Annotated in this window: 61 protein-coding genes and 1 riboswitch (2 of these 62 running past the window's edge); of the genes, 15 read left to right on the top strand and 46 right to left on the bottom strand. The window is 45.2% G+C overall.

All coding sequences use genetic code 11. From position 1 onward, the window contains the following. Together AC1DVJ_RS05220 and AC1DVJ_RS05215 are read left to right on the top strand one after the other, a co-directional pair. Window positions 1-362 carry the 3' portion of a sulfite oxidase-like oxidoreductase gene (locus tag AC1DVJ_RS05220; protein ID WP_477588906.1) on the top strand. 316 nt of this gene lie to the left of the window's left edge, so only the last 362 of its 678 coding nucleotides appear in the window; its start codon lies beyond the left edge, outside the window; the stop codon is at window positions 360-362. Window position 363: 1 nt separating this feature from the next. Then, on the top strand, window positions 364-1,095 hold the full coding sequence (locus tag AC1DVJ_RS05215) for a nucleoside phosphorylase (protein ID WP_477588905.1): 732 nt from the start codon (window positions 364-366) through the stop codon (window positions 1,093-1,095). A 237-nt stretch (window positions 1,096-1,332) separates the two neighbouring features. Here the strand turns inward: AC1DVJ_RS05215 and AC1DVJ_RS05210 are convergent, their stop codons facing one another. Further along, window positions 1,333-2,184: a sugar phosphate isomerase/epimerase family protein gene (locus tag AC1DVJ_RS05210; protein WP_477588903.1), complete on the bottom strand. Its 852-nt coding sequence runs from the start codon at window positions 2,182-2,184 to the stop codon at window positions 1,333-1,335. A gap of 142 nt (window positions 2,185-2,326) precedes the next feature. On the opposite strand from AC1DVJ_RS05210, the gene AC1DVJ_RS05205 reads away from it, so the two are divergent. Both AC1DVJ_RS05205 and AC1DVJ_RS05200 read left to right on the top strand, forming a co-directional pair. Further along, window positions 2,327-3,178 (top strand): AraC family transcriptional regulator, encoded by an 852-nt coding sequence (locus AC1DVJ_RS05205; RefSeq protein WP_477588902.1) that lies wholly within the window; start codon window positions 2,327-2,329, stop codon window positions 3,176-3,178. 51 nt (window positions 3,179-3,229) lie between these two features. Continuing rightward, on the top strand, window positions 3,230-3,619 hold the full coding sequence (locus tag AC1DVJ_RS05200) for an MmcQ/YjbR family DNA-binding protein (protein WP_477588901.1): 390 nt from the start codon (window positions 3,230-3,232) through the stop codon (window positions 3,617-3,619). A 76-nt stretch (window positions 3,620-3,695) separates the two neighbouring features. Here the strand turns inward: AC1DVJ_RS05200 and AC1DVJ_RS05195 are convergent, their stop codons facing one another. The 8 genes from AC1DVJ_RS05195 to AC1DVJ_RS05160 all read right to left on the bottom strand — a co-directional run bounded on the left by AC1DVJ_RS05195 (window position 3,696) and on the right by AC1DVJ_RS05160 (window position 10,616). After that, window positions 3,696-4,811 (bottom strand): aminopeptidase, encoded by a 1,116-nt coding sequence (locus AC1DVJ_RS05195; protein ID WP_477588899.1) that lies wholly within the window; start codon window positions 4,809-4,811, stop codon window positions 3,696-3,698. Window positions 4,812-4,814: 3 nt separating this feature from the next. Beyond that, entirely contained in the window at window positions 4,815-5,426 is a 612-nt protein-coding gene (locus AC1DVJ_RS05190) for an ArsR/SmtB family transcription factor (RefSeq protein ID WP_477588898.1), read from the bottom strand. Between the two features lie 511 nt (window positions 5,427-5,937). After that, window positions 5,938-6,633, bottom strand: coding sequence for a thiamine phosphate synthase (gene thiE / locus AC1DVJ_RS05185; RefSeq protein WP_477588896.1), 696 nt, complete (start codon window positions 6,631-6,633; stop codon window positions 5,938-5,940). Further along, window positions 6,630-7,472 carry a bifunctional hydroxymethylpyrimidine kinase/phosphomethylpyrimidine kinase gene (gene thiD, locus AC1DVJ_RS05180; RefSeq protein WP_477588895.1) on the bottom strand — a complete coding sequence of 281 codons (843 nt, stop codon included), beginning with the start codon at window positions 7,470-7,472 and terminating at the stop codon, window positions 6,630-6,632. Before thiD ends, thiE begins: the two co-directional genes overlap by 4 nt. Before the next feature lie 318 nt (window positions 7,473-7,790). Next, entirely contained in the window at window positions 7,791-8,558 is a 768-nt protein-coding gene (locus AC1DVJ_RS05175; protein WP_477588894.1) for a thiazole synthase, read from the bottom strand. Between the two features lie 5 nt (window positions 8,559-8,563). After that, window positions 8,564-8,767 (bottom strand): sulfur carrier protein ThiS, encoded by a 204-nt coding sequence (gene thiS, locus AC1DVJ_RS05170; protein WP_056608183.1) that lies wholly within the window; start codon window positions 8,765-8,767, stop codon window positions 8,564-8,566. Further along, on the bottom strand, window positions 8,751-9,995 hold the full coding sequence (gene thiO, locus AC1DVJ_RS05165) for a glycine oxidase ThiO (RefSeq protein WP_477588893.1): 1,245 nt from the start codon (window positions 9,993-9,995) through the stop codon (window positions 8,751-8,753). The genes thiS and thiO overlap by 17 nt, the downstream gene beginning before the upstream one ends. After that, the gene (locus AC1DVJ_RS05160) at window positions 9,996-10,616 is read right to left on the bottom strand and encodes a thiamine phosphate synthase (RefSeq protein ID WP_477588892.1); all 621 of its coding nucleotides are present in this window, start codon (window positions 10,614-10,616) and stop codon (window positions 9,996-9,998) included. Between the two features lie 149 nt (window positions 10,617-10,765). Then, window positions 10,766-10,864: riboswitch (TPP riboswitch) on the bottom strand. 128 nt (window positions 10,865-10,992) lie between these two features. Here AC1DVJ_RS05160 and hflK point away from each other — a divergent pair. From hflK to AC1DVJ_RS05145, 3 genes are all read left to right on the top strand, one after another. Beyond that, a complete protein-coding gene (hflK, locus tag AC1DVJ_RS05155) occupies window positions 10,993-12,003 on the top strand; it encodes an FtsH protease activity modulator HflK (RefSeq protein WP_477588891.1) in 1,011 nt (336 codons plus the stop codon). Beyond that, the gene (gene hflC / locus AC1DVJ_RS05150) at window positions 12,000-12,872 is read left to right on the top strand and encodes a protease modulator HflC (RefSeq protein ID WP_477588889.1); all 873 of its coding nucleotides are present in this window, start codon (window positions 12,000-12,002) and stop codon (window positions 12,870-12,872) included. The genes hflK and hflC overlap by 4 nt, the downstream gene beginning before the upstream one ends. 220 nt (window positions 12,873-13,092) lie before the next feature. Then, on the top strand, window positions 13,093-14,076 hold the full coding sequence (locus AC1DVJ_RS05145; RefSeq protein ID WP_477588888.1) for a bile acid:sodium symporter family protein: 984 nt from the start codon (window positions 13,093-13,095) through the stop codon (window positions 14,074-14,076). Here AC1DVJ_RS05145 and AC1DVJ_RS05140 read toward each other — a convergent pair. After that, window positions 14,057-14,695: an SdpI family protein gene (locus AC1DVJ_RS05140; protein WP_477588886.1), complete on the bottom strand. Its 639-nt coding sequence runs from the start codon at window positions 14,693-14,695 to the stop codon at window positions 14,057-14,059. The two genes, AC1DVJ_RS05145 and AC1DVJ_RS05140, sit on opposite strands and share 20 nt — an antisense overlap. Next, on the bottom strand, window positions 14,692-14,970 hold the full coding sequence (locus AC1DVJ_RS05135; RefSeq protein ID WP_477588885.1) for an autorepressor SdpR family transcription factor: 279 nt from the start codon (window positions 14,968-14,970) through the stop codon (window positions 14,692-14,694). Before AC1DVJ_RS05135 ends, AC1DVJ_RS05140 begins: the two co-directional genes overlap by 4 nt. Window positions 14,971-15,137: 167 nt before the next feature. Here AC1DVJ_RS05135 and AC1DVJ_RS05130 point away from each other — a divergent pair, with 167 nt between their 5' ends. Together AC1DVJ_RS05130 and AC1DVJ_RS05125 are read left to right on the top strand one after the other, a co-directional pair. Next, window positions 15,138-16,466 carry an MFS transporter gene (locus AC1DVJ_RS05130; RefSeq protein ID WP_477588884.1) on the top strand — a complete coding sequence of 443 codons (1,329 nt, stop codon included), beginning with the start codon at window positions 15,138-15,140 and terminating at the stop codon, window positions 16,464-16,466. A 109-nt stretch (window positions 16,467-16,575) separates the two neighbouring features. Further along, entirely contained in the window at window positions 16,576-18,573 is a 1,998-nt protein-coding gene (locus AC1DVJ_RS05125; protein WP_477588882.1) for a hypothetical protein, read from the top strand. Window positions 18,574-18,629: 56 nt separating this feature from the next. Here AC1DVJ_RS05125 and AC1DVJ_RS05120 read toward each other — a convergent pair whose 3' ends face one another. From AC1DVJ_RS05120 to AC1DVJ_RS05105, 4 genes are all read right to left on the bottom strand, one after another. Then, window positions 18,630-19,172 (bottom strand): GNAT family N-acetyltransferase, encoded by a 543-nt coding sequence (locus AC1DVJ_RS05120; RefSeq protein WP_477588880.1) that lies wholly within the window; start codon window positions 19,170-19,172, stop codon window positions 18,630-18,632. 50 nt (window positions 19,173-19,222) lie between these two features. Beyond that, a complete protein-coding gene (locus AC1DVJ_RS05115) occupies window positions 19,223-20,422 on the bottom strand; it encodes an ATP-binding protein (RefSeq protein WP_477588878.1) in 1,200 nt (399 codons plus the stop codon). A gap of 132 nt (window positions 20,423-20,554) precedes the next feature. Next, window positions 20,555-20,980, bottom strand: a complete 426-nt coding sequence (locus tag AC1DVJ_RS05110; RefSeq protein ID WP_477588877.1) for a GTP pyrophosphokinase — start codon at window positions 20,978-20,980, stop codon at window positions 20,555-20,557. 83 nt (window positions 20,981-21,063) lie between these two features. Then, the gene (locus AC1DVJ_RS05105) at window positions 21,064-21,534 is read right to left on the bottom strand and encodes a GNAT family N-acetyltransferase (protein WP_477588875.1); all 471 of its coding nucleotides are present in this window, start codon (window positions 21,532-21,534) and stop codon (window positions 21,064-21,066) included. 128 nt (window positions 21,535-21,662) lie between these two features. On the opposite strand from AC1DVJ_RS05105, the gene AC1DVJ_RS05100 reads away from it, so the two are divergent. Further along, window positions 21,663-22,382: a hypothetical protein gene (locus tag AC1DVJ_RS05100; RefSeq protein WP_477588874.1), complete on the top strand. Its 720-nt coding sequence runs from the start codon at window positions 21,663-21,665 to the stop codon at window positions 22,380-22,382. Window positions 22,383-22,453: 71 nt separating this feature from the next. Here the strand turns inward: AC1DVJ_RS05100 and AC1DVJ_RS05095 are convergent, their stop codons facing one another. From AC1DVJ_RS05095 to AC1DVJ_RS04985, 23 genes are all read right to left on the bottom strand, one after another. After that, the gene (locus tag AC1DVJ_RS05095; RefSeq protein ID WP_477588873.1) at window positions 22,454-22,975 is read right to left on the bottom strand and encodes a YbjN domain-containing protein; all 522 of its coding nucleotides are present in this window, start codon (window positions 22,973-22,975) and stop codon (window positions 22,454-22,456) included. A gap of 14 nt (window positions 22,976-22,989) precedes the next feature. Further along, window positions 22,990-23,160, bottom strand: coding sequence for a hypothetical protein (locus tag AC1DVJ_RS05090; protein WP_477588871.1), 171 nt, complete (start codon window positions 23,158-23,160; stop codon window positions 22,990-22,992). Between the two features lie 190 nt (window positions 23,161-23,350). Then, window positions 23,351-24,187, bottom strand: coding sequence for a tetratricopeptide repeat protein (locus AC1DVJ_RS05085; protein WP_477588870.1), 837 nt, complete (start codon window positions 24,185-24,187; stop codon window positions 23,351-23,353). 150 nt (window positions 24,188-24,337) lie between these two features. Then, on the bottom strand, window positions 24,338-25,519 hold the full coding sequence (locus AC1DVJ_RS05080) for an anhydro-N-acetylmuramic acid kinase (protein ID WP_477588869.1): 1,182 nt from the start codon (window positions 25,517-25,519) through the stop codon (window positions 24,338-24,340). Further along, the gene (locus AC1DVJ_RS05075) at window positions 25,497-26,498 is read right to left on the bottom strand and encodes a GNAT family N-acetyltransferase (protein WP_477588868.1); all 1,002 of its coding nucleotides are present in this window, start codon (window positions 26,496-26,498) and stop codon (window positions 25,497-25,499) included. The genes AC1DVJ_RS05080 and AC1DVJ_RS05075 overlap by 23 nt, the downstream gene beginning before the upstream one ends. A gap of 16 nt (window positions 26,499-26,514) precedes the next feature. Further along, window positions 26,515-27,585 carry a serine hydrolase domain-containing protein gene (locus AC1DVJ_RS05070; protein ID WP_477588866.1) on the bottom strand — a complete coding sequence of 357 codons (1,071 nt, stop codon included), beginning with the start codon at window positions 27,583-27,585 and terminating at the stop codon, window positions 26,515-26,517. A gap of 361 nt (window positions 27,586-27,946) precedes the next feature. Then, window positions 27,947-29,581: a beta-N-acetylhexosaminidase gene (gene nagZ / locus AC1DVJ_RS05065; protein ID WP_477588864.1), complete on the bottom strand. Its 1,635-nt coding sequence runs from the start codon at window positions 29,579-29,581 to the stop codon at window positions 27,947-27,949. 14 nt (window positions 29,582-29,595) lie between these two features. Beyond that, entirely contained in the window at window positions 29,596-30,510 is a 915-nt protein-coding gene (locus AC1DVJ_RS05060) for an N-acetylglucosamine kinase (RefSeq protein WP_477588863.1), read from the bottom strand. Window positions 30,511-30,536: 26 nt separating this feature from the next. Beyond that, window positions 30,537-31,676, bottom strand: a complete 1,140-nt coding sequence (locus AC1DVJ_RS05055; protein ID WP_477588861.1) for an exo-beta-N-acetylmuramidase NamZ family protein — start codon at window positions 31,674-31,676, stop codon at window positions 30,537-30,539. Between the two features lie 84 nt (window positions 31,677-31,760). Beyond that, window positions 31,761-32,465, bottom strand: coding sequence for a PIG-L deacetylase family protein (locus AC1DVJ_RS05050; protein WP_477588860.1), 705 nt, complete (start codon window positions 32,463-32,465; stop codon window positions 31,761-31,763). Next, window positions 32,465-33,433, bottom strand: coding sequence for a GNAT family N-acetyltransferase (locus AC1DVJ_RS05045; RefSeq protein ID WP_477588858.1), 969 nt, complete (start codon window positions 33,431-33,433; stop codon window positions 32,465-32,467). The genes AC1DVJ_RS05050 and AC1DVJ_RS05045 overlap by 1 nt, the downstream gene beginning before the upstream one ends. A 28-nt stretch (window positions 33,434-33,461) precedes the next feature. Further along, a complete protein-coding gene (locus AC1DVJ_RS05040; RefSeq protein ID WP_477588856.1) occupies window positions 33,462-34,322 on the bottom strand; it encodes a carbohydrate ABC transporter permease in 861 nt (286 codons plus the stop codon). Between the two features lie 17 nt (window positions 34,323-34,339). Further along, on the bottom strand, window positions 34,340-35,242 hold the full coding sequence (locus tag AC1DVJ_RS05035; protein ID WP_477588854.1) for a carbohydrate ABC transporter permease: 903 nt from the start codon (window positions 35,240-35,242) through the stop codon (window positions 34,340-34,342). A gap of 95 nt (window positions 35,243-35,337) precedes the next feature. Beyond that, window positions 35,338-36,768, bottom strand: coding sequence for an ABC transporter substrate-binding protein (locus AC1DVJ_RS05030; protein ID WP_477588852.1), 1,431 nt, complete (start codon window positions 36,766-36,768; stop codon window positions 35,338-35,340). Window positions 36,769-36,798: 30 nt separating this feature from the next. Next, window positions 36,799-37,713: an N-acetylmuramic acid 6-phosphate etherase gene (gene murQ, locus AC1DVJ_RS05025; RefSeq protein ID WP_477588850.1), complete on the bottom strand. Its 915-nt coding sequence runs from the start codon at window positions 37,711-37,713 to the stop codon at window positions 36,799-36,801. Between the two features lie 290 nt (window positions 37,714-38,003). Further along, entirely contained in the window at window positions 38,004-38,870 is an 867-nt protein-coding gene (locus AC1DVJ_RS05020; RefSeq protein WP_477588848.1) for a MurR/RpiR family transcriptional regulator, read from the bottom strand. 232 nt (window positions 38,871-39,102) lie between these two features. Then, complete coding sequence (locus tag AC1DVJ_RS05015) at window positions 39,103-39,849, bottom strand: YqjF family protein (RefSeq protein ID WP_477588846.1); 747 nt, start codon at window positions 39,847-39,849, stop codon at window positions 39,103-39,105. 415 nt (window positions 39,850-40,264) lie between these two features. Further along, complete coding sequence (locus tag AC1DVJ_RS05010) at window positions 40,265-40,624, bottom strand: c-type cytochrome (protein WP_477588844.1); 360 nt, start codon at window positions 40,622-40,624, stop codon at window positions 40,265-40,267. Window positions 40,625-40,690: 66 nt separating this feature from the next. Continuing rightward, the gene (locus AC1DVJ_RS05005) at window positions 40,691-42,361 is read right to left on the bottom strand and encodes a b(o/a)3-type cytochrome-c oxidase subunit 1 (RefSeq protein ID WP_477588842.1); all 1,671 of its coding nucleotides are present in this window, start codon (window positions 42,359-42,361) and stop codon (window positions 40,691-40,693) included. Window positions 42,362-42,390: 29 nt separating this feature from the next. Then, window positions 42,391-42,864, bottom strand: coding sequence for a cytochrome c oxidase subunit II (locus tag AC1DVJ_RS05000; RefSeq protein ID WP_477588839.1), 474 nt, complete (start codon window positions 42,862-42,864; stop codon window positions 42,391-42,393). Window positions 42,865-42,890: 26 nt separating this feature from the next. Beyond that, on the bottom strand, window positions 42,891-43,037 hold the full coding sequence (locus tag AC1DVJ_RS04995; RefSeq protein ID WP_477588837.1) for a cytochrome c oxidase subunit 2A: 147 nt from the start codon (window positions 43,035-43,037) through the stop codon (window positions 42,891-42,893). Between the two features lie 138 nt (window positions 43,038-43,175). Next, a complete protein-coding gene (locus tag AC1DVJ_RS04990; protein ID WP_477588835.1) occupies window positions 43,176-43,544 on the bottom strand; it encodes a globin domain-containing protein in 369 nt (122 codons plus the stop codon). A gap of 377 nt (window positions 43,545-43,921) precedes the next feature. Continuing rightward, entirely contained in the window at window positions 43,922-44,182 is a 261-nt protein-coding gene (locus tag AC1DVJ_RS04985) for a CapA family protein (protein WP_477588953.1), read from the bottom strand. 88 nt (window positions 44,183-44,270) lie between these two features. Between AC1DVJ_RS04985 and AC1DVJ_RS04980 the strand changes: the two genes are divergently transcribed. After that, window positions 44,271-44,426 (top strand): hypothetical protein, encoded by a 156-nt coding sequence (locus AC1DVJ_RS04980; RefSeq protein ID WP_477588833.1) that lies wholly within the window; start codon window positions 44,271-44,273, stop codon window positions 44,424-44,426. 382 nt (window positions 44,427-44,808) lie between these two features. On the opposite strand, the gene AC1DVJ_RS04975 is transcribed toward AC1DVJ_RS04980, so the two are convergent. From AC1DVJ_RS04975 to AC1DVJ_RS04965, 3 genes are all read right to left on the bottom strand, one after another. Further along, on the bottom strand, window positions 44,809-46,092 hold the full coding sequence (locus AC1DVJ_RS04975; RefSeq protein ID WP_477588831.1) for a hypothetical protein: 1,284 nt from the start codon (window positions 46,090-46,092) through the stop codon (window positions 44,809-44,811). 1,059 nt (window positions 46,093-47,151) lie between these two features. Continuing rightward, the gene (locus AC1DVJ_RS04970; protein ID WP_477588829.1) at window positions 47,152-47,880 is read right to left on the bottom strand and encodes a GNAT family N-acetyltransferase; all 729 of its coding nucleotides are present in this window, start codon (window positions 47,878-47,880) and stop codon (window positions 47,152-47,154) included. Between the two features lie 265 nt (window positions 47,881-48,145). Beyond that, on the bottom strand, window positions 48,146-48,994 hold the full coding sequence (locus tag AC1DVJ_RS04965) for a DUF4822 domain-containing protein (protein WP_477588952.1): 849 nt from the start codon (window positions 48,992-48,994) through the stop codon (window positions 48,146-48,148). A 423-nt stretch (window positions 48,995-49,417) separates the two neighbouring features. Here AC1DVJ_RS04965 and AC1DVJ_RS04960 point away from each other — a divergent pair, with 423 nt between their 5' ends. Together AC1DVJ_RS04960 and AC1DVJ_RS04955 are read left to right on the top strand one after the other, a co-directional pair. Beyond that, window positions 49,418-49,819: a DUF2243 domain-containing protein gene (locus tag AC1DVJ_RS04960; protein ID WP_477588827.1), complete on the top strand. Its 402-nt coding sequence runs from the start codon at window positions 49,418-49,420 to the stop codon at window positions 49,817-49,819. Between the two features lie 438 nt (window positions 49,820-50,257). Next, entirely contained in the window at window positions 50,258-51,286 is a 1,029-nt protein-coding gene (locus tag AC1DVJ_RS04955) for a DUF5667 domain-containing protein (RefSeq protein WP_477588826.1), read from the top strand. Between the two features lie 188 nt (window positions 51,287-51,474). On the opposite strand, the gene AC1DVJ_RS04950 is transcribed toward AC1DVJ_RS04955, so the two are convergent. Next, a complete protein-coding gene (locus AC1DVJ_RS04950; protein ID WP_477588824.1) occupies window positions 51,475-51,765 on the bottom strand; it encodes a DUF4259 domain-containing protein in 291 nt (96 codons plus the stop codon). A 488-nt stretch (window positions 51,766-52,253) separates the two neighbouring features. Between AC1DVJ_RS04950 and AC1DVJ_RS04945 the strand changes: the two genes are divergently transcribed. Beyond that, on the top strand, window positions 52,254-52,409 hold the full coding sequence (locus tag AC1DVJ_RS04945; RefSeq protein ID WP_477588822.1) for a hypothetical protein: 156 nt from the start codon (window positions 52,254-52,256) through the stop codon (window positions 52,407-52,409). 553 nt (window positions 52,410-52,962) lie between these two features. Here the strand turns inward: AC1DVJ_RS04945 and AC1DVJ_RS04940 are convergent. The 4 genes from AC1DVJ_RS04940 to rarD all read right to left on the bottom strand — a co-directional run bounded on the left by AC1DVJ_RS04940 (window position 52,963) and on the right by rarD (window position 56,444). Further along, on the bottom strand, window positions 52,963-53,148 hold the full coding sequence (locus tag AC1DVJ_RS04940) for a hypothetical protein (RefSeq protein ID WP_171633739.1): 186 nt from the start codon (window positions 53,146-53,148) through the stop codon (window positions 52,963-52,965). Window positions 53,149-53,410: 262 nt separating this feature from the next. Beyond that, entirely contained in the window at window positions 53,411-53,815 is a 405-nt protein-coding gene (locus tag AC1DVJ_RS04935; RefSeq protein ID WP_477588820.1) for a hypothetical protein, read from the bottom strand. A gap of 891 nt (window positions 53,816-54,706) precedes the next feature. Then, entirely contained in the window at window positions 54,707-55,234 is a 528-nt protein-coding gene (locus AC1DVJ_RS04930; protein WP_477588818.1) for a histidine phosphatase family protein, read from the bottom strand. A gap of 316 nt (window positions 55,235-55,550) precedes the next feature. Continuing rightward, window positions 55,551-56,444 (bottom strand): EamA family transporter RarD, encoded by an 894-nt coding sequence (gene rarD / locus AC1DVJ_RS04925; RefSeq protein ID WP_477588816.1) that lies wholly within the window; start codon window positions 56,442-56,444, stop codon window positions 55,551-55,553. Between the two features lie 897 nt (window positions 56,445-57,341). Between rarD and AC1DVJ_RS04920 the strand changes: the two genes are divergently transcribed. Beyond that, window positions 57,342-57,356: the 5' end (the start) of an S-Ena type endospore appendage gene (locus tag AC1DVJ_RS04920; protein WP_477588815.1), read on the top strand. It continues 486 nt past the right edge of the window; only the first 15 of its 501 coding nucleotides appear in the window; it begins with the start codon at window positions 57,342-57,344; its stop codon lies beyond the right edge, outside the window.

Genomic DNA, 57,356 nt, shown 5'->3' with positions numbered 1-57,356 from the left:
TCCTTCAACACTTGGATGTGAAACCGGAAGGAAAGTATGTCATGATTCACGCGGACAACGACTATGAAACGAATGTGCCACTCGCAGACCTCATGGGCGACGATATCTTACTGGCCATGACCTTCGATGGCCAGCCACTCACGTTGAAGCATGGCTGGCCGCTTCGGCTCGTTGTTCCCCATTTATATTTCTGGAAAAGCGCCAAATGGATTCGCGGTATCGAGTTCATGACCGAGGATCGCGAAGGCTTCTGGGAACGCAATGGCTTCCACAATGTAGCTGATCCTTTCGAAGAACAACGCTTCTCTGGCGAAGCCATTCCTATTCCCGAAGATGAGTGGGTCAGAAAGGAGTTCGACTAATATGCTATTGCCAATTTTACAGGTCAATTCGGAAGACCTATCGCCATATGCGATCGTATGCGGGGATCCGTTTAGAGCCGAAGCTATTTCGCGTAAACTGGACCATGCACGTGAGCTCAGCTTCAGCCGGGAATATCGAACCTTCGTTGGTGAAAAAAATGGCGTTCCCATCACCGTTGTAAGTCATGGTGTTGGTTCACCAGGTGCGGCTGTTTGCTTCGAAGAGCTCATCAAAGGCGGCGTCAAGACGTTGATTCGCGTCGGAACGGCTGGCTCTTACTCCGCGGATGTTCCTCCAGGAAGTCTCGTTGTAAGCACCGCGGCCGTACGTGAAGAAGGTTTAACTCGCCAGTTAGTGCCACATGGCTTCCCCGCGGTAGCCGATCATGACGTTACACGCGCGCTGTATGAAGCAGCTTCTGAGACGGACGGTCTAGTGAAACTAGGGATTACGGTTACGTTAGATGCTTTCTTCCAAGGCGTCGAGGAATTCCCGCATCGTAAATACAAGCAAGCTGGTGCTTTAGCGGTTGAGATGGAAATTGCGGCGCTCTATGTCATCGCATCACTTCGTGGAGTACGTGCTGGTGCCATTGTCGCCTTGGATGGCTATGCGGATGCCGATCTGAGGGAAGTGTACAACCCGCATACGGATGTTGTTTCTGGGGCGATTGAGCGGGAGATTGATGCTGCGATTAGAGCCATTGTGAAATTGCATAGAACTGAGCAGTAAGTAATCTGCATCCAGCTACGAAACTGCAAAAATGTATCATTGATCTACCAAATAAACGATTTCAGTAGAAATTAATACGAAAGTGCATCAATTCAAATATTTTCAATTCGCCATACCTGAAAAAGATGTACTTTTGCATCTTAACCACTTATATCCGAGCAAGAAAAAAACCTTCAATCCCACATTGGTCAGTCCCGTGGTTTTGAAGGTCTTTTATTAAGTTTTATAAATCAACTATTACGCCAACCATTGCTTCACTTTCGTAGAGAAGTTATTCAGCATCTCTTGTGAACCGAATTGACCGCTGAAATCTTCAATACCGAGGTAGCCGTCATACCCGACTGCTTTCAAATCACCAAGCACTTGCTTCCAGTTCACGATACCCGCATCAATTGGCGACCATTCGCTTTTCCAAAGCTTAATGCCGTCTTGTTCTTCGCCTGTTAGCGTCCATGCAGCATTTTTGACATGCACATGTGCAAGGTAAGGTCCTAGCAATTCAAGGCCCATACGGTGGTTCTCGAAGCCTTCATGCACCATGTTGCCCGCATCGTGAAGCACACCAATGTGCTCTGGCTTGAAAGCAGATACAAGTCTATGCGCCAGACCAGCACTCGCAGTGATCGTATTGTGATGCGTCTCTACTAAACCTTTTACCCCATATTGCTGGGAAAGCTCTTGAACATGGTGAAGGTAGTCCACTGCTTTGGCAAACAAATCATTGTAGTTTTTGCTTTTATCGTAAGCAGGTACACCCACACGGATGAAAGGTACGCCTACTTTTTGAGCCGCTTTGAATACATGCTCCGTTTCCGCTACGTCACAGTTATTCAAATATGGAGTAAGGCTCAGGTTTACTAAATTCTCGTTCAGCGCAGCAAGCTTAAAACGCTCTAGTTCTGCATCTGAAGCAGCTGGATCGATGGAGCACAGATTGTTTCTCCAGAACGATGGTGTCTCTCCCACAGCGTCAGCTGGGATATCTTTGAAGCGCCACTCAATGCCAGTAATACCAGCAGCAGCAGCCGCTTTAGCAAGTTGTTCCGGGGTCAAATCTGGTGTAGCGACAGTAAATACGGATAATTTCATATATAAGCCTCCTTAAGTATAAGCAAGATCAGGTTGAATGTTTAACTCTCCTATATTTTGCAGTATAATAAAAACGTATTCATTGCATTAATTGGGCAAAAGTTTGCTTATATTGACTCCAACTCATAGAGGAGCGCTTCAGATGCAGGAAATGTATAGCAATCTCAATCATATGATCAATTTTCGACACGCAGTAACCCATAATCCGATCCCGCTGGATTTCCACCAGCATCAAGAGCATTATGAAATCTACTTCTTTCTTACAGGTGACGTTCATTATTTTATCGAAAAGCAAGTGTATCCCTTGCAGTATGGCGACCTGCTGATTATGCATAGCAATGAGCTTCATCGGCCTAATTTCCAATCGAAGAAACAGCGTTACGAGAACATCGTTATTCACTTCAATCCCGCTCTGTTACAGCATTACAATTCCGCTGAGTTCAATCTGTTGAACTGTTTTGATAACCGTGTTTTTGGTGAGCAAAATCGGATGAGACTGACGCCGCCGCAAATCGACGACATCATGAAGCTCTATGAGCGCATGGAGATGTATCGCCGCCCGCAGGCACTACCAGGATCAGAGATCCTTTTCGTTGCTACCTTTATTGAGCTGCTCGTTTTTATTAATCGCGTCTTTCAAAATCAAGGAAAACAAGAAGAGCAGGTCATGATGCCAGACAAGCTCTCCTCTCTATTCACCTACATTGACGAAAATCTAGATCAAGACCTGTCGCTCGAGGTGCTGGAGCAGGTCGTCTTCATGAATCGCTCCTACCTGTGCCGACTGTTCAAAAAGCATACGGGCAGCACGATTCACGAGCACATCCTATTCAAACGCATAGCGAAGGCAAAGCATTTGCTGCGTGAGGGCTCCACAGTCACTGATACCTGTCAGCTTGCTGGTTTTAATGACTATTCGAACTTCATTCGGACGTTTAAAAAGGCCGTCGGCCTGCCCCCGCGGCAGTACCAGTCGCAACAGCGACGGGTGTAATTGGCAGTTGCAGTGAAAACCAAATTAAACCTTAGGAGTTGTTTGATCCTTATGTCACATACTCAGATTCAATCCGCTCAGGGACTGGCCCTACTAGCCCGAATGCGTGATTATTGCACAAAACTGCCGGAAGTCGAAGAAAAGGTAGATGGCTTTGGCCATACCACCTTTCGTGTCAAAGACAAACCTTTCATCTTCATGGGCGAGATGGATGGACAAATCTCCACATCACTCAAAACAAATCTTACTACGCAGGAATTTCTCTTAGGGCAGGATAACACGCCATTTCGGAAGACGCCTTACATTGGCCAGCATGGCTGGGTCAGCATTTTTGACATCGAACGTGTGCCATGGATCGAAATTCAGGATTTGATCGTGGAAGGGTATGCGCGAACGGCACCTAAGAAGCTTGTTCAGCAGCTGAAAGTTTCGATGTCCTAATGCATTGTTAACACAAAAAAAGGTTGCCCACGTCAATAAATGACGTTGGGCAACCTTTTTACTGTGGAACGGAAACCTATTTCAGGTTTTCCGGATTCAATACGAGAAGCTCAGGTAGAACGAAAATACCGTCTTTACGGATCAATACATCGTCGAACCAAATTTCGCCGCCGCCGTACTCAGGACGTTGAATGTTCACCATGTCCCAGTGAAGTGAGGATTTGTTGCCGTTGTAGGCATCATCATAGCAATTCCCAGGTGTAAAGTGGAAGCTGCCGTCGATTTTCTCATCGAACAGAATATCCTTCATCGGGTGTTTGATATAAGGATTCACACCAATCGCAAACTCACCTACATAGCGCGCGCCTTCATCCATATCAAAAATCTCATTAATGCGATCCGTATCATTCGCCGTCGCTTTAACGATTTTACCATTTTCGAAATGGAGCACAACATTCTCAAAAATAAAGCCATCATGAGGCGAAGGGGTATTGTACGAAATGATACCGTTAACGGAATCACGCACAGGAGCCGAATACACTTCGCCATCCGGGATGTTCAACTCGCCGTCGCATTTGACGCCGCCGATTCCTTTGATCGAGAACGTCAAATCCGTACCAGGGCCAACTAGGCGCACTTTGTCTGTGCGATCCATAAGCTCTTTTAACGGATCCATCGCTTTGGACATTTTGCCATAATCCATCGTACATACGTTGAAGTAGAAATCTTCGAATGCTTCTGTGCTCATGCTTGCCAGCTGTGCCATGGAAGACGTCGGGTAGCGAAGAACGACCCATCTTGTATCCTTGATACGGACATCAAAATGAACCTGTTGATAATACACGGAGTTGTACAGCTTCATGCGATCAGCCGGAATGTCCGACAGCTCATAAATATTAGCGCCGCCGCGTACACCTATGTAACCTTGCATTTGTTTCATTTGAAAAGCATCTACATCCGCCCATGTTTGCATTTGAGCTTCAGTACCATTCATAACGAGTTCACGAATGACAGCATGATCACGCAAGTTTACGAAAGGATGCGCTCCTGCGGCATGAACTTTCTTCACTATTTCTTTAACCAGCGCGGAATCAATCCCGTACGCTTCAATTAGAATATTCTCGCCAGCTTTCGCTTTCACGGAGTAATTCACCAATACGTCTGCAAGCTTAGTTAGTCTAGGATCCAACATGAATTAACTCTCCTCTTCTTGGGCGGGTTCGACGGGGTCAAAGCCTCTTTCATGTGTCTGAAAGCCGACCGTGGTCAGATAGAACCATTCCCCGTTCTCTTCTTGTTCAGCATCGAGCTCGTAAATTAGGGCGCGAAATTTCCTCAACCATTCGGTATATTTCGCTCTACTCATTTTCACTTCAACCTGCGTCATGATAATGGGCCATTGAGAGCGGTCGGGTGACGGAATCTGAAACGCCTCTTCAGGCGCATTAATCGCTCTGTTTCTAGCATGTCCAAGTACGCTCAAAGTACGTTCGCGGTAGTAATTTTCTACCTCCGAAACATACGGGAGCAAATTCTCACTAGGCACAAAACCACGTGCTACAGCACGATAGAATTTTTGTACAATACCATTCTTTAGTTCCGTACGAACAACACAAATCAAATTATGACGCTCAAGCTCATTCAAATGATAATGCACCTTCGCGCGCGCCATCCCTAACAGTTTAGCCAACTGTTGGCCGGTATAAGCTTTCTCTATGAGATAAAGCAGTACTCTAGCACGAAGTGGATCACTAATGGTTTTGAGCTGTTCGAGTTCTTCAATGATATAAACAGGTTGCAGTTTCATCGTGGATCCGACCTCCCTCTCTTGTACCAAGGATAAACGTATGTACATCTACTAGAACGAGTATGTTTATCTCGAAAAAGCCTTACGTCATGCACTTCTTGGTCAACTTTTAATCTCTTAACGAGATTAATTAAACGACGGTCAAATCTTTTTAACCGTATCATAATGCTAAATAGAATCTATGTCAATTGCGGTTTCTGCCTACCTAATTAATCAGTACGACGCCTTTGTTTGTGCATCGTTTCACCGCGTTAACGAGTTACCGAAATTAAGCTTTCTACTATGGTAGCAAAAAGGGACGTTTCTGTCACCAATAAAGGTAGAAACGTCTCTGAGAAATGATGGGTTAATTGTTCAAAACTAGCAAATTTCATCTAACAAATAAAGATATTTGTCATTCGTCATCTTGTGATGCGCAGTGGGGGATGGTGGTGGTCCGTTCCAAATCAGGCTTACTCATGTATCAATTGTTCTATTCTAGTAAACTTCAGCTAACAAATAATGATATTTGTCATTCGTCATCTTGTGATGCGAAGTGAGGGATGGTGCTGTTCTCAATCAGCAGCCGTAACGTCTCGGCGGCTTCGCGCGGTGAGCGCGCACCCGCGATGGCACTCACCACTGCCACGCCGTCCGCCCCTGCGCGGATGACGGCGTCCGCATTCATGGCATCGATACCCCCGATGCCCACGAGCGGCAGCTGGATGCCGCCTGCGCGCATCCGCGCTAGTACGGCAGGCCCCTGGACCTCACACGCATCGAGCTTCGTGCGCGTGGCGTACTGGGGGCCTACGCCTAAGTAGTCGGCGCCTTCGGCCAGCGCCGACTGGGCTTCGCCCAGATCGTGGGCCGACACGCCCACGATCATTTTCGGCAGCCGCTGCCGCACAGCGGCGGCTGGGGCATCCTCTTGGCCGATGTGGATCCCATCGGCCTCAAGCTCTAGAGCCAGCCGTTCATCATCGTTCACGATGAACGGGATCGCGCGCTGCGCGCAAAGGCGGCGCAGCCGTGCGCCCAGCGCGAGCAGCTCGGGCCCCTGCAGGGCGCCGGGGCCCTTCTCGCGCAGCTGGAACATCGTGATGCCGCCGTCGATGGCGGCTTCCAACACTTCGTACGGGTCCGCCCCGCCACAATTGGGGCTGCCCATCACGAGATACAAACGCAGAGCTTTTCGCAGCTCTGCAGCACTCATCACAACGCTCATCGTACACCTCGCGTTGCCATATCTTGTACATCAGCAGCCCGAACACCCTGCTGATACGCCCAATGATTCGTGGGTCCGTGCCCGCTTCCGATATGTAAAGGCTCCGAAATCGCAGCGTGGATGAAGCTCTTCGCCAACTGTAAAGACGCCTTCGTCTCAAGTCCTTGCGCCAGTCCCGATGTCAAAGCGGCGGCAAAGGTGCAGCCTGTTCCATGCGTGTGCTGCGTAACTAGCCTTTTAGACGTAAACTCTGTAAAGGAAGCTCCATCATACAGTAAGTCCGTCGCCTGCTCCGTATTCGCTTCATGACCGCCTTTGATCATCACATACTTACAGCCGTATGCATAAATGCGTATGGCCGCTTGCTTCCGAGACTCCCAGTCCGTAATCGATACCCCGCTAAGCGCCTCCGCTTCAGGGATATTTGGCGTCACTACATCGGCTAGCGGCAGCAACGAATGGATCATGGCGTCAATTGCCTCCTGCTGCAGGAGCGAAGCCCCGCCCTTGGCAATCATCACGGGATCGACAACAATCTGCTTCCATGCATACTTCTTGATCGCCGCCGCCACAATGCGAATAATGTCTCCGCTGAAAAGCATTCCCGTCTTCAACGCATCGGGTCGCAAATCTTCCCCAATGGACGCTAGTTGGCGTTCGATCGCTTCCGCGCTCATCGGGTAAACTCCCTGAACGCCCAACGTATTCTGCGCGGTTACAGCCGTAATCACGGACATGCCGTAGACACCTAACTCTTGAAATGTTTTCAGATCCGCCTGAATGCCTGCGCCACCGCCACTATCCGAGCCGGCAATCGTCAATGCTTTGTAAATCGCCATGGTACTCCCCACTCTCCTCCCTAACTATTCGTAACTATATGTTCTAACGGTCACCACGGACGTAATCGTTGCCAAAATTGCTTTATCCATAATCTAACGGACACGACAGCCGTTATTACAGCTGATTTCTCCTTATGATCAGGAAATTCCACTGAATAGCGAACTCTGTGTCCGTTAGCTTTTCAAAACATCATATATATACCAAATAGTGTCTTCCATGTCCGTTAGCCAGCGCTAACGCCAGTGTCAGTGTCAACGCCTAAGCCAACATCCCTCAACACCCAACACCATAAGCGTAACAAGCTTAAATCATTCTCCCTACACCCGGCTCAACCCATCCATCGGACTGCTTGCCGACGCGTAGCGCTTCTTCGGAATGCGCCCCGCCTCAAAGCCAGCACGTCCAGCTTCAATCGCGAGCTTCATGGCGTACGCCATTTTGACCGGATCCTTAGCACCAGATACTGCTGTGTTAAGCAGCACGCCGTCCGCTCCCATTTCCATCGCCAAAGCCGCATCCGAAGGTGCACCAATCCCTGCATCCACGATGACCGGAACCGTCGCCTGCTCGATGATGAAGCTCAAGTTCAACGGGTTAATGATCCCCTGCCCTGTGCCGATCGGTGAAGCACCAGGCATAATCGCATGTACGCCTAGGGCTTGCAGACGTTTAGCCAACAAGACATCATCTGATGTATAAGGAAGAACGATAAAACCTTCCTCCAGCAGCATTTCCGAAGCCTTCAGCGTTTCCACTGGATCTGGCAGCAGCGTCATTTCATCTCCAATTACCTCAACTTTGATCATGTCGCATAAGCCTGATGCCTTAGCTAATCTCGCGATACGAACCGCTTCTTCGGCTGTTTTGGCACCTGCGGTATTCGGCAGCAATGTGAAATTCGACGTATCCAGCATCGACAAGAAATTTGGCCGGCTCGCTTCAAATATGTTCATCCGTCGCACCGCAAACGTCAAAATTTGGGACTCACTGATATCCACCGCTTGTTTTTGAATCTGAAAATCTGGAAACTTCCCCGTACCTAACAGCAAACGTGAACGAAACTCATATGGACCGATTTTTAACATGTTTTTTATCCTCCTCCAACGAAATGAACGATCTCAATTTTGTGTCCTTCTGCAAGCTCAGCACCTGCGTGATCCTCTTTATGTAAAATGGCTGCGTTATGCTCAACCACGAGCATTTTGTCGCTTAAATCAAAGTGGGCGAGCAGCTCCACAACGGTCCGAATCGTATCGGGAACATCAACCTGCTGACCATTAATGTGCAGTTTCAATGCTTATCAATTCCTTTCCTGTGGCCGAAAATTGTTCCTTATCTGAGTGCCCCACACGCGTGGTCCCGTACGAAAAATCCGGACTAAAAGCATCTATCCAAGGGGCTAATGGTTGCAGCTGCTGTTCATAAATGTCCAGCTCTATTTGTCGCCCTACTTCTCCGCCCACGATCCAATCCGCCATCACACTCCCGGTGATCGGGCTCAGCAAAATCCCGTTGCGGTAGTGACCGCAAGCTGTATACAAACCCTCTACCATCGGCACCTTGCCGATGTAGGGCAGTCCGTCGGCTGTCTGCGGGCGCAGCCCCGACCAAGCCTTCTCCCACTCGGCATCACCGAGTGCGGGCATCAGACCCCTCGCGCGCTCCATCAGCTCGGCCAAGCCCGAGAGCGACACCTTGCGGTCATAGCTGTTCGGCACGACCGTCGCGCCGACCACCAGCCGTCCGCCGGCTTTCGGAACGATATAGCACCCTGGTGTGAACAGGGTTTTCTTCAATAGAGGCTTCGGCGTCCTAACGGAGAAGCACTCGCCCTTCACGGGATACATCGGCAGCTCAATGCCGATGCCTGCAAGCAGCTGACCGCTCCACGTGCCTGCGGCGACGACGACGACGTCGCTGTAGAGCGGACCGGCGGCCGTCAGCACGCCGATGACGCGCTCCTGCGCGGTCAGCAGCCCTTGCACCTGGGCGAAGGGTTCCACCTTCGCCCCCAGCACTTGCGCCGCCTGCGCGAACGCGGCAGCCAGTAAGGGCGCATCCACCTGCCCATCCTCGGGCAGGTAGAGGGCTCCGCGCGTCGCCCCGCTCAGCGCGGGCTCTAAGGCCGTGGCTTCAGCGGCGCTGAGCCACTGGGCCTTCTCGCCTGCGTCGCGCTGGAGCTTCTCACGCGCGCGCAGCTCCTTCTCTTGAACGTCGCTGAGCGCGACGTTCAGCAGCCCTTCACGGACGAGACCGATGTCGATGCCCGTGAGTTCTCGCAGTTCCCCGCTTAGCTCGGGGAACATGGCACGGCTCTTGCGCGCCCACTGGAACAGGGCGCCGGTGTCCTCCATCTCGGACTGCGCGCCGAGCATGCCTGCTGCGGCTGCCGAGGCTTCTCTGCCCAGCTGGCCGCGCTCCAGCAGCGTGACGGATTGCCCTCTTTTAGCCAAGTAATACGCGATGGATGTACCGATAACACCACCGCCAATGATGATGACATCTGATCTTGTTGCTGACATTTAACTCACCTCTATTTGCCTAAGCTCATCGTGATAGGCCAGAACGGCTCCGAGTGGATCCGCTGCTTCCCAAATTCCGCTCATGACCGCGATACCAGATGCTCCTGTATCCAGCACGGATTTTACTCTCGCAGGCGTCATCCCGCCAATCGCTATCACAGGAATGTTAACGTGATTAACTAGTTTCCGTAATTGCTCTAAGCCTCTAGGCGGCGCTCCCCGCTTCGAGTTTGTCGTAAAGATATGACCGAACATGACGTAGTCGGCTCCCTCTTTTTCACGCCATTTTGCCTCATCGGCATGATGCACGGAGACTCCGATGCGCTTTATCCCCTGGCATAACTCATCCTGAAAAACAAGGGATGGTGTCGTACCAGGAAGCTGCAGCCCGCCAGTGTGTAAAGCCAGTGCAATCGATGGAAATCCGTTGACGTACAGCTTTTTTGCAGGAATACCCTGCTCTATTAGGTACTGCACACCGATGAAAACCTCATCCAACGACTTCGTTTTCTCGCGAATATGAATGGCCGTAACATACGGATGAATCTGATCTGCAATCGTCGCTAACGTTGACCAGGACAGCTTCCCATTGGATATGACATGCAGTTCTCTCTCTGACATAGAAGGCTGACTCCTCTCCTACGAAACATCACTTCTTTTTAACCAAGCTAAACTTCCTGACCTTATCTTATTGAAAAACACAAAAAAAACCACTTTCCTCAGGAAAGTGGTTGTAGGTTGCCTCATCATATACAGATATTAAATCGGCTCCAAAGCTCGTTCCACTTTCCTCCGCTGGTATCAACCAGATCAGGTTCAAAGGGTTCAGTATACACTGTCTCAGCCTCTCGGCGCCCCTAGGGATTCATTCGTATGCAATTACTCAATATCATAGCATGGCAGCCAACTCTTGGAAATAACTAATTTCCTATTGAAACTATTTCCAACTTCCCCCGTATAGCATAGCAGTAAATCTTATATTAAAGGGGTGTTTTCAATGGAACCATTTGTACTGCCAGAACCAGATCGACGAAGACCTACCTCGCTCCCACCAGGCTTGGTGACTAAAATCATAGCCGGCCTTATTATCGTTCTTGTCCTCATTTTTGGATCGTCCACCTTCTATACGGTGCAGGAGCATGAAAAAGCAGCTATTTTAACATTAGGTAAATATACAACGGAGAAGGAAGCTGGGCTTCACTTTAAACTCCCTTTCCCGATTCAACAGGTGATTGTACTGCCTGCCAAAAAGACACAGCGTATCCAAATCGGCTTCCGTGAAACAGGCGGTAAAATTACGCCAGTCGAAGAGGAAGCGATGATGATCACGGGGGATGAAAATATTTTATCAGCCGATGCTGTTGTGGAATGGAATATCAGTGACATGCGTAACTACTTGTACAACATTGATAACGCAGAAATGTTCCTTCGCAACTCCGCGAGTGCAGCAATTCGCTCGGTGATCGGCGCTACGGCGCTCGACTTTGCCATTACAGAAGGAAAAACCGAGATCCAAGGCAAGGTCAAAGAGCGATTGATTGAGATGCAGACTAAATATCAAACAGGCATCCATATTGTCGACTTGAAGTTCCAAGATATCGAGCCGCCTGCGGGCGATGTGCAAAATGCTTTTAAAGACGTAACGAATGCTCGCGAAGAGAAAAACACGAAGATTAACGTCGCTACCAAATACGAAAATGATATCCTACCTAGGGAGCGCGGGAACGCTCAGGCCCTTCTTGAGAATGCCGAAGCCCAGAAGAAGTCACGTATTTTGAATGCTCAAGGGGATGTTGCGAAGTTCAATGCCCTTTATGCGGAGTATGCGAATAATAAATCGGTTACGGAAAGCAGGCTTATCATTGAGACGTTAGAGAAAATATTGCCGAATGCCAAAATTTTCATCAGTGACAGCACCGGCGAAACGGTCAAATATTTACCAATTAATGAGCTGTTACGGACACCTGCTGCTGCAACAGGCACAGCGCAAGGAGGGGCTGCGAAATGACCATGCAACGCAAATGGATTTTTAGATCGATCGTTGCTGTAGTTCTCGCTTTTTTCTTCCTGATTTCCATCTTTATTGTAAAAGAAGGACAATACCGCGTCGTTCTCAAGTTCGGAGAAGCCGTTCGTATTCAAACGGAGCCTGGGATTCATTTTAAAATCCCATTTATTGAATCGGTTCGCACGCTTCCTAAATATCAGATGGTGTATGACAGCAAGCCTACTTCCATTCTAACCAAAGATAAGAAGCCGATCGAAGTTGATAACTATACGGTATGGCGGATTGATGATGCTCAGCAGTTCCTGCGTACGATACAATCCATCACAGGCGGGGAAGAGCGGATTGATGCCGCTGTGTATAACACCGTTAGACGGAAATTATCGGAGATCAATTACAGCGATATCATCAGCGAAAATACACAGCGTGGTAACCTGAACGATGAGATTACGAAGGAAGTTTCGGAGTTGATGGAGCGTGATAACTACGGTATCCAAATCGTTGATGTACGCATCAAACGTACGGATTTGCCCGATTCTAACAAGCAAAGCGTGTATAAACGGATGATTTCCGACCGTCAATCCATAGCAGCGAAGTACTTATCCGAGGGGGATGAAGAATCGAAGAAAATCACCTCCAAGGCTGACAGACAGGCAAGCGAGTTGATCGCTCAAGCCCAAGCTGACGCGAAGAAAATCGTGGCTGAAGGCGAGCAAGAAGCGGCGAAAATTTACAATACCGCTTACGGCCAGGACCCTGCCTTCTACAACTTCTATCGTACGCTTGATAGTTACTTGGTCTCATTTAAAGGCGAGCCCGTCATTATGCTTCCTATTGATTCCCCGTACACGAAAATTTTACTAGGGAAATAAGTTTGTTGTATCTCAAAGCATGTTCATCTTCGGATGGCATGCTTTTTTTATTCTCTAGTTACGAAACGTCGTTCCGTATCTCAAGATTTCTCCTGCGTATCCCAACCAGAGTGTAGCGGATGAGTCGGAGTTTCCTTTTTAAAAGCACCTCTTATCTTATAATTGTTGTTCTGCTACAATTGTGAAATAGTTGCTGGTCACGGAAAGGATGTTCACCTAGATGCTGCCTCAGTTGAATCGTCAATTAGAAAAGATTATGCCGCTTATCACCCCCATTAGTGTCCTTATCGGCGTTCTGCTTGGTAGTCACTTAGCTGGTTATACCTATCTCTCACCTTGGCTGTTTGCCTTTATGACCTTCTCTGGAAGTATCGCTTCCAGCTTCAAAGAATTCATCAAGGTCGTCGTTCAACCACTTCCGCTCCTCACCACTTTATTCATTTTGCATGTCGGGATGCCGCTTATCGCGCTTGGCCTCGGGCATGCTGTTTATAGTCACGAACCGCTGACGATTACGGGACTTATTTTGGCCGCAGCCATTCCTACTGGGATTACTAGCTTTGTGTGGGTGGCGATCTATCGGGGCAATATTGTGCTGACACTTTCGATCATCCTGATGGATACGATTCTCTCGCCTTTCGTTGTGCCGTACACACTATCTGTGTTAGTTGGCACCAAGGTACAGCTCGATACGTTCGCCATGATGAAAGGCTTGTTCTTCATGATCGTCGTTCCGTCTCTCATCGGGATGCTGCTGAATCAATGGACGCGCGGGAAAATTAAGGAGCAATGGGGTGGCCGTTTAGGTCCTTTTTCTAAAATTTTCATGGGTGTCGTCGTCGCGATTAATAGCTCTGTCATTGCTCCCTATCTGCGGGATTTCAACGCCAAATTGCTGGGATTGGCTGCTTTTGTGCTCATCGTAGCCTCGCTGGGCTACATGATCGGTTGGCTTGTGGCTAGGTTGTTCCGCTGGGAACAAGATGTCGTGGTTGCCCTTACTTTTAACAGTGGTATGCGAAATATTAGTGCGGGCGCGGTACTCGCTGTAGCCTATTTCCCGCCACCCGTGGCGATTCCAGTCGTGCTTGGTATGCTGTTCCAACAATCACTTGCTTCCCTCTTCGGCTTTCTGCTGAATCGGAAATATGCGTTGAAAGGTGACGCACCCAGCTTAAAGGTACTTATTTCGAAAGACGGGTAAACAACACATAAGAATAGATGATGGGAATGAAGGAACTGATTGCGATTGCCGCAAGGAAGACGATGATTCCGACCGGGGTCATTAAGAACGCCGCAATTAAGGCAACAATTCCGCCCATCAACATTAGCGGACCACCTAAACGGTGCGTCTTTCTCCAAATTTCTTCATTAGCGAGCGTCCAAGGCGTTCGAATTCCGAACGTATAGTTGTGCTTCACCTGCGTTAAGAAATTCCCCATGACAGCAAACAACGCGCCAAGCGGAATCATCGTGATTTTTTGAATATTCAAGCTATGGCCTAAATTAACGAAAATGACCGCCCAGCCTACAACAGCTAAAAGTATGGTCACCCCGAACCGCGTCGCCTCAAAAGCCGCAGGAAATTTCTCGAAATTCGCTTTCTTCGGATCAATAGACCTCATAACCCGCATGAATAACGGCAGCAGACCTAGTAAAACCAACATTAGCAGCGACATTTCTTTGCTCATCGTCCCGTTCACTTCATTATTCATGCCAAAATGGCTCGCCATCGTGTCTGGAAGACGGTTATAGAGAAGTAAGCCTCCTACCGCCGGGGAAAAGCTGATCACATATAGTGAAATTTCCTTCCATGTTTTCATGACTGTTCCTCCTGATCTTTTCTATTAAGTATGTTAAACATCCATCCGATGACGTCTTCAACAACCGTGGTGTGCAAGGTATACATGATATGTTGTCCCTGACGTTCATCAAGTACTAGTCCCGCCTGTTTAAGCAGGTTCAAATGATGCGATATGCTCGGCTTACTAATCTTGAAATGATCAGCTATATCACCAGCATTCATACTTTTTTCTCGGAGCAGTTGTAAAATTTCACGACGAGTTGGGTCCGCTAGCGCTTTAAATGCCTCATTCAAAATGTGATCCCTCCTTATTTAGATATTTATCTAAATATATAATAAATATACCTTTGATTACCCAACCTGTCAATTGGCGTATGCCCTTGCTGCTTTGGCTATTAAACGCTCAGGGATTATAATAGTGAGATCATACTTACATCACGCGTTAGACAGGATGAATCCATATGAACGATAAAATTGTAATGCCCATTTGGACAATTGGCTTGTTCATCGTTGTCATGAATACGACGATGTTCAACGTCTCGATCCCCAGTATTATTCAAGATCTCAGCATCACTGCGGATCTCGGATCATGGGTCGTCTCCAGCTATTCCATTGGCTATGCCTTATCAACCGTTCTATACAGCAGACTATCCGATGTGGTCGCAATTCGTAAGCTCTTAACCGTCGGGCTAATTATCCTTGGACTATCCTCTTTGTTCGGATTGTTCGCGCGGGAATTCCATACCTTACTCGCGGCCCGTATTCTACAATCCGCAGGCGCTGGTGTCATGGCCGGCCTTGGACTGGTACTAGCCAGCCGCTACATCCCGATTGAACGTCGCGGCTCAGCGATTGCGATGATTTCCGCGGGGAGCGCCATGGCCTTCGGGCTCGGTCCGATCGTTGGCGGCTTCATCAGTGAATATTGGGGCTGGAATGGGTTGTTCGCCATTACCTGCCTGGTCTTAGTCATTCTTCCTATTCTCTTACGATTGCTACCCAAAGAGCAGCCCGTAGCGTTCCGTTTCGACCTGCTGGGGGCGCTATTGACGGTGGTCAATGCCGCGTCCTTACTTCTCGCCGTTACGCAGCTTTCTGGCGTGTGGCTTACCATTAGCGCCCTCTCCTTTGTCGTGCATGTCTGCCACCTGCGGCGATCAAGTGACACGTTCATTAATCCCTTATTACTGGCGAATCCGGCGTATCGGAAGCTTGTCGTGATCGGGTTCTGTATCTTGGTCTTGAACCTTGGGAATCTATTTCTGATGCCGCTCGTACTGGCCAAGGTGTTTAATCAGTCGGCAATGACCATCGGTTTAACGATTGCGCCAGGAGCGATATTATCCGCGTTCCTTACGCGCTTCGTTGGCCGCTGGATTGATCGCTTCGGCAATCTGCGATTCCTGCTTATCGGGCATGGAGTCTTATCCCTGGTGATGATCGCATTCTCGACGTTGCTTGGTGCTTCGTCCCTAGTTATTCTGATCGGCTATCTTTGTTTCTCACCAGCATTTTCCGCGACGATCGCGTCGTTGAATAATGAGACTTCACGCATCCTGCCGAAGCATCTAATCGGCTCTGGCATGGGTTTGATGCAGTTGATCCAGTTTTTCGGGGGATCGATGTCAGTCGCGATATGCGGCATTCTACTTGAAATCCAGCGGAATACGACGCTCCTTCATTCGTACAAGCATGTGTACGGTTTGTTAGTTGTGGTTGGACTTTGTTCCCTGGGGATGCTGCTGTGGTATAGGCTATCGGGGTTACGGACCGCGCGTCAGATCGGATAGTGGATCGCCTGCTTGCAAACACTTTTTGACTATTCAGCACAACTTATTATCCATTTTATAGTAGAACATACTAGGTGATTGAAATGGTGCCATGAGGGAGTGATTGACGATGTGGAAAAAGATTGTAGCACATGGGCTAGTCGGTGTAGGCTTGCAACTCAGTCTTGGGATTACTTCGGGGAACGCCTACGAATATGCAGATACACCAACGGAAGTCGCGGACGGGGTCCATATTCCCACAAAGCTAACCCTGCTTGAAGACATTCCTTATTATGTGATCCCGAATGCACTGCTGAACAAAGCAGAGGGGTCCTTCTCCCCCCAGACCGTTGAGGTCATTGAGGCCGAAACACACTGGTCAGGAGCATGGAATTGGTGGAAAATACATACCGACGTCGGAGATCGATGGATTAAAACCGCTCCTTGGCAAATCGAAACCCCACCGCCACCGACGATAAGCTTGATGACCGAAACGCCGCTATATGCGCAGCCATCGGAAAAAAGCCAGCCTACAGCAGCCCTTTCCCCACAGGAGGTCCGTGTCGTTGATGCAGAGAAAGGTTGGTTCAGGAATAGCTCTGGTGGAAGCGAAGATATCAATCCGAAGAGATGGCTTAAAATTCACACAACCTGGCTGGGGGATCAATGGATTCATTTGAATCTAAATCAGATTGGCACCTTCCAACCAGCAGATCAAATGAGCTATTATTCAAATTTATACTATAACCTTACGCCTCAATATGATTATCAAACCTATCCAACTGACGGGACTCTTTCGAAACAGTTTGTGCATGTAACTGGTAAATTTCGTACATTGCTCGGAACCTTTTATCAACTTGAAACAACCGATGGTCCGAGATGGACATTTGGTAGCGGACAACCGATCACAGCCGAAACAAAGATCATTCAACGAACACATCCAAGTGCGCTGTACAGCTATCCATCCTCCCAATATGAGGATGAGCCTAAGTTAGTTCTTACGGGAGACTTGCCTGTCTTTGAAAAAACGTATAACGAATACATCACTAATTATGGCTATGACGGTGACTGGTATCACGTTCGAACCGAGCAGGGTGAAGGCTGGTTTAATCCTACATTTGCCGAACCTGAGGATGCTGTCGCTGAGACCGCAACCATCCAGCTTAACTCACCTGTCACGGCGCTTTTTCAATATCCAAATACAGGAATTATACGCAATCATGGACAACTCGGTCCACAAACTCTCCGTCCAATAGCCGCTTGGACCGACCCGAATGGTATCCGGTGGTTCCAGATAGATTCTTTCGTGGGTAGGGCATGGATTCAGCTTGTTCCCAATCTGGATAGGGTAGTCCTGAAGGACCGCGAATTGGATATGGAAATCCAAGGAAATACCTCCTATCAAGGGGCTTTCTATCAAAATGAGGAAGGTGCCTATACCCACGGCAGTGAATCCATTGGCTACGACGACAAGCAAGGTGAACCTTTCTTGGATACTGCCTTTCTAGCAGGTATGTATCATTACGAGCTAACGGGTCCCGATGTCGCAGGTTGGTGGACGTTAACGAACGATTCCGGTTATGCTTTTCAAATAAAAACGGGCGAACTTCAGGCTAGAACACTCTGGGACGGTAAATTAGCTAAACAGCTCAAACTTGCCTCATCACCTGTTTCTCCAAACCAGCAGGGCACCCCATACCTCAGTCTAACCGATATTAGGACTTTGCTTGGGGCCACCACCAACGTCAATACGGGCTATAATGATAGCAAGGTTATCACTTTAAGTGCACGCCAGTATGAGATTGCTCATCTACAACTGCCTCCTATTGCCGGTGATAATCATTGGCATATGTCAGGGCTGCTTTATGATAATCGTTATTTCGATAGCGGCAGCATCGCTCAAACCTTACAAATCTCGGTTAAGAACCGCGATTCCAACGAAACAACCACAACCGAACAAGTTGCCGCGATGAAATTACTTTATGATTTGAGTTATCATTATGGGCTTTATGACATTTCATTGGATCAACCACTTAAGCCAGGGATGAATCATTTGACCGTTAGTTTCAAAGTGGGGGAACGGATTATTTTACAGCGTAATTGGGATATCATGGGTACTGCGAAATAGCCGTATGTACAAGAAAGCAGGTTGCCGAGGCAACCTGCTTATTTCCCTTTATAGATTTAACCCTGCCTCCACTCACGCTTTAGCATGCCATACACAATAAGGTCGATGTAATGATCGTATAGCCACGCGGAATCGCGAATTTGACCTTCCCTCGTAAACCCTAACTTTTCCGGAATGGCTTGACTCTTAAAGTTGTTTTCCCCACATCTAATTTCAACTCTGTTCAAGCCAAGCTCGTTAAACGAATAGTCTACCAGCCGTTGAGTGGCTCGCGTCATGATACCATGACCTTGAAAGCCTTCCCCTAACCAATAACCAAGACTAGCGCAATGATTTGCCCAATTAATCGGGTGAAATCCGATACAGCCTGCGAACTCCCCTCTGAACCAAATGCCAGCTGTGAAGCCATTATTGGATGCCTCTTGATTTTGACAGTGCTGTATAAAAGCTATGGAATGCTCGCTATTCTGCGTCGCATCCACCCATGGCAACCATTCTCTCAGGTACGCTCGACAGCTTTCGGTTAGTGCAAATAAGGCTTCGGCATCCTTCGGTTCGAGTGTTTTGAGTGTAAGGTCTGCGTCAATTGCTATGATCATATAATCTCCTCCTCATACGTCTGCAAGGATAACTTAACCCTCTCAGTATACTACAGAGCCGCCATCAATCGTTGTCGCTCCTCTGAACCTACGAGATGGATCAGGTGCGCAATCACTTTCTTCTGTTCCGGATTCAATCTAGCAAATACCTTAGGTTCCGCATGACACAATTCACGAATCGCAGCTTCTAGCTCGTCCCGGCGGCTCGCCGCCTCAGGATCACCTGTGAACGCTGGAAACGCCTTCGCTTCAGCAAATTCCTTGATGACGGCATCGGATAATTTCCGCAAATAGGGCTTCCTTTTCTCACTAATAAACGTGCCCAGCTCATCTATCAGAAATTGAAAGGCATCGCTTTTTCGACTCGCACCGAATGTAAACGACTGCTGTCCGCTAGGATCTTCACTACTAAAATCAAACTGATCAAATAGCTTACTCTGAATATATAAACTATGGTAAAAGGAATCCCCTTTATTGTTAAACGTCGTTGGCTGTTTATGCTGCTCTTTCTGCTTCGAATCGATAAAATAGAGCTTCGAATATTCATGATTCATCCGATCTTCCCAACGAATATACGTGATGCGAAATTTCGTTTGGGACATCGGATGAACGGATGTAAAGGTCTCTTTTTCCGCAATCAAGCTAGCGTAGTCCAACGGTTCACCATTAATACGAATAGCGAAGGGCTTGTCCGCATGCAGCTCCAAGAACCATCCAAATTCTCTGCTCAGAAATGCCAGAAAATCCTCAACCACGAACTCCTTGATGATATTGTTAAACGTGACAATCGTCCCTCTGTCCTTATCCGTTAAATCAGGCTTCGTCACGTGATAGGCATCCAACCTTTTGGCATGAATGTGAATGTTATACGTGTTTTTGAGCAGGAGACCGTCCTCATACGTAGTTTGCCAAATGGCCTCAGAAGCAAAATGGTGGAAGGTTAAGCGACCTATCCCATTTTTACCGTGCATAGCTGAGGTCGTTCTGCCCCGTTTATCAGGATCCACACCCTTCTCGGATTCATAAAAAGGCGTAAACTTCCCCTCTAAATCTTTGAGCTTAATGCCATAGCCATTGTCTGCAATCACGATTTGATCTACACCGTCGAGGATGTTTTTATGAAGAGTTATGTCTACCGCCGTAGCCTCAGCGTCGAAACCGTTCCAAATGTATTCGGCAATAGCTTGCAAATAATCAAACTTACGAAGCGCTTTTTCGATACCTTTTGAGGATATTTTTATGTTGTTCATGGCGATCAACCCTTTCTTCATATAGTCAGCTCGTACTCATACACTTATCATATGGCAAAAAGCACATTTCGTATGTCGATTGGTGTCCTCTCGCTACAAGTGTTTTTCGACAAAAAAACTGACACCCGGGTGTCAGCTTCCAAATTTCAATTCAGCTATCGCTTTTTTGTATGTATCGATTCTTTCATAGTCTTGGCGGGTCGGATGTTCAATTCGACTCAGATCACAATTATCTTCCAAGTCCAAGAGCTTCACAGACGAGGCTAATGGATTTACTTTGATTCTCTTAATGAATCCTTCGTAGGATTCATCTGGCCTTCTAGTAAGGCAATCCAGCGCTTCAAGGATGGGTAAGCTAAAGCCTTCTTTTTTCAAATCAAATAGGGTAAATGTCGAATCCTCCACAACATCATGTAACACAGCAACTATCGTCTGTTCCGTAGTTTTCGCCATACTAGCTAATCGGATTGGATGCAAAATGTAGGGGTTTCCCCCTTTATCGACCTGACCATCATGTGCCTTAGCCGCTATTAAAATTGCTTTCGTTATAGTGCTCATGGATGTCTCCCTCTCACATGGATCGTGAAATAGCTTTTCACCATTTATAGCATAACTCTCGATTTTTGGATAGTTGCTTCCTACTAGAGATCCTTGACCATTCGCCAGACAGGATTAGGTTGATCCTCCTCTTTTTCCAATACGCGAAAGCCACATTTCTCGTACAAATGCAGAGCCCGCAGATTCGTCGGCGCCACTCGTAAATGATAGGATTTTACGGCATATTTCTCAAAGAAACCTTCCGCATACGCGATTAACTGTCGTCCGTAACCTTTCCCTCTGTATGACGGAATCAGGTAGAACAAGTTGGCATAGCCGATATAGCTGCCCTCATGAAGAACAATTTGAAGCTCCAATTGACCAATAGTTTGTCCATCTTCTTCGATCAGCACGAGTCCGTCTGGAAATCGTAAAGCGCGAGCTGCAATCCTTCTGACATATTCGTCCTCATCACCGAAACCTTCTTCACTTCCGAAGCTTATGACATAGGAATCTTTACGAAACGCAATAATCGTTGCACGATCCTTCTCCACATCAATCGTTCTAAATTTCATATAGCGCCTCCTATTGTCATTCTATCTGCAAATTTTAAGCTGATTTTCAGGTTGTTTTCTCTATTATTTCATAATATCATCGTATAATGACAACGTGGACTAAAAAAATAGGAGTGATACATACACGTATGAATATGAGAAAACTAACCGGCATATGCATCCTCATCCCAATTCTGCTTGCAGGATGCGGGAATCAATCTGACACCCAAACCGCAGCGGCAGACACCTCGCAGCCAGTACAGCAAACGGAGAAGGCAGCGGGTGACGGCCAACAAAACAACCAACAAAACCGCCCTGCTATGGATCCAGCGCAGAGACAGCTCTTCAGTACTTTCCAAATGCTGATGATGCTGGATAGAGCGGATGGGTTGACCATCACGAAGGAGCAAGCGCAAGCTATGCTGCCTGTCGCTCAGGATATCGTCACGAAAAATGAGCTCAGCGATGACAATAAAACCAAGCTGCTTGCCAAGCTGACAGATGCACAGAAGGCATTCCTGACAGATGCAGAGTCACGTATGACTAATCGCGGGAATGGTGGCAACGGTGGTCCTAACGGACAAGGTAATTCCGGACAGAATGGCCAGGGCCCTGGCAATCGGAATGGCGGTTCAGGCGATGCAGGCAAGGCTCAGAAGCCAGATGCTTCCGCTCAACCTAAAGCAGACGGTACAGGAAATGGTCAGCAAGCTGGCGGCCAAAGACCGAATGGTGGTGCCGGCGGCGGTAATGCCAATGGCGGAGGCCAAAATGGCGGAGGCTTCGGTGGCGGTAATCGCCCTGCAGGCGGGCAAATGGGAGACTTAGGAAAGCAGTTTGTTGAACTGCTGCAAAACAAGGTGAAATAAGTCGAATATTTCCGAGGAAATGAAGAAGACCTCCAATACCACAATGTGTGGGTTGGAGGTCTTTCACTTTACTATGATCTTAAGGCCTGAATAACCTGCTCTGCATTCGCTTCACCGGTGGCAACCTGCTCAATGTGCTCTGCAAACATATCACACATGTATACGTAAAGGGTAAGAATCTCCAGCACTTCGTCACTTTCAAACGTACGCGAAGCCGATAGGCTGTACACATAGCGGTAATGGATCTCGCCTTCCTCGTTAACACCAAAATGACCTATTGGCAAGCGCGTATTAATTTCTAGTAATAGCGCGGCTACGCCTTCACGAGCACCTGCTTCGAGATGAAACGGCAGTGTACTGTAGATTTGCAGCAGTTGAATAGCAACAATTTCGTCATCATTCAACGGTAAGAAGCTAAAGTGAAGGAATCGATCTCGCCCTTTACTGTCCTCTTGAAACCCTGCCATTAGTACATGCAGCGGAATAGCTTCGGATTTTTCTAATAAATTCGTGGCAAGCTCTGCTTCATCTAAAATTTCTTTCAATTGCCCTAACTGCGCCAAATGACGCGCATGTGCAAGCTCTGTCAGCATGTCTGTTCAATCTCCTATTCTCTCTTGCCCATCGCTTCAACAATGGCGCTTTTCAGCTTAACTGGATCGTTCTCGAACTGATACAAGGCTTTAAGGCTGATACCAGCTGCTTCTACGAAGCTCTCTACTTGTTTGTATCGCGTAACTACAGCTGCGTCAGTTTCGTTATATACGGGGAGCTTCATGAACATATTTGGTTATACTTACGGACCTGACAGCCTCTATTACATGAAATATGGACAGTTTCGATTTCTAACGGACACATGGGGCGCTATTTACTCGTTTGTGTGTCCTAATGTACCTTTCGAAAGAAAATAACGGCTTTAGTGTCCGTTAAGAGGGGCTTGGGGGCTTGGGGGCTTGTGCCACTTCAACCTACTCCACTTTCACTTGATCAACCTCATCGTCACCTAATTGACTAGCGAATAACTCAATATCCTCCTTGGTTAAAGGGGTAACGAGCGCAAGCTCCTTGGACCGCGCCGTATCAAGCTGCACCCGCGCTTCCTTCGTTCGACCGAGTTTATGCAGCGTTTGTGCATAGAAATAATAGGACTCCGCGTGCTTAGGCGTTTTCGCGATCACCTTGGTGTACATCTCATCTGCTTCATCCAGACGACCGAGCATATAATAGTTTTGCGCCAAGTTATCCATAATGGTCAGATCGTTGTCATTATAGTCATAGGCCTCGAGATTATAGGTAAGCGCTGCCTCTAAGTCCCCATGCAAGATTTGGAAATAACCATAATTCCCATAAACCAGCGTATTCTTGACCGACTGCGCTAACTCCTGCAACATGCTGAAAGCCTCGTCCCTTTTGTTCTGCAGCCAGTATACCGTTGCCACGTTGAGCTTCGCTTGCATACGAATTTCCGAAGCATTCGACTTCTGCAGGACCTCTTCGAACATTTGTTCAGCCTTGCTAAGATCACCTGTTTTCATTAACAAATAGCCATAACCAATCTGCTGTTTCGGCAGAAAGGCTTTGGAAAGATACGCTTTTTCCATCCAAACCAACGCTTGTTCACGATCACCCTTCATATAGGCCAGATTGCCCCTCTGAGCATACAAGGCAGATCGGTTCACATAAACGAAATAACCTAGGATACCCACGATCGCAGCTACTCCCACTAGCCAATTAACCTTAAACCCCATGAAAATCACGACAAGCACAACAATAATTTTAAGAATACTTCTAAGGATAGGCGGCATGCATATAACTCTCCTTTTCAAACTCTAGTAAGTTAGACACATTGTACCAAAAAACGAGACACTTCTCCTAACTGAAATAAACGGCTACACATTTCAAAAAAAAGACCGAAATACCATCTGCTGTTCAGATGACCTCAGTCTCATTAAATCCTACGGCAAAGCTAATTTTCCCATGATCGTCTGTCTTTCCGCTCCCGTCGCTGCAGGAACATTGTTCGGCTCACCTTGGATGAATGCATTGCCTAACAAGGCAAATAGCATCGCTTCCTTCGCATCGGCTGATATGCCGAGCTCGTCTGAGGTGAGAATGGTCTGCTCTGGCAGCAGCTCACCAAGCATGCTAAGAAGCGTGCGATTATGAGCCCCGCCTCCACTAACAATCACTTCCGCAATGTCACACTGTGGCAAAATAAAATCCTGATATCCATGAGCAATGCTGTGTGCGGTAAAAGCTGTCGCGGTCGCAACGATATCCTCCTGTGGAAGACCTCGTTCCAAAGCGGATGTCAGCCATGCCGCGACATAGCCTTTTCCGAATATTTCGCGCCCTGTCGTTTTGGGAGGCGGTTCTTGAAAGTATGGATGTGCGAGCATGTCCGTTAGCAATTCCTCATGCACCTTGCCTTTAGCTGCCCAATCTCCATTGGCATCGTACGACATTCGTCCCTCGGATAGCTCGTACACCACTTGATCCATGATCATGTTTCCCGGACCGGTGTCAAAGGCAATGATCCCGCTGTCACCAACTGGGATGGCTGTGCAATTCCCGATACCGCCTATATTTTGAAGGATCCGTCCTTTGTTCGCGTCCCTGAAAAGCAGATAGTCACCGTATGGAACAAGCGGCGCGCCTTGCCCGCCAACGGCGATATCCGCTGTCCTGAAATCACCAACGACAGGTCTGCCGGTCCGTTTGGAAATGACAGACAAATCCCCAATTTGCAGCGTTGATTTGGGCAGAAAACGATCCACTTCATCCGCTACAGGGATGTGCCAAATCGTCTGCCCATGCGAGGAGATGAGATCGATGTCCGCCATCTGCATGTTCGCCGCAGCCACTGTTTGTATAACTGCATCTGAGAAACGCTCTGCTACGGCGAAATTCATGCCGCATACTTGCGCAACATCGGAATGTTCGATGGTGCACAACAGCTTGAGTTTCTCCCGAATTTCGTCTTCGTAAGGAATGCTTTCAAAGTGAAGCAACTCGATTCTCGTATCCGCTCCGCGTCCCTCCATGCGGACGATGGCCACATCGATACCATCAAGTGAAGTGCCGGACATAATCCCTGCAATGGTCAGTGATGTTTTATTCAGAAGTGTTCGAAGCAAGACGATTCATCTCCTTGGTTTCTACTACCTTTGAATAAGAATCATAGGATTTCCACACTCGGTAATTCAGTTTTTCGTAAAAAGCTACAAGCGTTGTCCAATCGATGACGATCTTTTGGATACTGCGTTCTCTGAGGAAATGAACACCTGCCTGAACAACCGCCAGCCCATAACCTCTCCCTCGATACGCAGCGTCGACACCTAGAGGACCAATCCCTCCTAGCTCATCCTCAAATAACGGCGACCAATATACGTTCTGAGCGATGATTGGCGATGAACTGTCGTTAATCCGGCAAAAACCAATAATTTGGCCTTCCGTTTCGACCACAACAAACTCGCGCCCCGTCCCCCCGAGCTCAAAATAGCGAATAGCTTCATATTCCCATCGTCCTGGATAGCAGCGCCTGAAAAAAGCAAGCAGCTCGTTCTTCTCATGACTCTCCAACAGCCGATACGAAACCCCTTCCTGTTTAGGCAATTCGCAGTCTGAGTTTTCGTCATAAAGTGCCAGCAGATCATTTTCCACACGATTGTCGTCCTTATAGCCCTTAGATTCGAGCCATGTGCGTACTTCAGGGTATACTTTAGGGATTCCTGGGAAGTAGTGCCACGGATCGCGACCGATCAGGATTTTCTGAACGCCATGCTCCAAAAGAGCCGTTTCAGCCCGTTTCAGCAGCTCGCTTCCAATGCCACGATTGCGAAAATCCCGATTAACCAGCAGAACCTGAATCCAGCCCGCACCAGCTCCCAATACGAAATCTCTATGCTCCTGCCACAACTTTGCAACGATAAAACCAACTACTTTCCCGGATACCGCTTCAACAGCAATCCAAGAACCGCTCTTTGATACGTTGACATCGACAAAGCTGTTTTGCCTGAGCAGTTGTTCTTGCATCGGAAACTGATCGCCAAGCTCTCGGTTCCACAGAAGGCATAATTCGGTCAGTCGATCCTCCGATAATGGTACATAGTTCATTCGAATACCTCCAAAACTAGTCTGATTGAGAAAGAATGAGATTGTGCAGCCTCGGCCGAATCCGCAAGATGTGTTCCGTTCGACCGAAATGAACCCGATTGGTGAGCAATATGATTTGCAAATCCCGCTCAGGATCGAACAAAAGACTAGTACCTGTAAACCCAGTATGCCCGAATGATTGCTCGGATACATAGTCACCGCCGAACCAGAAGCTTCTCGGATTTCTAAGTGACCAACCGAGACCTCGGAATTCTTGGTCATACGGCGTAAAGTTACGGGATGACAGCTGGGAGGCTGCCCTAGAAAGAATGCGCCTCCCTTTAAAGACGCCTTTCTGCCGAATCATTTCAGCATAATTCGCCAGATCGTGAACCGTCGAGAATAACCCCGCGTGACCGCTTACGCCATGCATAAGCTCCGCTTTTTCATCGTGAACAACGCCTGACTTGTACGCTTGACGATGTTCCGCAAACTCAGTTACCGCATAGCGCGTATCTTCGAAGGTCGGACGAAAACCAGTTTCCGACATCTCCAGCGGTTCATAGATCTCCCTTTTGAGATATGTATCGAACGCTTCATCAGTCACGGATTCAATGATAAGGTAGAGCAATATCATACCAATATCGCTATACACAACCTGTGACCCTGGGGGATGAAGCGGCCGTTCGTTTAAGATAAGATCGACCAGCTTATCCCGGGATAGATGCATCATCCCTCTTATGCCCGGAATATCTGCCTTAAGCCCTGAGGAATGTGTAAGCAGATGAACGATTCGGATGGGTTCACCTTGCATTAGACGAAATTGCGGCAGAAAGACTCCGATCGGATCCGCCAAAGAAACTTTACCTTGATCCATTAACTGAAGCACCGCTGGCAGCGTTGCAACAACTTTGGTCAGCGAAGCCAAGTCAAAAACCGTGTCTGTTCTCATCGGAGCAGCTTCTGGATACATGACGCGATTCCCAAAAGCACGCTTCAGCAGTTCCTTCCCATTTTGAGCTATGTAAAGTACTGCACCAGGTAGATGTCCTTCAGCTATTTCATGTTCGATGAATGTGCTAATCTTGGCGAAGTCCAAATTGGACATATCGTGCTGAGCTCCCTCCAAGTAAGTTAGTCGAAAAATTGACTTACAAGCCTTCAGTAGCCCTGACGCGCTCCTGTAAGTCGAAATATTCGACTTGCAAGACTCCAATAGCCCTGGCGCGTTCCTGTAAGTCGAAATATTAGACTTGCAAGACTCCAATAGCCCTGACGCGTTCCTGTAAGTCGAAATATTCGACTTGCAAGACTCCAATAGCCCTGGCGCGCTCCTGTTAGTCGAAATATTCGACTTGCAAGACTCCAATAGCCCTGACGCGCTCCTGTTAGTCGAAATATTCGACTTGCAAGACTCCAATTAGTCTGGCGCGCTCCTGTAAGTCGAAATAATCGACTTGCAGCTTCCATTATTGTCCGCCTTCCCATCTCCAGCCTGCAGGATAGTCAGCGCCAAGCGATACCGGCAAGCGGCCTTGCGGTGTCACAATTCCGAGCAGAGCACGCGCCGTACTATTTAGCGCTAACGGTCGGCTTTCATAAGCCGCGATGAACGTCGCTACGTCTGGGAACTCCAGCAGGTCGTACGGCACGCGCAGCGCGACAACGACCAGCGGCTTGCCGAGCGCTTGCAGTTCGCGCACCAGCTCGACCTGCGCAGGATGGAATCGGGCGTTATACGTCCCGATGACGATCTGCTCCGCGGCTTCCGCATCCGCAAGCACCGCTGCGCGGAGCTCATTCACCTCCGCAAGCGGAAGCACGCGATCGATCACGTCCAAGCCGTGCTCAGCCAGCGCAGCCCCCAAACTCGCGACGCCCGCATAGGCTTCGTCGACGCCCGACGAAACGGCTGCGGCCACGGTGACCGCTAGCGTCCGAACGCGCGGTAGCGGAAGCAACTGCTGCTCGTCCTTGACGAGCGTAATGCTCGCTTCGCTGAGGCGCTCCGCGACTGCACAATGCGCCGCGGTTCCGACCTCCTGCGCAGCTGTCGCGCTAGGCTGCTCCGCGATCACGCCGCGTCGCGCTTTCAGCGCAAGCAGACGGCGGACCGAAGCATCGATTTGCGCTTCGGCGATACGCCCTTCGCGCACAGCTTGCTCGATCGCCGCAATGGCACCAACCTGGAGGTCGCGGCGGTGGCTGATCAACACGAGATCAGCACCTGCTTCAACCGCCATGACAGCCGCAACAACCGTACCGTAATGCTCAGAGATCGCATTCATCTCCATGCAATCGGTCATGATGACGCCCTCATAACCAAGCTCCTCACGAAGCAGTCCAGTGAGAACAGCCTTGGAAAGTGTAACAGGCAGCTTGCTAGACTCTAAAGCTGGGAAGTAAATATGTGAGGACATGATTGCATCGACACCATTTTGAATGGCTTCTACAAAAGGTACAAGCTCAACAGCGCGAATCCGCTCTTCATCATGTGTAATCGTTGGCAAATCCAGATGTGAGTCCGTATTTGTATCCCCATGACCAGGAAAATGTTTGGCAGTTGCTACGACATTCGCATCCTGGAAGCCGCGCACGGCTTGGCTGCCATACTTCGCGACTAGCTCCGGCGACTCGCCAAACGACCGCACACCAATGACCGGATTATCCGGATTGTTGTTCACATCCAGATCCGGTGCAAAGTTCAAATTGATACCGAGCGAGCGCAGCTCCTTACCCGAAATAAGGGCCGCTTCATAAGCTCCTTCTGGACCTTCTGGACCGGCAGCCAATGCCATAGACCCAGGCATAAGGGCAACCCCATCGGTAATGCGGGCCACCATGCCACCCTCTTGATCGATGGAAATCCACAGCGGCACCGTACCGTTACGCTCCGCGATAGCCTGCAGACTGCCAGATAGCTCAGCAACCTGCTTGGTATTCTGTACATTCCGTGCAAAATAAATAACACCGCCGATACGCTGTTCCGCGATTAGTGCTTCCAGCGATGCAGACGGTTCCGTGCCTTCAAATCCGCAAAGAATCATCTGTCCGATTTTCTCCTGCAGCGACATCTCATGAATTTCTCTCATCTTTACTACCATCCCTCGTCACATAATCACTGCAAACGGTTCAGCGCCATTAGTGCGGCACCGCTAGCGGCATCTCTCTTTGGTGTTATACAGGTCATAGCTGGATAACGTTCTTTTAGCAAATCAATAAAAGCTGTCTGTATAAAGCTATTCTTCAGCAAAGCGCTCCCAGCTATCGCCAGAGTTCCATCCTGCATCGACAGTTTTTCCGCTACGGGGACGACCAGTTCGAGCAACGAACGAGCACTTTTGTCGGCAATAGCAAGTGCAGCTTCATCTCCAAGCTCGCAAGCTTTCGATAAAATAGGCGCCAGTGCAGCGATATCCTTCTTATTGGTCTGTTTATCATAGACAAACCCGATGATTTGTTGAATGGATGTCATACCTAACTGCTCAAACACCATCTTCGCAATCACCGTCTCCGATAAACGTCCATCATGAGCACGTACGACTGCTGAAAGCAGGTCCCTCCCTATGCTGTAGCCGCTGCCCTCATCATCGATGAGATAGCCGTAGCCGCCAGCACGATGCGTGTCACCAGCTTCATTTTTGCCGTAACAAATCGAACCTGTCCCTGCGATCAGAATGATCCCAAGTTCTCTGTTATGCGCGCCGCAAAGCGCAGTATCTTGATCTCCGGTTATGATCAGCCCACCCTCATAGCCGCATGCCCGAACACTGGATTCCAAACGAGTCGTAACCGTTGGATTGCTGATGCCAGCCGCCCCAATGCACACTTGTTCGCAATGAATTAGCCCATTGCATACACTAGCAATCATACGAAAGATCTCCTCTAGACTGGCCCCAACACTCGCCTCGTCCTGGCCATTATAGTTAATGGCTCCCGATGTAAACGTGTGGACGACGTTACCGCTCTCATCGACGATGGTTACTGCGGTTTTCGTACCTCCGCCATCTAGTCCCACTGCATATTTCTTCATATACGAAAGTCACCTCCTGATGCCCTCTAATACAGATGGTATTGCTGCTTTCTTCGAGCAAATTCACGGCTCTCCTCACGGAATTGTTCCAGCATAGCCGGAACGTCAACTTGAGTCTCACGATACAAGCTGTCACCGCCAAGCAAATCAATGAATGGCCTCGAGCCCTCTTTAAAAGGTGGCAAAAATGAAAATTGCTCATAATTTTTCTTTATCGTGAACATCAGATTAACGCCAACATCGATAGGACGAACCGCGCGCTTGTCGAGCACGTGAACTTGCACGCCTGCACATTGTTCTCCCTGAAATTTGGAAAATGACGGCTTAAAATAAACAGGACGGAACACGACGCCAGGCAGCTTCTTCTCATTCATTTCATCCGCTAACTGCTGCGCATCAATGAACGGAGCACCGACGATCTCAAACGGGACTGTCGTTCCTCTGCCTTCTGATAGGTTCGTTCCTTCTATAATACAAGTGCCTGGATACAGCAACGCTGTCTCAAATCGCGGAATGCCAATCGAAGGCATAATCCATGGACGCCCTGTTTCCGGGAACAGAATGTTACGGTCCCAGCCTTCACAGCGTACGACATGAAGCTTGCAATTCCATTGTCTTTCATCGTTCGCCATCACAGCAACTTCTCCTGGCGTCATTCCGTAGCGGACACTGAGCGAGTAGTTGCCGACAAAGGAATCGAAGCCGCTTTTGAGCACATTGCCTTCTACCGTTACCCCATCGAGCGGATTGATGCGATCTAGCACGACAAATTCTTTACCAGCTAACGCACAGTCTTCCAAAGCATAAAGCATCGTATAAAGGAACGTATAATAGCGGGTTCCCACGTCTTGGATGTCGTAAACGATGATATCGACCTCATCCAGCATTTCCTGTGTTAGACGTTTGGAATCCTTACGATACAAGCTGTAGACGGGAACTCCCGTCATCGGATCCAAATACGTGTCGACCAGCGCACCTGCGGCAAGATCCCCGCGAACGCCATGCTCCGGCGAAAACAAGGCCACTAAGTTGAACTTCTCATGAAAGATTTGTATGGTCGATACAAAATCCTTGTTTAATCCAGTAGGTGCTGTAATCAGCCCTACACGTTTACCTTCGAACAAGTGAGCATACCGTTCTATACAATCGATACCGTTTAAGATCATCGCTGCCTCCCCAAACTCGCCTTGATTTTAAAATGACTGCAACAAGCTCTATGTCTCGTTACAGTCATTTGGTATTTTTCAGTTTTATAATTCTGATTGGCGAATTCGCATCGTTTCTTCTGGAACCATGAACGTCTGCGCATATTCTTTTCTCGCTTCAAGTCCGCGTACACGCATCAGATGCTTGTAGTATTCCAAGTATTGAAAAGATTTGCTGCCAGTCACAAACCAATGTGTCGAAACAGCCTTCACCCATAGATCAAACGCCTCTTTAGGGAAATCGACATAGACGTAAGGACGATAGTCGACGGCATCCTCCCAGTTTTCGGCATAATACAATTTCGGAGCAAAGTGAGATGGCTTTTCCCGCTCAAATGAGGATAGCCCTGCGAAAAAGCGCGCATCGTTCACAATGCGGTGAGTCGTCATATGATCCTTATGCATGCTATTTTTAAAATGCGTGATGATCACATTCGGACGTACGTCACGAATTACATCGCACACGCGAAAGCGCATTTCTTCGTTATCTTGCAATTCACCATCCGGAATGTCAAAGACGATGGATTCCCCGCCTAACATTTCGGCAAATGTTCTAGCCTCATTCACTTTTTGAACACGATATTCCTTCATGTCTTGACCGGCAGGAACGCCACGTTCTCCAGCAGTTAAAGCTAAAGTAACAATGCGGTCACCCTTCAGAGAGTGGTGCGCTAGTACGCCGCCTGCCGTTAATTCCGCATCTCCTACGTGACCTCCGATAGCTAGAATGGTCATTTTTGACTCGCTCATTATGCAAACTCCCTTCTCATGACAGCAAAAAGTTTCACAGTTTGAAAACCTGCTCGTTCATAGATACGGATTGCGGGGTTCGATACACCTGTATAGAGCGACATGTAATCGGTCCCAATTTCCCGAAACGCTTCACATAGCTTATTAAATAAAATACTGCCCAAACCATGGCCCTCATGATCAGGAAGCACACCGATGCCCGCAAAATAACCCCGTCCGTTCGCTTGACGAATGACTGGGCCTGCGAAGCCAATGGTCTTGCCTTGATACGCTGCGATGACAACCGGCACACCAGATGCGGTCGCACCACCGATCTCCTTTTGCCACAACGGATTCCCAAAGCCCTCCAGCATGTCTTCCACACCAACGTGTTTAACAGGGTTAAACATCTCGACCGCATAACCCTCTGCACCTGCCTTAGCAGCTTTAGATAAGATTTCCTCCGTCATCTCGAATTCCGATAAATGGAGATACATGGCACATTGCTTCGCACGCTCTATATAGCCATTCTTCAGCAAAAACGCATAAAGCTTGCTTTCCACAGGTACACCAGGAGCATTGTTATGCTCATGGTTGGATGTTCCCGGGATATACCATGGCAATAACATTGGATTGAAAAAGAGGATGTCTGCTTGCTTTTTACCCAACTGTTTAAAGCGGTCTTCCAGAGCAGTTAATAGCATTAAATAATTGGCATCCGTATCAAAGCCACTTGCTAATACGATACAGGTGATATATCCGGCCACATCGCCTAGTGGAAGATCATCACCTGTACATCCACAAGCAAAACCAATGACTTCATCATCTGCCAGTAGAAGGAATGTATTCTCCCTATTGAAGTAAGGATTCTCCACAAAAATCTGATCAAAGCTTTGTTCTGTAAGCTCCTTATAGCCATCCTTCACCGCGGCTTCATTCCATAACGCGATGACGGCGTGACGATAGGAGTCTTCCCAAGTTGCCAGCATGCTGCCGCGACCTCCTTTTGACCAAAGCTTAGCCCTTCACCGCACCTACAGTTACGCCTTCCAAGAAGTATCTTTGTAGGCTAAAGAATAGAACAAACATAGGTAATGCCGAGATTGTTGCCCCTGCCATCATTGGCGCGATCATCGTTGTATTCGCAAATCGGAAGCTCTTGAGGCCGACCTGGATGGTTTGCATATCCATGGAATTGGTCACAAGCAACGGCCAGAAGAACGTATTCCAGCTCTCCATAAACGTCAGAATCGCCATCACGGCCAGAACCGTTTTGGACAAAGGTAGAATGATTTTCCCATATATTTGGAACTGATTGCAGCCTTCGATTTTGGCGCACTCCAGTATCTCGTTCGGTATGCTGCCCATAAATTGCTTGGCGAGAAAAATATTAAATACGGTAACGAAGCCTGGCAAAATTAATGCGCTGTACGTATTTTGTAGTTCAAACACGTTTACCATCAAGATGTATAGCGGCACAAGCGTCACTTGATGAGGAATCATCATGGAACCTAGCAGCAAAGCAAATAGAAAGCCTCTGCCTTTGAACTGAATCTTAGAGAACGCGTAGCCCGCCATGCTGGCAAAAATTACGTTCGAAATCATGACCGTGACCGCTACAATAAGCGAGTTCAGCAGCCAACGAATGGAATGCTCGTTAAAGTCGAAGAAGTATTTGTAGGACGCAAGCGTAAACTTTTTGGGAAATAGGGAGTACTCGATCTCTCCGACCGCAACCGGATCACTGAGCGATGAAATAAACATGAAGTAAATCGGAAATATCGTCGCCAAAGCAAAAAGTAGAAGGGCGATAAAAATGATCCCATTTCTAATCTTTTTTACTTTGGGATTGCCTGCGTGATTGCTATACAATGCCATTTATTATCCTCCCTCTCTTAATACTCGACGTCTTTACCCGCGTATTTAAACTGAATGAATGCAATGACGCCAATAACGAGAGCCAGTAGCAACGATTGTGCTGCTGCTTTACCGAAATCGAATAGCGTGAACGCATTATCAAAAATAAGTAATCCAACCATCGTGGTCGCATGGTTCGGTCCTCCGCCAGTCATCAGGAAGGCATTCTGAAACACCTGGAATGAACCGATGACGCCAGTGACCAATAGAAACAGTGTTGCAGGCCGCAAACAAGGAATGACGATGTGCCACAGCTTTAGGAAGAAACCCGCTCCATCAAGCTCTGCCGCTTCGTAATACGTTTCGTCAATACCAAGCAATCCAGCCAAGTAAATAATAATGCTTGTGCCATGACTCGAAAGCCAGGACATGAGTACCAGTGAGAACATCGCCGTTGCGCTTTGGCCTAGCCAGTTCTGATTCTCAAAACCAAAAAGAGCGATGATATGGTTCATAATACCGCCTTGCATCGGATCGAAAATCCAGAGCCAAACGACTGCCAATGCGACACCTGAAGCTACCATAGGCAAATAGTAAATGCCTTTGAAGAAGGATTGCGTTTTCTTCCTAAGCGGCAAAATCAAAATGGCAAGTACGAAAGAAAGAATCAGGTTAACAGGTACCGTCAAAATTGTATAGACAACCGTGTTCCGCATTGCTTTCCAAAACAACGGATCCGTCAATGAATTCACGTAATTATCGAATCCAATAAACGTGGAACCGAGCGGCCTGTATTTCTGCAAACTAATGATAAAGGCACTTACAACCGGGTACGCATGAAATAACACAAACACGATCAAAGAGACGGCAATAAAGGCATAACCCCAAATGGCATCACTTTGAAACTTCTTTCTTTTTATCGGCTTTGCAATATGGTTCATAATTGTCAAACCCCGTTTCAGAAACTCTCGCTTAAAATAGTTCGGATAGCCGCGCAGCATCTGCTGCACGCCTATCCGAGGGTCATACTGTCATCTTAATCTTTAGCAATTCCGTCTGCGCCGAACTCTTTGATCGCTGCAGCTTTTACAGCTTCATACATAGCTTCAGGCGTAACTTCACCTGCAAGAAGACCTTGGAATTTAGGAACGATCACTTCAGTTTCCAACTTAATTGCTTTTGCAGCCAAGTCTGTCGGAATATCGGTACGGTTTGGTGTTGCATTTTTAAGCATGTTATCTACTGCTGCGACATTGTCAGGGTTTCTATCAATCTTCATGCTCTCAGCAGCTTTTTTAGCGCTTTTCGTAATATGCGCAGCAAACAGATCATTATTCGTTTGAGCTGCAACATTACCGCTAGCCAAGAAGTAAGCCGCTTTCACAACATTTGCTTTATGCTCAGCAGTTGGTTCTTTTTTGCCGCGGAACGTCATGTATCCGTCAACGACTGTATTCGCTGAAGCTTTCGCACCTTGGAACGTCGGGGCAGGCAATACGATGTAATCAACCGGGATGCTGTCTTTCACTGCAGTTGCATCATTTGCTTTAAGTTTGGCATTGTTCGCCTTTGCCGAATTTTCAAATACAGCAAGACCTTTACCTGTGATCATCGTTTGCGCTGTCAAGAACATGTTCCAACGTTTACCCGCATCTACGGAGCTAAGCTCTTTCGGCATGGAACCGTCATCGATTAGTTGACGAAGATCTTTCAGCAAGCCCAAATAGTTTTTGCTTGTGTATGCATATTTCAAATCTTTGTTAAACGCGTAAGGCATACCAGCGTTCTTAGCCATAATACCCAAGTAGTCAACTGCGGCTACGCCTTTTACTGCAAATGTAAAGCCATAGCGCGTTTTACCGTTTTCAGTCACAACGCCTTTTTTGATTGCTTGACGGAATTCATCGTAAGTCCAGCCATTCGTCTGTACTTTTTTCCAATCAATGCCTGCTTTCTCCAAGAACTCTTTGTTACCGCCTAGTGCATGAACTTCCATGTAAGCTGGGAAGCCGTATAAACCTTTTCCGCTTTTCATGTAATCCAATGCCGTTTTATCGTAATCGCCCACCATCTCTGGTGTAGCTGCGTCTGTAACGTCCATCAGCAAGCCTTGCTCCAAATATTTCGGAATCGTCCCTGAACCACCGAAAGCGATGTCCGGAGGGCTGCCTGCATTCACTTGTGTATCCAACTTCTGCTTCATATCTTCCCAGCTAGCTGGTTCGATTTTCAATGTTAGATTCGGATATTGTGCTGTAAAGTCTTTCGACAATTGTTCAAATGTTTTTTGGTAGTTCGGTGAAACAGGTGGAAGCAATGCTGTAATGGTGTCTTTCGCAGTGCTGGCAGCAGGAGCAGTTGTGCCTGCTGGTGTAGTCGTTTCTTTTGTACCGGAAGTACCACCACAAGCTGTTAGAGCCATTGTTAAAGCTACGACAGAAGCTAATACGGGTAATTTACTTTTCATTAAAATAGACCTCCTAATAATTTCAGTTATTTACACAACTTGAACAAAAGTACGTATGGCCCTCTTCAAACTACCCTCACACTGTGTTAGTGCTTCTTCCGCTTCCATTACTTCCATCCCGGTTTTAATCATCATTATGGCAAGTTTGCAGTTCATGGAAGCTTTCTCTAAATGAGTTATGGCTGTGGATTCATCCACCCCAGTCGCTATCCGAATGATGCGAACAGAGCGATCGTACAATTTGATATTACTAGCCTTCATGTCAACCATGAGATTGTTATACGTCTTACCAAGCTTAACCATTGTTCCGGTCGTCAACATGTTAAGAACCAGCTTCTGTGCTGTACCCGCCTTCAGACGAGTAGATCCCATAATCACTTCCGGCCCAACAACTGGCGCGATGCATACATCCGTAACAGGGACTAATTTGGAATTCTTGTTATTCACGACACCAATCGTTGCGGCACCAATTTCTTTCGCTTTCTTTAAGCAAGCTATAACGAATTGCGCACTTCCGCTGGCCGTAACTCCAATTACCGCATCCTTATCTGTCACTCCGCATCGTTCAATGAGGGCGACCCCCTCCTCAGCGTTGTCTTCAAAGCCTTCCACTGCCGTGCGCAATGCGCCATCGCCACCGGCGATATGGCCTTGCACCAACATTGGATCAATGCCAAAGGTTGGAGGACATTCAGAGGCATCAAGCACACCGAGTCTGCCAGAAGAACCAGCTCCTACGTAGAACATCCTGCCACCGTTTTTGAGAACTTGATGCAAAATATCAACCGCTTTCATGATCTGCGGTATTTCGGCTCCGACTGCTGCTGGAACCAACGCATCTTGTTCATTCATCATCTGTAGCATTTGTTCTGTTGAACATTCATCAATTGTCTGTGTCTTCTCGTTAATCTCTTCCGTAGTTAAACCCGATAAATACTCATCCATAGCTGTCCTCCTGCCTGCTGTACTCTTTACCACAATAGAAAGTATAAGTTTTCGGTTCCCGAAAACATCTTTCTATTTGGCGATAAAACCATCATCTAAACGCGGTCGCTCATCTGTGAATGGCCTCGATAGAGGTTTACTCACTGGTCTTATACTAACGAAAAATTTCACCTTGGTCAATACTTTTTGAAATTTTATTTTACTGTAAAATAAAATTCTGATTTTTTATTTCTTAAATTTCGACAAAAAAACGATGCCTTTATGGGACATCGTTAGTTTGTTCGATAAGATTATTTTCTATGCTTACTGCTGGCAATAATATCGTGCGTTTTGGCCAAATACTTCTTCACATGCTTATATTCACTGCTCGCTACCCCTGCAAAAAGAATATCAATCACCGTCAACATCGCGATACGCGAGCCCATAGCTCCACTTCGAATCGTGACCTCTGGTGTCGAAATACTAAGCACGATATTCGCATTATCCGCTAAGGCGCTTTTGTTATACTTGGTAATGGCGATGATCGTAGCGCCGTTCTTCTTAGCGATTTCAAGCGTATCCAGAATTTCAATGGTGCTGCCCGAATTCGATATGAAGATGGCGACATCACCTTTCCCAAGCAGAGTAGCTGCAGTAAGTTGACTGTGTCCGTCCGTATACGTGTGACACATCTTGTTGATTCGTGAGAATTTCTGCTCCGCGTCCATCCCGACTAAGCCGGAAGCACCGATCCCGAAGAATACGATCCGGTTGCATTCAACGAGCACTTTCACCGCGCGGGCAACTTCATTGCGATCAATCACACTGAGGGTATCTTCAATGGATTTGCTATTATTATGTGAGATATTGGAGATGATCGTATTGAGATCATCCCCAGGTTGAATATCCGTATATTGGTCCTTCTGCTCCTCATCCATCGACCCAAGTGACGCCGAGATACTTACGATAAAGTTACGATAGCCCTTATATCCCATCGTTTTGCAGAAGCGAAGAACAGAGGCATCACTCGTTTTGGTAAACTGAGCAAGACTCTTAATCGAGAGATGTGGAATCTCATCCAGATTGTCTAGTATATACTCAGCCACTAGCTTCTCTACGGGAGTGAGGCTGTCTTTCATATCGCGAATTTTGATTAAAATATTATCATTTATTGACATATTGGTTCCCTACTCACCATAGATTATCTTTGCTGAAATCACCTTCATCATACGGATAATTAGTCGAAAACACAAGATGAGGATGTAAAATAATTGTAAAATTATACCACGATAGACCCCTGCTATACTGATTTCTCAGATGCTTGATATCCTCCTAATACGAATAAGGCGACCTTCCTTGCTGAGTAAAGCGACAAGACAGCCATTGAACTTATGGCTGTCTTATCGCTTTTTATGTAACTTTTACTAATGGCCAGATTAAGGTTTTGAGAGTATCAGCGTAATGCAGAAGCGGAGCGGTTGAAGCCGTTATATAGCGGTGAAATTCCGAGTGCATTTCAGTTGTTTCTAATTCCGCCTCCGCTCGTTGAAGAGGCCAAGGCAAATGATGAATTTCACCGCGGTACAGTGTCCCGCTATGTGTTGTATATAAGCAATACCTTTCTGTCAACCATTCATCGATTGAGCCGGCAGATGCCCGATAAACATTCGATGTCGGTGCATAGAAGCCGGCAAATTCAGCATGCGGTGCAAAGCGATTAGTTCGCTTGCTGTTATAGCGCCAGCCTGCTCCTGATCTCTCTATCTGCATTTTCGCCCGATAATAAGGCAAATGAAACACTCCTCTAGCAAGTTGTACTGCCAACGGATTTGTCACATCCATGCTGAAGAAGTAAACTCCCGGCTTTCCATCCCTCACTACGTAAGTGCGTACATTGATTTCTGGAAAAGCGGATAAATAAGGAACAGATGGTAACCATCTTGGGCGTATTCCGCACATATAAAATGGCACGATCCCAATCCATGCGTAGCCGTCATACGTGTCAAGAGGCAAATGCTTCGGCAGATGCTCTTTCATAATGTTCGGCGGTACCGGCCAATGAGCGAAAAGTAGCCTCTCCCATGTTTGAGTCATGATCCAAGGATCGGCAGACAGAGGGTATGGCCTATGTTCGGTATGCTTAAGCAGATCGTGCACTGATTAGGGTCAACTCCTCTTGAATAACTTCTCACTAGTAAATCCATATACAACCCCATTTATGGCTATAGTGTTACCGTATTTTAAATCAATATTATCATCCATTACCCCTTTTCTACATCCAGTAGCAAGCTCCCTCTCTTCCGTTTTCTGTTAGCTTAACATTGAATTGATCATTCGCTCCTTGGGAACTTTCCTAACCCCGTGAGCGGTTAATGCCAAAAATTTCACCTCACTTATGGAACGGTTCACCGTAACAGGTTTAACTGCGAATTATTACATCCTCGGCACAAAATGTTTCTAAGTGCACGTTCGTCATATCAAGTATATTGTCAAAATTTTTAGAGTTGAAAAAGGCACCCGAAAGATCGGGTGCCTTCTTGGTAATGATGTGTATTTGCTAACTAGGGGTTACTTATTTCTTAGCAGAAAGCCACTCAGCCAATACTTTAATTTGATCATCACTAAGCTTTCCTTTGAACGCCATCATGCCGTTTCCGCCGTTCGCGATCTGGGTGTTGATTTGATCCTTGGATTTCGCTGTTCCGACGTGCTGCAAGTTCGTCTTGGCACCCATTTTACCTTCCAGGTCAACGCCATGGCACGAGATGCAATTTGCTTTATAGATCGCTTCTGCATCGGCGTTTGCCGATACGGTTCCTGCGGGAGCTTGCGTCCCTGCGCTAGTTGGGCTAGGAGATGCCGTGTTTTTATTACCCCCGCAACCCGAAAGCACCCAAACAACACTAATAAGCAATATCGCTATTTTTCTCATTTTTGAAAACCTCCTTGCTCTTTGTCATTAGCTTTTACAACGATCTGAACGTTCATTCATTGACTTTTACCACGTTCGGAACCCGGGCGATCCTGGCGACGAATGAGCAATCATAGACCATACAGGAATTGCGTAGGCAATCAATACTAGCACAATTGTAAGCCCGACCCAGACGCTCCACCGTTCATAAATAGCGGGCGGCTTGTGGCCGGTATCCTGTACTTTCCCGATTGGGAAGTCGACATGCTGCTCTGTTTTGGGCGCAAACAACCACAGATAAAGCGCAATAAACAGATACAACATCACGCCTATAAACAGAAGCATGCTCCCTATGCCTATCAATGTACGATACGGAGCCCAAGTTGAGACTACAGGATGATCCATATAAGTCGTGTAAGCAGTTCTTCGCGGTTCCCCTAATAACCCAACGATGTGCATAGGGATGGACATAAATAACATGCCGAGAGCCCATATAATCGTGTGCCAGATGCCTAGACGATTGGCGAACGGCGTAACTTTGCGGCCAGTTAGGGAAGGGAACAGCGTGTAACTGATAGCAAAAAATGTTAGTGCCACTGTCGATGCTACCGTTAAGTGAAAATGACCTGTGATCCATAACGTATTGTGCACCACTTGATCCAATTGGTAGCTGGCGTTGATTACGCCGCCTGCGCCAGCCGGTATGAAAATAACCATTCCGACAAAAGCAGCGAAAAATCGGGCGTCGTGGAAAGGAAGCTTGCGAAAGAAACCAAACAAGCCTTTTGCTCCTTTTTCCTTGCCGGCAATCTCAAAAGTCGCCATCATCGAGAAAGCCGTCATTAATGATGGAATGACGACGAGCATCGTTAGTACGACCTGCAAATACTTCCAAAACGATGAGATTCCAGGCTCCATTAATTGATGGTGAAAGCCGACCGGAATCGAGTAAAGGATAAACAAAATGAACGTCAACCGCGGCAGCGAGTCGCTGAATATTTTACCGCCGATGATCTGCGGTACGTTCACGTACCAGTAAATATAAGCCGGCAAAAGCCAGAAATATACGAGCGGATGGCCAAAATACCAGAATAGTGTCCGACTAAGCTCTACGTTGATACGGTCTGTCCAGCCCAGCGACCATGGGATCAATTGAAATACGACTTCCACAGCCACGCCAACTGTACAAATTAGCCACAGTACCATCGTTGCGACAGCCATGTATGCGAATAATGGGGACGGTTGCCCTCGATTTGCACGCCTCCACCTGCCATATGCCGCAAAAATAGCAAAGCCGCTCAACCAACTGCCGACAACCACCAAAGCCATTCCGATATAAAAGAGCGGATCAGCCTTAAGCGGCGCATAAAACGTGTACAGTACGCTTGCGTCGTTGCTAAGTATTTTTATCGTAGCCAAAATCGTACCTATCACCATCATATAGAAGCCTAGCCAAGCCGTCATGCGCGGTCCGCTCTGCAGGCTACCTCCAAGCGTTCTCGCAACTCCGGAGTAGAGGAACCCAATGATGAAGAATGTGGTGAAGATCAGCGCCATCATCACCCCGTGTACGGTAAGTAGCTGATAATACTCGATCGGCGCTGGCAAATCTATGTACCCTGTCCGCTGCAACCCCTGCAACAAGCCGGCTATAGCCCCGACAAAGATTGCTACAAATGAGACACCCAGATGGGACAGGATAAGCCTGCGATCTTTGGGGTTAAACATAAAACTTTCTTCACTATGTAGATTTTGCATACGTACTCCTCCGATAATAAATGGCGAATTTATTGTACAACCAGTTTCCCCATCATCATGTGATGACCAATTCCGCAGTATTCATGGCACAACATGGCGTAATCGCCGCTATTCTTGAAAGTATAGTCGAATTCGGTGATATGACCTGGAACGACCATAATATTCACATTTGTGTTGGGAATCAGGAGACCATGAACGACGTCAGGGCTTGTGATTTCAAAATGTACTTTAGCTCCCTTGGGAATAACGATCTCCCCCGGCGTAAACGCGAATACTTCGGCAACCATCGTGGCTCTGTATTCGTTAGGTCCGGTCTGCATTAGCGCGGGCTTATCGAAAGGAACCGTGGACTTCACTTTTTCGGCGTCAATCGTATGCATATGTCCCGGCGGATTCAGGCCCAGCGATACCCCCAAAACTCCGAGAATGATAAGAAATACAAAAATAGAACCTGTCCCGATTAACAGCCATAGCCGTTCATAACGAGGCAAATGATCAATCATCTGGCCTTTCCTCCATTCGAATACGTTTATTGTCTAACCCAATACAGCACGAAAATGACCACCCATGAAACAAGGATAAATCCCCCGATCATAAGAACCGAAGCAAAGGTCCCTTTCAGTTGCTCATCCTCGCCTACATCTTTGCGAGCTTCTTCCCGAGAACGATTCGCCATACTAGATGCCTCCTCTGTTATACAATTTCGATACTGTTACAATTTACTAATTCAACTGGTAATATACGGATGTACCGCTAATATCTCGCATAACGGAAAGAGGCCCCATTCGGGACCTCTTAGTTTGCGAGCGAAAAATCATGAATTTTTATTTACAAAAAAGTAGGCCGGACCTTTCAAACGATCTAAAATAATCAAACGCACTTCATTAGAAGGAACAACTTCCTCAAGTGTTCTTTGCATACACTCCAACCAAGCATCTGCCCGTTCCCTAGTAATTGGGAAAGGCGCATGCCGTGCTCTCATCATTGGATTACCATTTTTGTCTGTATATAAGGAAGGCCCGCCAAAAAATTGAGTTAAGAACTGAAACTGCTTTTCAATCAATGGTTGCATGTCCTCTGGAAATATAGGTGCAAGCAAAGGATGTGCCAGAACTTTTGGATAAAACACGTCCACAATCTTTCTTATTGTCATTTCTCCACCGATATAATCATACAGTTCCATACCTGTATTCGCCTCTCTTTCGATTCAACTAGGAACATTATACCCCTCTAGTTTACATGATACCTTCAACCAAAGATGTTATCTAAATCACACTTGCTTGCAAAATTATAAATAGCGGCCCTCTATCCATTCAAGCTTCGACTCTACTTCTTCCATCCCATACATCTTCCACTTACCACTTAAATTATGGAGTGCACATTCACCGCACTAAACTGCCCTTTGTTTGAAAGAACAAAAAAAGAGCTGCCGCAGCAAGCTCCTTCACTATCGTTACTCGTTATTTTAATGACGTACTGCCATCCACGTCAAAAAACTGGGTTTTTGTATAACTTACTTTTTATTATTTTTTTGTTTGGTTTAACATGTTTTGAAATCGTTCACGCTGCTTTGGACTTAATTTCGGAATGATTGTTTGCTGTTATTAAAACATCAAAACCGGCTCTTTTTAGGACTGGAGCCAGTTCAACAGGACATTTGAACAAAGAACCACGTGATTTCCGTCTCACTCCCCCTTTAGTTCCAGCGAAAGTGGTTTCAAGATTTCCTATCGTTAAGTCTGCTTTTTTCAGAATTGGAGCTACCTTTTCTAAAAGTGGGTCGAAAGAGTAAGTCCCGTTAGCTAGTTTAGCATCGGAAATGATGTATCGCCACCTTTGGATAAAGCGCTTGGATAAAATTCCTAATTCTGTGTAAACTATCTTCGATAAATTATGGAGGTGTTCAAGCTTGGCTGATAAAGGGAAAAATGACGATGAAAACGATTTTTATGAAGGTATGGCGGAAAAAGCCGACTTTATTCATGATCGACTAGGTGTTGAAGGACCTATCGGGTTAAACAATACTGTCGAAGAATATATGAAGGATGATGAGGAGAAGAGGTAATCTTCCCTTTAGGTTATAGCATTACAACATTTTTGTGCAAATCTGTAACCTAAGCATAAAGTTATTCAAACTTAAGGTTTATATATCTACAGTAAAAGCCACTTCTAAATTGGAGTGGCTTTTAAGCAAACTTTTATTTTATTGAACTCGTTAATTCAAGCTATTTTCGTACATTTGTATAAAACACAGCAAAAAAGAACGCTGCAATAGCGTCCTTTTCCATCGGAGAAACCGTAATTCGGAATTACGATTTTGCCTATAATACCCACCATTTTTTTAATATATCACATATAAAAACAAAATAATCTAAAGCGGACTTAATCTTTTCAAGCTGTTCAAAGCTCCTTCACTATCGTTTTCCTTTAGCTTAACAAGCCCTTCACTATATTTCTAAACGGATTAGTTCTATCTCCTTGCTAGTGCTACAGATAAGTACGCAAGGAAATACATACGGAGCGTAAGAACCCGTGCCTCCAAGGACTATCTTATAGTATTGTTCCTCTCCATTCTGGACTATATTACTACCCGATATTTTTATTTCTAGGACCTCAATTGCTGTTTTGGGTAATAATAATGCCTTAACTCTTTTACCTTCTTTCTCAATTAAACAGCCTTCTTCTATATGGGCAACAAACTTGGTTTCATCTTCACGAAAGTCTTCTGGGTTTATAAGATAAATTTCCGCGATTCTACCATCCCTCTTATAAAAATAATCACCATGTCTTTTCATGAAGATTTTCCCTATTATCTTAAAAAATCTAAACGTTTTACCATGAAAGGTACCATAAGCGAAAAGCAATATAGCAATTCCAATCACCATCAGATTCTTTAACGGTTCGTCCTTAATATACATAATGTAATCTAATGAAATATCATTAAGATTCCTTAAGTTATATGGGATTTTAGCCGTCAAAAAAATACTTGTAATCATAGCAATAAATATTTGCGACGCACACAATAGCCCAACCATATACCTTATCGGCCATACATTGATTTCCTCGCGAGAATTCTTGTTGTAGATATAAATAATTCCCATTTGTCCGAAAATCGGAATCAATAAGAAGTTGATTTTTAACAAGTAAATCGAAATTCCATAAACAATTCCTAAAACTAGAACTAGAAGAGATATTTTAAGTAGCACTATTAGCCAGTTTGTTTTTCTCTGTTCCTCTATTCCTTGACTATCCTTATTGATAAATTCAAGGTCACAAGGCTGCATGTTCATTTGTGACCTAATCGTTGAATACAACGTTTCAATATCGACGCTCGCAAATAAAGAAATAGGAATTCTGATTGAGAACATCCCTCCGTACATATTGTTTAATTCAGTCCAAAAGGATTGCTTACTTTTCCTTATCTTGTCTTTAAGAATTAGTCCAATAAAAGTATTATGACTTTGGGTAAACACCTGGACGTCATAGATTTCATTCCAATGAGCCTTCTTAGTCCCAAATGCAGCTGTAAACTCGATAAAATCCTGAGTTATCTTTAGGGATTGTCGCCGAAGGATACCTGCAAACACCCATGCGTATAGAAAAATAGATACTAATATAGTACAGAGCAACTTGAAGGCTATTTCTATATAACTTCCATCAGTTGGGAGAAATAGGAATGCTCCGAATATCCCAATTAAGAAGATGAAGAGTAGATGCATAGACCACTTCATTTTTGACCGTTGTTCAAACGGTAAGGCATAACTTCCATTCACCGGTTGTAATCTCAATTGTTTCCCTCTAATCTTTCTAATTATTCTTAAATTGATTTGAATTCGCTGTAAACAAAATATTATCAACAAGTTCTAACGTACCATAAAACCAATATCTAAAATACAAACAAATTGTTCCTCTAATCTGCACGAGAGCTTAAAGTACGCGTATTATCTTTTAGGTTATTTATAATAAATTCATTTTCTTAAGAACGGAGTATTATATTGAAAAAGAAAGTTATTCTTGCTTGTTTCAGGGACGGACGTCCCAGGGTATAGTGGTGAATTGATACTTACCAACAAAATCCCAATAAAAATCAACTAAACTTTAAACAAAAGTAGGGTCATTTCATCGTTAATATCTATTACGTTAACCTGTACTTCAATGGACGACGGCAGCCGATTCGTTTGCCAGCTGCCCCAAGACACATCCTTTTGGTTGCGTGCGGAAAGATCAGGCACTGGAACTTCAGGACGTATTTAAACAGTAACACTCCTCACCAAAAAATAAAAAGTCATAATTCGACACCGAATTTCGAGTAACTTTTCATCGCCTCCATGATATCCTTACGAAGTTGTGTTTTTTCATAGGGCAACTAGAAAACTTCTTAGGAGATGATATTAATTGAGCATCAGTATTTTGTTTAATAAGAAATCCATCTTAGTAAATTTCATTGGTACAGACCGCAAGTTGCTTCCCTCATTACTGAAAGCACTAAGTCATAACAGATTGACAATGATCAATTTCATTAAATCTATCGATCGAGTCGATTTATTTACTTCAGAAGCGATTATTTATTCAACTTGTGGCAACAAAGCAAGTGTACCTATTCTTTAAACGATCTGCTCAAGACCTCCGTCTTCAGCATTTACATATCTTGGATGACATCACGTAACGATTCACTTAAGACCCCCATGTGATCTGAGGGGCTTTTTTTGTTGCTATATAAAAGTAAGACAAGAGTAAGACAGAAGTAAGACATTAAAAGTATTGATTACCCCAAAAGAAAACTCCAAGAATTACTCCAGAATCCTTATAGCCAAAGTACAAGCTAATTTTTCAAATCCCAGCGATTTAGCAATAGCTACTGACGAACTATTGGACATTAAAGTTTGATAATGCATCGTGAAACCATCTTCTAACCCTTTCCTAGTTAAAGCACTTACAACTGCTTTGGCGTGACCTTTACCTCGATAATCTGGGTGACTTAAAATACCTACGCTAAGAAAACCAGATTCCTCTACTCTCCAAGAACCTGCTGCTACAATTCTTTCATCAGATATCCTTGCTAATATTGGTTGTCTATTGATTTCTATGGAGCTATGCTCCCACTCTGTTTCAGAGCAAGATTTACGTAAATCATTAAGTAGAGATAGTTGATTTGAAGTTACAAGTTCTACAACTTCAAGGGAAGATGCTTCAAGAAATGAAGCCCTATCAATGTATCCCTGAAATGCAGGACCAATAACCTTGTATTTACCTATATCAATTGACTTTACAAGAAAATTCGCATCAAAAGTTTCCATTGGATGTCTACCACTGATGGCCCTTTTTATATATGAGGTATACTTAGTGGGAGACGATATAATGCTTGTCGTTCCATTAAAAAAGCAATAAATACCATTATATCCTTTCAAAGTCTTGGAGTGTTCACGAACTATGACGTTCGGATTAGTCATTGATGAAATATCACAATCAAATCGCTCTGCCCAATCCTTATATACTTTAAATCTGGTTTCTTCATCCAATTAACACCCCCCCCTTGGTTGAACAACGAAATAGATGGTCGCGGCCGCAAACCCATCTTGAGGTAAAGCACCCGTTATTTATACATACGCAATGAGGTGTTCATGATTGCACAATTAAGCAAATCTGCCCGTTAACACACTAAAAAGCCCGCTGAATTTCAACGGGCTTTCAACCTCCAACTTTATTCATAATCACAATAGAGTCCTCTTATGGAGTTAAATTTCAGTTTGTACGCCAATTCCACTGTCAGTTCAATAATATTATTTAGTGACTAAATTTTAGCTTGAAAGGACCTTTATAAGGTACATGCTCAACGGTGATGAAAATTTCATTTCCATCCTTATCTTTACCTTTTCTTTTATACGTGAATTTATTATTGTTCAGTTCTGTAAGCTCAAGAACTGCACCGTACTTCATTCCTTCTGATATATGAGCTCTTAGCTTATTTCCATGAACTACATCGTAATATCCATAGTCTCCACGGCTTTGTCCTGTTTTCGCATCGAAAAATTCATATTTATTTGTTTTTAAGTCATATTTAGCTAGACCTAAGAAATTCGCATTATAGCTTGAGACATCATTTCCTTTTTCATCTAATGCTACTGTTCCTTGCCATAAGGTATTAGATAAAATTTGATCACCATCAACTTCTGTTACTACTTTACCTGTGTAGGTTTGCAGTGTCTTATCTGGAGTAGAAAAGGCAAGTTCGGTTTTAGTATACGGTATGTGATCCACGAAGACTTCGATGTCATTGCCATTAGCATCTTTACCCATTCTTTTATAGGTGAACATATCTTTTGTCAGTTTGGTTATTTCAACAATAACCTGGTACCCCTTCGATTCGGAGATTATTCCTCTTAGCTTCCCATCATTTGTGATGAAAAAGGTTCCATAGTCTCCACGGCTTAGTTTTGTTTCTTTATCGAAAAATTCGTATCTGGCTGTTTTATCATCATATTTCGCAAGTCCGATAAAATTTGCATTTTCCTTCGTTAAGTCATTTTTATTCTTATCATAAACTTTAGTCCCTTGCCAATTGGTGCTGCCAAGAATCTTTGTCATTTCCTGCCCTGTGGTTAATTTTAACTCCGGTTCATTAGCATTTGACATTAATGGGAAAGTGAAAATTAGAGCCACACTTGCAATACATAATAATAACATTAGTTTCCTCATGTTTACTCCTCCATATATTTTACTTTTTGGAAAAACCATGTATATCATTCTCCAATTCCTTCCGAATATACATTAATTATTTTTACATTATGGAGCGGAGACCCGTAAGCTAACATGCCCAATGTATACCAATAAAATAACCCGTATGTTCCATACGATTCTACCCTTTAGTTGAACAGGTGCTAGTTCTTCGACAGCCTGTCTTCGTTGTACTATCGTCCCCCGTTATTTCAAGATAGAAGTAATTGCCTCGTTGAACTGCCTTTCTGCTGTTTCTTTAGGAAAGAATTTTCGCTAGAATTATAATAGTTAGACTTAAAAAATCAGTACTATCATGATGTATCAAATGGAGGTGTTTACGTGAAATTTATTGGTGCTTTCGTTGCTTTTTTTGTAACCGACTTTTTCTTCCATATTATCGAAGCTTTTGCAGCAGGGCTAAAAGCCGATACTTGCGTAGAACGGATCGGCGCAGTTGTATGTGGTATCATTGTACTTATGATTCTAATGGCATTATTTCAAAGATACTTTTCAAGGAGTTTTTTTTATGGGTTTACGGTAGCAACAGGTTTATTCCTAAGTTTTGATATTGTAGTATTCCATTGGATATTTCAACTTCATCGAATTACAAATGGTCCTGAAGCAAATTGGTTAGAACCAGTCTTTGTTGTTACGGGTATCATTTTTGTTCTTTACGGAATTAAGAAGGAGCGATCGATGAATCGCACTGATGAATCAAGAGACGTAAGCCTGCCTTTATAGAGTATGTTCAAGAATGATTGAACTAAGCTGCCCGTTACTTGAAAAAAGGCAACCAATCCACCTGGGCTGGCTGCCTTTTCATGTTGTTATTGAATTATCGTTTCTCGTTAGCGGAACAATCCCTTAAGAAAATTCATGAAATTATTTTCCAGTTCACTTTACTTTGAGGGAGAATCATCCTGCCATAAGACTCGTTGCCATTACACATGACGCGATAACCATCCATCTTTTTTTCACCTTTTATTCCTCCTCTTTAGTAACACTATGTATATTCGGTATTTCTTTCGGATTTTGTGAGGATATACGATTGAATTTGAAAAAGAAATCCATATACTGAGCGATCCCGCTTCTTAAATCTACATGCCCCCTGAAAATAGTCATAGGTCTCGTATACCTTAGTATCGGCCGACAGATTACATACAAAAGGTGGTAATACGCATGAAAGTAAAGTTCACAAAGGAACCAAAAAGTTACAGCCTTCTAACCAAAAGCGCTATGCTCAGCATACTCGTTTTTAGCGTAGGCACAAGCAGTGTATTGGCTTCAGAGATTCCAACACCAACACCGTCTTCTACTCCTGCATCCGTAAACGTCACCCAGAATACAGCTGAGACGACAGGTCTATTGCCTGGAGACTTCTTCTACTTTGTAAAAACAATGTACGAAAATATTCGATTAGCCCTAACTGTCAATGACGTAAAGGAGGCAAGACTGCTTGCAGCATACGCCCAAGAACGACTTGCGGAAGCGAACACCTTATTGGCTAAGGGAAAAACGAATGAGGCGAGTCTATCTCTTCAGAAGTCGCTAGAAACTCAACAAAATGCTATCCAAAAAACAGAACAGGCTTCCGGTTTGTCGACAACCGAAAAGTCTGCACTCGCTGCATCTGCGACACCTACGGTAGATACGGAAGCAAAGACTTCAACAACAGAGCTAACTGAAACCGAAGATGTGAACGATACTGAAAAGGAAGTAAAACACCCCGAACAGGTACTGAAGGTAAAAACCAATTTACAGCACAACATTCTAGCTTTGGCTTCAGCATTGGAAAAGGTGGGAAATCCGAAAGCCCAGTCGGCTCTAATGAAAAATATAGAAAAATCGTTTGACCACTTAGATAAAAAGCTGTCCAAAATCGAAAAGAAAACTCAACAGGGACAGACAAATGAGGATGTAACAGCTAAAGCAGAGCAGCAATCGATTGATTCGATTGTTCCATCAGCAGTTCCGTCATCGGTTCCATCACCAGTAATATCACAAGTTAGAAACGAGTCTGTCTCTATCCAAGAAAAACAAGACGACTCCGTAGAGGAAAAAGCAGATCATACAAAAAAAGATAAAGACAACCAGGAAAAAAATAGATCCCATCAAGAAAAAGAAAAAAAGAACAATAGTCAACATGGCGGCAGCGAGAAAGAGAACGGCAAAGGGAACGATAAAAATAAGGGAAATAAACAAGAATAATAACTGATACTTATTCCTCGCGAATCAAATGCAAAAAACAGCGTATAACTTATCCAAAGTTATACGCTGTTTTTACTTTTATGTAAATTTTATGTGTCCCTTTAATCATTAGCCCTTCAATCCAGTCGTTGCGATTCCTTCCTTGATTAACCTCAGGAATGCAATTCACTGCATCATAAGTACTCCCCTTAAATAATAATTCTACTTTGCAATTCCTTTATTGTGGTTACCCAGGTCCCGTAATCTTCTGTTTCCTCCCATAATTCTTTGAGTTCAGATTCCGCAAGTATCTTTTCTAAAGCTTTGTGGGATTTCTCTAATAGGTTTGTCCCCTGCCCTTTATGTTGTAATATCCATTCTTGAAGTTCATCTTCATTTATTTCTTTTCCTGGTCTATTTTGTAACGCTGCTAGTATTTCTACTGCTCCTATGGCAATACATGCTACATCTGCATCTAAGTAATTGTCTTCTAAGACCATTTCAATAGATCCCGAAAGTAAATTAATATCTTGAGCTTCTAAAAGTCAATTATCCAATCTTGTACTGTATCATTTTCCTTGAAAATATTTTAATGTAAAGTAAGAGTAGCCACAACTCCTGCATGGTCAGAAGGCCATAGTGCCGTTGGTGTACGATCCTCTTGCTCTTCTCCTACAACGTCCACTTTTTAACTTTGAAATCGCCTCGAAAGAGAATTAAATCTATTCTAACAAATAGTTGCGAGATCAAATTTAATACATCAGCATCCTGGCAACATGTAAATCCATCGCCTTTTCCTGCGATTTCCCATGTATCTGTAAATCCACCCTCACTAATCAATTTGTTGTAAGTTGGACCACTGCCGGTTAGATTATCAAAGATTCTCATTGCTACACATTCATGCCGTAGCCACCTTTGGATAAATCGCTTGGATAAAATTCCTAATTCTGTGTAAACTATCTTCGATAAATTATGGAGGTGTTCATGCTTGGCTGATAAAGGGAAAAATGACGATGAAAACGATTTTTATGAAGGTATGGCGGAAAAAGCCGACTTTATTCATGATCGACTAGGTGTTGAAGGACCTATCGGGTTAAACAATACTGTCGAAGAATATATGCAGGATGATGAGGAGAAGAGGTAATCTTCCCTTCATTTTATCCTTCAATGCTTCGATTCAACTGAAACTTACCGTTATGCCGCCTTCCCATCCTTCGTGCCCAAATGGCCGGAGACTACCACCAGGCAGTTGCTCGCACCATCGGTACACCCGGCATGTTTGGTTTTAGCATTACAGCATTTTTGTGCCAAATCTGTAACCTAAGCATAAAGTTATTCAAACTTAAGGTTAATATATCTACAGCAAAAGCCACTTCTAAATTGGAGTGGCTTTTAAGCAAACTTCTATTTTATTGAACTCGTTAATTCAAGCTATTTTCGTACATATGTATAAAACACAGCAAAAAAGAACGCTGCAATAGCGTCCTTTTCCTTCGGAGAAACCGTAATTCGGAATTACGATTCTGCCTATAATACCCACCTTTTTTTTAATATATCACATATAAAAACAAAATAATCTAAAGCGGACTTAATCTTTTCAAGCTGTTCAAAACTCCTTCACTATCGTTCCTCGTTAGCTCAACGAGGGGACATATCCCGAACACCCTTGGCGAAATGCCGAGCGCGCGGTGCAAATCCTATTTCGGACTTCTTCGGTTTCTGGAAAAGACCACGAGCGCGGCGATCACCATCGCACCGAAACCCATGGTTTTGGCTGACTCGGATTCCATTCCCAGCAACATGCAAAGATTGGTAACCAAGCTTTTCGTTAGGAGTGCAACCACAATCAGCATGATCGGACGAATAATATTGTATTTTTTCATATGTGCCACCCTTTCTTATGTGTCTGCTAATTTAATTCTTTGCTTCCATTATTTAGCTTGTACATTTCCATTTGACCCTTTATTAAACAAACCTGCCCATTTCTATTATAAACAAAAGAGGAGTTGCCGAGAAGCAAGCCCCTCAACTATCGTTTCCAGTTAGCTTAACTGCACTTACCGTAACCGTCTCCATTCTTTAGGAACATGTAGCCATATAGCGGGTACAAAACATGGGCTAATCCGTTCATCTTCCTTAAACTGATTAGTGTAGACTAGTATAGATTTCATTTATTGAGTTTATTTCAGCAGGTGATACATTTCCCTGTTCTAATTTTTCGTATATACCATCAGGTAAATCAGAACTTTCATAATCTACACCCATTTCACTAAACCAGCCATCAAAATGAATGCTTTGGGGACCTCCCATTCCATGAGGACATTCATAAAGATTCCTATTCTCATCTGTACAATGGCACCACCATGTTACACCATTAATTGCTATTCCGACTTGTGTGAGTTCTAAAACCAAATTTCTAATATATCTAGAGTCAGTTATTATGTCGATATAACCATGTCCGACAGGTTGTGCTTTATTTCTTTCAAGTATATCTTCAATTTGTTTCTGTTTGCCTTCTTGATTTAACCTTAAAGACCCCAGATAATTCATGGTTTGCACTTCCTGACTCATAGATTTATATTTGTATTTATTCGATTACTCATTCAAGTATCCTGCCCGTTACTTCAATGAACAACGGCAGCCGATCGTGTGCCAGCTGCCGTTGTCTCTTGTGAAGCTATCGTACTCCGTTAGATTGTAACCGTCCTTTGCATTAATACCTTTTTTTTACACGCCCTGCTCCTAGGCATACATCCAACCCAATCTTTGACTCTGGGCATAAACTGGTTATAAATCTAATTTCAACAAGGAGTGAACCTCGAATAATGGGATATATGCAACAATTGCCTCCCTATGCCCCGAGTACATTCGGTCTTCAACATTGTTTATATCGTTTCACTTATATGTGGCTTAGAAACGGAGACAATTTCTGGTTTTTTTTGACGACTGTCGGGGAATCAAGAGCCTATGGCTTTAGGTTTTTCGGCGGAAGATGGAATCAATATTCGATTGCATTAAGAGATATTGTTTCCTTCAATTGTTCTCCGATTCCAACTCTATATTAAACCACTGTGCCCTACCTTCGAATTCGTATCGTTCAGTCTTAATTTAATTCAATGTAACAGGGAGCAGCACCCCGATGGCCTGCTCCCTGTTCTGGTTGAACTATCGTTCGCCGTTAGCTTAGCTTCCAAAATGTTAAGATTTATTCTTTAAAATTAAAAAGCCAAGTACATTGCCTTGATTAGCACTACAGAATATTTTTATACGATCATAGAAAGTATCAGTTTTTAAAATCTCAAGATCTAGACGATTAAGTTCTTGATAATCAAATGTGCAGTTATTCGAGTCAAAATCCTCAAAAGGCTCTTTCCTTTAAAATATCCGTCTTCAACCACTCCCACCGGCATTGTACTATCGTTCTGCGTCCTCGACGTTCTCCTATTTGTGATACTCCAAGATTGAAGCATGTGGAATTTCGCCTATCTCTCCTACCAGGGTACGAAAAGCCATCCCGTGTCCAGTAATTATCACCTTTTGGTATTCAGTATATTTGTCAATTACTTTCTCTATACGTTGTTTCAGTAGTTCCTTAGACTCCCAAGATTTTGTTAACCCAGGAGGATAGACTCCAAGATTATTATCGTAGTCATCACCAAGTTCTTTAAGCCTCTCCATTGAATCATATTCAAAAGTTAAGTCGGGTTGCCATTCCCTTAGATCGAACTCAACCAATATTTCTAAACCAAGTTCCTTTGATAATATAGCGGCTGTTTGAAGAGCTCTTGGGTAAGGAGAAGAGACAATAATATCAACTTCTTTTAAACGCACATCTTTTGATATCAAATAGACTTGGTTAACTCCTTTATTCGTAAGAGGCACAAGATCCCGACCATGCCCCTTTAATTTGTACTGTTCATTTATGTCCCATTGAGGTTCACCGTGGCGAATAAGATAAAATTGCGTCATTACAATCCCCCAAATCCCAATTAATGTATTGAACTATTCGCTATTGTACTATGTAATCCTGCCCGTCCCTCGGTTGAATGATATCAACAACTAAGTTTAATCAGAGCTAACAAACAAAAATCCCCCAACCGTAAAGGTTGAGGGATTTTTGTTATGTACCGAATTAAGGTGGATCTACGCTTACTGGAGGTGACTAGTTACCTTCTTCACCGTTATCTTCAGAACCTTCGTCTTCGTTTTGATACACGATTTTCTCATCCAGCAACATGCGTGATTCACCTCCTTGGATATGTCGAATCCTGACACCCACACTACCTCACGTAAGCGAAACTTCCTCTTTGTCCACGCGTGCTAGCTTCATCGTCGCCAGCGCATACACCACAAGCGCACTCCAAATGAAAGCAAAGCTTATCATCAACACCGGTGAGAACTTCTCTTTAAACACAAACACGCTAAGAAGCAAAGTGATCGACGGGCCGATATACTGAATGAAGCCCAGCATTGACAGCGGCAGTTGCGCAGCAGCTTTGGCAAACCATAATAGTGGCAACGCGGTCGCTGCACCTGCAAGCAGCAGTAGGATCAAGATTAACGGCGGCAGTGTCCACGCAGCATCCTGATGCGTAGTAAATAAGTAGATGATATAGGCTAACGCGATAGGGAAAACAAAGGCCGTTTCCCCCGCGAGTCCGATCGAGGCATCGTAGGAGACTCTTTTTTTCACTAGGCTATATAAGCCAAAGGTACATGCTAACGTGAGCGACACCCACGGAAATCTGCCATAATCCACAGTTGCGATTAGTACACCAATTCCGGCTACGGCAACAGCCAGCCATTGCGCACTTGTCGGTTTCTCACGCAGGAACAGCACAGCCAGCATAATATTGAAGAGTGGCGTAATGTAATACCCGAGACTTGTCTCGATGACATGCCCATTATTAACGGCCCAAATAAAAATGAGCCAATTGGTACTAATCAGTAGGCTGCTTGCCCCTACAAGAAGGAGGGTTTTTCGATTGGTTAGAAGGCTGCGTAATTGCTGCCACCGACCTTTGCCTGCGGCAATCAGAATAACCATAAATACGAATGACCAAATCACGCGGTGCGACAATATTTCACCAGCCATTAACGACCCGAAAAGCTTCCAATAAACAGGCAGCAAGCCCCAAGCAATATAAGCAATAATGGCATATCCAAGCCCTTTTTTCATTATAAAATCCTACCTTCACATACAAGTAACACAATTCTATGCAACATAAAATTTGTCCGATGGTTAATTACATTGCTCCATTGTAATGTAGTGTAGGGCTTTTGAACAATATTATTTCTAAATTGGGGTTCGAAAATGTTAGTTCGATAGTCTTTTGTCCGACACCACTTTGGTTTTTCTTACATATTTTGTATTAACCTTTAATTCTTGAAGTTATGTAATATCCTGTAATAGTTCAATTCAACCTTATAAATATTAGAAAAGACCTTCCAGCTGGAAGATCTTTTCGAGTACTATATTTCAACCGTATAAGTTAGCTCGTAATCAAAGCGTCCTCTACAAAAATCTTCTGGTCTACCCTCACATTTAAATGAAATACTTTGGACGTTATCCACTACATTCACAAGTGAACTGCCCCCTGGTATCGAATCTGAATAGGTTCCCTTTCCATCCGAATAGGTCACGGTGAAGTATAACGTACATTCGGGACAATCGTTTGAGATACTCCAAAGTAACGTGTTTTTTTTCAACAACGTACCGAATATGAAATGAGTACTCCCATCACATTTACTCGAAATCGGAATACAATTCGAATGTTGTCTAACCAACGGTCCTATTTTACACGGAACATGTGAACATTTGTCATTACAAGAACATGATTTTGTCATTTTTTATCACCCCTATTTTCCCATCAATACTCCTTGTCTTATATATAGTACTGACTTCTCCTACCTTTAGCGCATGTCATATATACTAAGATATTAGCCTTTTTCTCTCACTGTTATAAAAGGCGATTGACTATATATATATAAATTGTATATATGACCTAGTCCAATAAAACCAAGACTACGTACTATATAGAACATGTATCTAATTTGGATTAAAGGAGGGGTTGTTTTGGATGATGAAAAG

Source organism: Paenibacillus sp. P4_A9 (assembly GCF_056402415.1).
Note: the sequence above shows the minus strand (reverse complement) of the source record. Positions and strands in the feature narration are given on the sequence as shown.

Coding starts and splice junctions, on each gene's coding strand:
- AC1DVJ_RS05100 (WP_477588874.1), top strand. CDS start 21,663: ATGAATATGAGAAAACTAACCGGCATATGCATCCTCATCCCAATTCTG.
- AC1DVJ_RS05195 (WP_477588899.1), bottom strand. CDS start 4,811: ATGTTGGATCCTAGACTAACTAAGCTTGCAGACGTATTGGTGAATTAC.
- rarD (WP_477588816.1), bottom strand. CDS start 56,444: ATGAAAAAAGGGCTTGGATATGCCATTATTGCTTATATTGCTTGGGGC.
- AC1DVJ_RS04965 (WP_477588952.1), bottom strand. CDS start 48,994: ATGTCAAATGCTAATGAACCGGAGTTAAAATTAACCACAGGGCAGGAA.
- AC1DVJ_RS05085 (WP_477588870.1), bottom strand. CDS start 24,187: ATGCCGCCTATCCTTAGAAGTATTCTTAAAATTATTGTTGTGCTTGTC.
- hflK (WP_477588891.1), top strand. CDS start 10,993: ATGGAACCATTTGTACTGCCAGAACCAGATCGACGAAGACCTACCTCG.
- AC1DVJ_RS05055 (WP_477588861.1), bottom strand. CDS start 31,676: ATGATCTTAAACGGTATCGATTGTATAGAACGGTATGCTCACTTGTTC.
- AC1DVJ_RS04995 (WP_477588837.1), bottom strand. CDS start 43,037: ATGGCGAATCGTTCTCGGGAAGAAGCTCGCAAAGATGTAGGCGAGGAT.
- AC1DVJ_RS05145 (WP_477588888.1), top strand. CDS start 13,093: ATGCTGCCTCAGTTGAATCGTCAATTAGAAAAGATTATGCCGCTTATC.
- AC1DVJ_RS05030 (WP_477588852.1), bottom strand. CDS start 36,768: ATGAAAAGTAAATTACCCGTATTAGCTTCTGTCGTAGCTTTAACAATG.
- AC1DVJ_RS04955 (WP_477588826.1), top strand. CDS start 50,258: ATGAAAGTAAAGTTCACAAAGGAACCAAAAAGTTACAGCCTTCTAACC.
- nagZ (WP_477588864.1), bottom strand. CDS start 29,581: ATGGTAGTAAAGATGAGAGAAATTCATGAGATGTCGCTGCAGGAGAAA.
- hflC (WP_477588889.1), top strand. CDS start 12,000: ATGACCATGCAACGCAAATGGATTTTTAGATCGATCGTTGCTGTAGTT.
- AC1DVJ_RS05105 (WP_477588875.1), bottom strand. CDS start 21,534: ATGAAATTTAGAACGATTGATGTGGAGAAGGATCGTGCAACGATTATT.
- AC1DVJ_RS04935 (WP_477588820.1), bottom strand. CDS start 53,815: ATGAATTATCTGGGGTCTTTAAGGTTAAATCAAGAAGGCAAACAGAAA.
- AC1DVJ_RS05125 (WP_477588882.1), top strand. CDS start 16,576: ATGTGGAAAAAGATTGTAGCACATGGGCTAGTCGGTGTAGGCTTGCAA.
- AC1DVJ_RS05090 (WP_477588871.1), bottom strand. CDS start 23,160: ATGAAGCTCCCCGTATATAACGAAACTGACGCAGCTGTAGTTACGCGA.
- AC1DVJ_RS05160 (WP_477588892.1), bottom strand. CDS start 10,616: ATGTCAGAGAGAGAACTGCATGTCATATCCAATGGGAAGCTGTCCTGG.
- AC1DVJ_RS05035 (WP_477588854.1), bottom strand. CDS start 35,242: ATGAACCATATTGCAAAGCCGATAAAAAGAAAGAAGTTTCAAAGTGAT.
- AC1DVJ_RS05215 (WP_477588905.1), top strand. CDS start 364: ATGCTATTGCCAATTTTACAGGTCAATTCGGAAGACCTATCGCCATAT.
- AC1DVJ_RS05070 (WP_477588866.1), bottom strand. CDS start 27,585: ATGTCCAATTTGGACTTCGCCAAGATTAGCACATTCATCGAACATGAA.
- AC1DVJ_RS05130 (WP_477588884.1), top strand. CDS start 15,138: ATGAACGATAAAATTGTAATGCCCATTTGGACAATTGGCTTGTTCATC.
- thiO (WP_477588893.1), bottom strand. CDS start 9,995: ATGTCAGCAACAAGATCAGATGTCATCATCATTGGCGGTGGTGTTATC.
- AC1DVJ_RS04950 (WP_477588824.1), bottom strand. CDS start 51,765: ATGGTCTTAGAAGACAATTACTTAGATGCAGATGTAGCATGTATTGCC.
- AC1DVJ_RS05005 (WP_477588842.1), bottom strand. CDS start 42,361: ATGCAAAATCTACATAGTGAAGAAAGTTTTATGTTTAACCCCAAAGAT.
- AC1DVJ_RS05050 (WP_477588860.1), bottom strand. CDS start 32,465: ATGAGCGAGTCAAAAATGACCATTCTAGCTATCGGAGGTCACGTAGGA.
- thiE (WP_477588896.1), bottom strand. CDS start 6,633: ATGAGCGTTGTGATGAGTGCTGCAGAGCTGCGAAAAGCTCTGCGTTTG.
- AC1DVJ_RS05200 (WP_477588901.1), top strand. CDS start 3,230: ATGTCACATACTCAGATTCAATCCGCTCAGGGACTGGCCCTACTAGCC.
- AC1DVJ_RS05120 (WP_477588880.1), bottom strand. CDS start 19,172: ATGATCATAGCAATTGACGCAGACCTTACACTCAAAACACTCGAACCG.
- AC1DVJ_RS05020 (WP_477588848.1), bottom strand. CDS start 38,870: ATGTCAATAAATGATAATATTTTAATCAAAATTCGCGATATGAAAGAC.
- AC1DVJ_RS05060 (WP_477588863.1), bottom strand. CDS start 30,510: ATGAAGAAATATGCAGTGGGACTAGATGGCGGAGGTACGAAAACCGCA.
- AC1DVJ_RS05040 (WP_477588856.1), bottom strand. CDS start 34,322: ATGGCATTGTATAGCAATCACGCAGGCAATCCCAAAGTAAAAAAGATT.
- AC1DVJ_RS05205 (WP_477588902.1), top strand. CDS start 2,327: ATGCAGGAAATGTATAGCAATCTCAATCATATGATCAATTTTCGACAC.
- AC1DVJ_RS05210 (WP_477588903.1), bottom strand. CDS start 2,184: ATGAAATTATCCGTATTTACTGTCGCTACACCAGATTTGACCCCGGAA.
- AC1DVJ_RS05075 (WP_477588868.1), bottom strand. CDS start 26,498: ATGAACTATGTACCATTATCGGAGGATCGACTGACCGAATTATGCCTT.
- AC1DVJ_RS05000 (WP_477588839.1), bottom strand. CDS start 42,864: ATGATTGATCATTTGCCTCGTTATGAACGGCTATGGCTGTTAATCGGG.
- AC1DVJ_RS05175 (WP_477588894.1), bottom strand. CDS start 8,558: ATGTTAAAAATCGGTCCATATGAGTTTCGTTCACGTTTGCTGTTAGGT.
- AC1DVJ_RS04930 (WP_477588818.1), bottom strand. CDS start 55,234: ATGACGCAATTTTATCTTATTCGCCACGGTGAACCTCAATGGGACATA.
- murQ (WP_477588850.1), bottom strand. CDS start 37,713: ATGGATGAGTATTTATCGGGTTTAACTACGGAAGAGATTAACGAGAAG.
- AC1DVJ_RS05110 (WP_477588877.1), bottom strand. CDS start 20,980: ATGAGCACTATAACGAAAGCAATTTTAATAGCGGCTAAGGCACATGAT.
- AC1DVJ_RS05010 (WP_477588844.1), bottom strand. CDS start 40,624: ATGAGAAAAATAGCGATATTGCTTATTAGTGTTGTTTGGGTGCTTTCG.
- AC1DVJ_RS05140 (WP_477588886.1), bottom strand. CDS start 14,695: ATGAAAACATGGAAGGAAATTTCACTATATGTGATCAGCTTTTCCCCG.
- AC1DVJ_RS05095 (WP_477588873.1), bottom strand. CDS start 22,975: ATGCTGACAGAGCTTGCACATGCGCGTCATTTGGCGCAGTTAGGGCAA.
- AC1DVJ_RS05045 (WP_477588858.1), bottom strand. CDS start 33,433: ATGCTGGCAACTTGGGAAGACTCCTATCGTCACGCCGTCATCGCGTTA.
- AC1DVJ_RS04990 (WP_477588835.1), bottom strand. CDS start 43,544: ATGGAACTGTATGATTATATCGGTGGAGAAATGACAATAAGAAAGATT.
- AC1DVJ_RS04975 (WP_477588831.1), bottom strand. CDS start 46,092: ATGAAGTGGTCTATGCATCTACTCTTCATCTTCTTAATTGGGATATTC.
- AC1DVJ_RS05190 (WP_477588898.1), bottom strand. CDS start 5,426: ATGAAACTGCAACCTGTTTATATCATTGAAGAACTCGAACAGCTCAAA.
- AC1DVJ_RS04940 (WP_171633739.1), bottom strand. CDS start 53,148: ATGAAAAAATACAATATTATTCGTCCGATCATGCTGATTGTGGTTGCA.
- AC1DVJ_RS05115 (WP_477588878.1), bottom strand. CDS start 20,422: ATGAACAACATAAAAATATCCTCAAAAGGTATCGAAAAAGCGCTTCGT.
- thiD (WP_477588895.1), bottom strand. CDS start 7,472: ATGGCGATTTACAAAGCATTGACGATTGCCGGCTCGGATAGTGGCGGT.